The 54824-nt window shown below is 63.6% G+C and carries 53 protein-coding genes, 14 pseudogenes and 1 riboswitch (2 of these 68 cut by a window edge); of the genes and pseudogenes, 24 read left to right on the top strand and 43 right to left on the bottom strand.

Annotated elements, in window-relative coordinates; translation table 11 throughout:
• From ACVWW3_RS21155 to ACVWW3_RS21145, 3 genes and pseudogenes are all read right to left on the bottom strand, one after another.
• Positions 1-193 (bottom strand): annotated as a pseudogene (locus ACVWW3_RS21155) (IS5 family transposase) (it extends 560 nt beyond the left edge of the window).
• A 1065-nt stretch (positions 194-1258) separates the two neighbouring features.
• A complete protein-coding gene (locus ACVWW3_RS21150) occupies positions 1259-2098 on the bottom strand; it encodes an AAA family ATPase (RefSeq protein WP_456672415.1) in 840 nt (279 codons plus the stop codon).
• A gap of 97 nt (positions 2099-2195) precedes the next feature.
• Entirely contained in the window at positions 2196-2441 is a 246-nt protein-coding gene (locus ACVWW3_RS21145; RefSeq protein WP_354107393.1) for a GlsB/YeaQ/YmgE family stress response membrane protein, read from the bottom strand.
• Between the two features lie 123 nt (positions 2442-2564).
• Here ACVWW3_RS21145 and ACVWW3_RS21140 point away from each other — a divergent pair, with 123 nt between their 5' ends.
• From ACVWW3_RS21140 to sseA, 3 genes are all read left to right on the top strand, one after another.
• Positions 2565-3740, top strand: a complete 1176-nt coding sequence (locus tag ACVWW3_RS21140; protein ID WP_247347834.1) for a vWA domain-containing protein — start codon at positions 2565-2567, stop codon at positions 3738-3740.
• A 38-nt stretch (positions 3741-3778) separates the two neighbouring features.
• Positions 3779-4192 (top strand): rhodanese-like domain-containing protein, encoded by a 414-nt coding sequence (locus ACVWW3_RS21135; RefSeq protein ID WP_247347833.1) that lies wholly within the window; start codon positions 3779-3781, stop codon positions 4190-4192.
• 197 nt (positions 4193-4389) lie between these two features.
• On the top strand, positions 4390-5244 hold the full coding sequence (sseA, locus tag ACVWW3_RS21130; protein WP_456648771.1) for a 3-mercaptopyruvate sulfurtransferase: 855 nt from the start codon (positions 4390-4392) through the stop codon (positions 5242-5244).
• Positions 5245-5246: 2 nt separating this feature from the next.
• Here sseA and ACVWW3_RS21125 read toward each other — a convergent pair whose 3' ends face one another.
• A complete protein-coding gene (locus ACVWW3_RS21125; protein WP_456648772.1) occupies positions 5247-6092 on the bottom strand; it encodes a hypothetical protein in 846 nt (281 codons plus the stop codon).
• Positions 6093-6409: 317 nt separating this feature from the next.
• Between ACVWW3_RS21125 and ACVWW3_RS21120 the strand changes: the two are divergent.
• Together ACVWW3_RS21120 and ACVWW3_RS21115 are read left to right on the top strand one after the other, a co-directional pair.
• Positions 6410-7601, top strand: a pseudogene (locus tag ACVWW3_RS21120) (L,D-transpeptidase family protein).
• A 191-nt stretch (positions 7602-7792) separates the two neighbouring features.
• Positions 7793-8761, top strand: a complete 969-nt coding sequence (locus ACVWW3_RS21115; RefSeq protein ID WP_456648773.1) for an NAD-dependent epimerase/dehydratase family protein — start codon at positions 7793-7795, stop codon at positions 8759-8761.
• Between the two features lie 4 nt (positions 8762-8765).
• Here ACVWW3_RS21115 and ACVWW3_RS21110 read toward each other — a convergent pair whose 3' ends face one another.
• Both ACVWW3_RS21110 and ACVWW3_RS21105 read right to left on the bottom strand, forming a co-directional pair.
• A complete protein-coding gene (locus tag ACVWW3_RS21110) occupies positions 8766-9728 on the bottom strand; it encodes a D-2-hydroxyacid dehydrogenase family protein (protein WP_456648774.1) in 963 nt (320 codons plus the stop codon).
• Between the two features lie 103 nt (positions 9729-9831).
• Positions 9832-10047, bottom strand: coding sequence for a hypothetical protein (locus tag ACVWW3_RS21105; RefSeq protein ID WP_247442701.1), 216 nt, complete (start codon positions 10045-10047; stop codon positions 9832-9834).
• 234 nt (positions 10048-10281) lie between these two features.
• On the opposite strand from ACVWW3_RS21105, the gene ettA reads away from it, so the two are divergent.
• Entirely contained in the window at positions 10282-11931 is a 1650-nt protein-coding gene (ettA, locus tag ACVWW3_RS21100; protein WP_247347826.1) for an energy-dependent translational throttle protein EttA, read from the top strand.
• Between the two features lie 7 nt (positions 11932-11938).
• Positions 11939-13166, top strand: a pseudogene (locus tag ACVWW3_RS21095) (lytic murein transglycosylase).
• 91 nt (positions 13167-13257) lie between these two features.
• Here ACVWW3_RS21095 and ACVWW3_RS21090 read toward each other — a convergent pair.
• Both ACVWW3_RS21090 and ACVWW3_RS21085 read right to left on the bottom strand, forming a co-directional pair.
• Entirely contained in the window at positions 13258-13542 is a 285-nt protein-coding gene (locus ACVWW3_RS21090) for a hypothetical protein (RefSeq protein ID WP_456648776.1), read from the bottom strand.
• 212 nt (positions 13543-13754) lie between these two features.
• A complete protein-coding gene (locus ACVWW3_RS21085; RefSeq protein ID WP_456648777.1) occupies positions 13755-14093 on the bottom strand; it encodes a hypothetical protein in 339 nt (112 codons plus the stop codon).
• 302 nt (positions 14094-14395) lie between these two features.
• On the opposite strand from ACVWW3_RS21085, the gene ACVWW3_RS21080 reads away from it, so the two are divergent.
• Together ACVWW3_RS21080 and bfr are read left to right on the top strand one after the other, a co-directional pair.
• A complete protein-coding gene (locus ACVWW3_RS21080) occupies positions 14396-14668 on the top strand; it encodes a (2Fe-2S)-binding protein (protein WP_247347821.1) in 273 nt (90 codons plus the stop codon).
• A gap of 132 nt (positions 14669-14800) precedes the next feature.
• Positions 14801-15291 (top strand): annotated as a pseudogene (gene bfr, locus ACVWW3_RS21075) (bacterioferritin).
• Between the two features lie 86 nt (positions 15292-15377).
• Here the strand turns inward: bfr and ACVWW3_RS21070 are convergent.
• The 3 genes from ACVWW3_RS21070 to ACVWW3_RS21060 all read right to left on the bottom strand — a co-directional run bounded on the left by ACVWW3_RS21070 (position 15378) and on the right by ACVWW3_RS21060 (position 17652).
• Entirely contained in the window at positions 15378-15980 is a 603-nt protein-coding gene (locus ACVWW3_RS21070; protein ID WP_247347819.1) for an MSMEG_1061 family FMN-dependent PPOX-type flavoprotein, read from the bottom strand.
• A gap of 80 nt (positions 15981-16060) precedes the next feature.
• Positions 16061-16405 carry a hypothetical protein gene (locus ACVWW3_RS21065; protein ID WP_247347818.1) on the bottom strand — a complete coding sequence of 115 codons (345 nt, stop codon included), beginning with the start codon at positions 16403-16405 and terminating at the stop codon, positions 16061-16063.
• 170 nt (positions 16406-16575) lie between these two features.
• The gene (locus tag ACVWW3_RS21060; protein ID WP_456648778.1) at positions 16576-17652 is read right to left on the bottom strand and encodes an alpha/beta fold hydrolase; all 1077 of its coding nucleotides are present in this window, start codon (positions 17650-17652) and stop codon (positions 16576-16578) included.
• Between the two features lie 129 nt (positions 17653-17781).
• Here ACVWW3_RS21060 and ACVWW3_RS21055 point away from each other — a divergent pair, with 129 nt between their 5' ends.
• Positions 17782-18048, top strand: coding sequence for a DUF2277 domain-containing protein (locus tag ACVWW3_RS21055; protein ID WP_456648779.1), 267 nt, complete (start codon positions 17782-17784; stop codon positions 18046-18048).
• Between the two features lie 97 nt (positions 18049-18145).
• Entirely contained in the window at positions 18146-18361 is a 216-nt protein-coding gene (locus tag ACVWW3_RS21050; RefSeq protein WP_247347816.1) for a hypothetical protein, read from the top strand.
• 9 nt (positions 18362-18370) lie between these two features.
• On the opposite strand, the pseudogene ACVWW3_RS21045 reads toward ACVWW3_RS21050, so the two are convergent.
• The 4 genes and pseudogenes from ACVWW3_RS21045 to ACVWW3_RS21030 form a co-directional block, all read right to left on the bottom strand.
• A pseudogene (locus ACVWW3_RS21045) lies at positions 18371-18818 on the bottom strand (collagen-like protein).
• 110 nt (positions 18819-18928) lie between these two features.
• A complete protein-coding gene (locus ACVWW3_RS21040) occupies positions 18929-19177 on the bottom strand; it encodes a helix-turn-helix domain-containing protein (protein ID WP_354049163.1) in 249 nt (82 codons plus the stop codon).
• A 202-nt stretch (positions 19178-19379) separates the two neighbouring features.
• Positions 19380-19619 (bottom strand): annotated as a pseudogene (locus tag ACVWW3_RS21035) (SDR family oxidoreductase); the annotation flags it as partial.
• A 32-nt stretch (positions 19620-19651) separates the two neighbouring features.
• Positions 19652-20185: pseudogene (locus ACVWW3_RS21030) on the bottom strand (SDR family NAD(P)-dependent oxidoreductase); the annotation flags it as partial.
• A gap of 76 nt (positions 20186-20261) precedes the next feature.
• Here ACVWW3_RS21030 and ACVWW3_RS21025 point away from each other — a divergent pair.
• A complete protein-coding gene (locus tag ACVWW3_RS21025) occupies positions 20262-20747 on the top strand; it encodes a J domain-containing protein (protein WP_247347812.1) in 486 nt (161 codons plus the stop codon).
• 4 nt (positions 20748-20751) lie between these two features.
• Here ACVWW3_RS21025 and ACVWW3_RS21020 read toward each other — a convergent pair whose 3' ends face one another.
• The 3 genes from ACVWW3_RS21020 to ACVWW3_RS21010 all read right to left on the bottom strand — a co-directional run bounded on the left by ACVWW3_RS21020 (position 20752) and on the right by ACVWW3_RS21010 (position 22452).
• Positions 20752-21387, bottom strand: coding sequence for a hypothetical protein (locus ACVWW3_RS21020; RefSeq protein WP_456648781.1), 636 nt, complete (start codon positions 21385-21387; stop codon positions 20752-20754).
• Positions 21388-21663: 276 nt separating this feature from the next.
• Positions 21664-21924, bottom strand: a complete 261-nt coding sequence (locus tag ACVWW3_RS21015) for a hypothetical protein (RefSeq protein ID WP_247347810.1) — start codon at positions 21922-21924, stop codon at positions 21664-21666.
• 141 nt (positions 21925-22065) lie between these two features.
• Positions 22066-22452, bottom strand: coding sequence for a RidA family protein (locus ACVWW3_RS21010; RefSeq protein ID WP_456648782.1), 387 nt, complete (start codon positions 22450-22452; stop codon positions 22066-22068).
• Between the two features lie 445 nt (positions 22453-22897).
• Between ACVWW3_RS21010 and ACVWW3_RS21005 the strand changes: the two genes are divergently transcribed.
• Positions 22898-23332, top strand: coding sequence for a hypothetical protein (locus ACVWW3_RS21005; protein ID WP_456648783.1), 435 nt, complete (start codon positions 22898-22900; stop codon positions 23330-23332).
• 149 nt (positions 23333-23481) lie between these two features.
• Here the strand turns inward: ACVWW3_RS21005 and ACVWW3_RS21000 are convergent, their stop codons facing one another.
• On the bottom strand, positions 23482-24192 hold the full coding sequence (locus ACVWW3_RS21000; protein ID WP_456648784.1) for a glutathione S-transferase family protein: 711 nt from the start codon (positions 24190-24192) through the stop codon (positions 23482-23484).
• 171 nt (positions 24193-24363) lie between these two features.
• Here ACVWW3_RS21000 and ACVWW3_RS20995 point away from each other — a divergent pair.
• Positions 24364-25094: pseudogene (locus tag ACVWW3_RS20995) on the top strand (SDR family oxidoreductase).
• A gap of 14 nt (positions 25095-25108) precedes the next feature.
• Here the strand turns inward: ACVWW3_RS20995 and ACVWW3_RS20990 are convergent.
• Positions 25109-25762 (bottom strand): glutathione S-transferase family protein, encoded by a 654-nt coding sequence (locus tag ACVWW3_RS20990; protein ID WP_456648786.1) that lies wholly within the window; start codon positions 25760-25762, stop codon positions 25109-25111.
• A 587-nt stretch (positions 25763-26349) separates the two neighbouring features.
• Between ACVWW3_RS20990 and ACVWW3_RS20985 the strand changes: the two genes are divergently transcribed.
• Both ACVWW3_RS20985 and ACVWW3_RS20980 read left to right on the top strand, forming a co-directional pair.
• Positions 26350-26574 (top strand): DUF6429 family protein, encoded by a 225-nt coding sequence (locus ACVWW3_RS20985; RefSeq protein WP_456648787.1) that lies wholly within the window; start codon positions 26350-26352, stop codon positions 26572-26574.
• A 4-nt stretch (positions 26575-26578) separates the two neighbouring features.
• Positions 26579-27076, top strand: a complete 498-nt coding sequence (locus ACVWW3_RS20980; RefSeq protein ID WP_456648788.1) for a DUF4262 domain-containing protein — start codon at positions 26579-26581, stop codon at positions 27074-27076.
• Between the two features lie 155 nt (positions 27077-27231).
• Here the strand turns inward: ACVWW3_RS20980 and ACVWW3_RS20975 are convergent, their stop codons facing one another.
• The 7 genes and pseudogenes from ACVWW3_RS20975 to ACVWW3_RS20945 all read right to left on the bottom strand — a co-directional run bounded on the left by ACVWW3_RS20975 (position 27232) and on the right by ACVWW3_RS20945 (position 33698).
• Positions 27232-27783: a mismatch-specific DNA-glycosylase gene (locus ACVWW3_RS20975; protein WP_456648789.1), complete on the bottom strand. Its 552-nt coding sequence runs from the start codon at positions 27781-27783 to the stop codon at positions 27232-27234.
• Positions 27784-28034: 251 nt separating this feature from the next.
• Positions 28035-29933: a phosphomethylpyrimidine synthase ThiC gene (gene thiC / locus ACVWW3_RS20970; RefSeq protein WP_456648790.1), complete on the bottom strand. Its 1899-nt coding sequence runs from the start codon at positions 29931-29933 to the stop codon at positions 28035-28037.
• A 169-nt stretch (positions 29934-30102) separates the two neighbouring features.
• The gene (locus tag ACVWW3_RS20965; protein WP_456648791.1) at positions 30103-30711 is read right to left on the bottom strand and encodes a thiamine phosphate synthase; all 609 of its coding nucleotides are present in this window, start codon (positions 30709-30711) and stop codon (positions 30103-30105) included.
• Positions 30698-31481: pseudogene (locus ACVWW3_RS20960) on the bottom strand (thiazole synthase). The gene ACVWW3_RS20965 and the pseudogene ACVWW3_RS20960 overlap by 14 nt, the downstream one beginning before the upstream one ends.
• Before the next feature lie 171 nt (positions 31482-31652).
• Complete coding sequence (gene thiS, locus ACVWW3_RS20955; RefSeq protein WP_247330056.1) at positions 31653-31850, bottom strand: sulfur carrier protein ThiS; 198 nt, start codon at positions 31848-31850, stop codon at positions 31653-31655.
• A gap of 7 nt (positions 31851-31857) precedes the next feature.
• Entirely contained in the window at positions 31858-32868 is a 1011-nt protein-coding gene (locus tag ACVWW3_RS20950) for an FAD-dependent oxidoreductase (protein WP_456648793.1), read from the bottom strand.
• A riboswitch (TPP riboswitch) is annotated at positions 32856-32984 on the bottom strand. (Overlaps the previous gene by 13 nt.)
• A 178-nt stretch (positions 32985-33162) precedes the next feature.
• A pseudogene (locus tag ACVWW3_RS20945) lies at positions 33163-33698 on the bottom strand (transglycosylase SLT domain-containing protein).
• 238 nt (positions 33699-33936) lie between these two features.
• Here ACVWW3_RS20945 and ACVWW3_RS20940 point away from each other — a divergent pair.
• Positions 33937-34152, top strand: coding sequence for a hypothetical protein (locus ACVWW3_RS20940; protein ID WP_456648795.1), 216 nt, complete (start codon positions 33937-33939; stop codon positions 34150-34152).
• A 2-nt stretch (positions 34153-34154) separates the two neighbouring features.
• Here ACVWW3_RS20940 and ACVWW3_RS20935 read toward each other — a convergent pair whose 3' ends face one another.
• Positions 34155-35480 (bottom strand): ATP-binding protein, encoded by a 1326-nt coding sequence (locus ACVWW3_RS20935; RefSeq protein WP_456648796.1) that lies wholly within the window; start codon positions 35478-35480, stop codon positions 34155-34157.
• Position 35481: 1 nt separating this feature from the next.
• Positions 35482-36252, bottom strand: a complete 771-nt coding sequence (locus ACVWW3_RS20930) for a response regulator (RefSeq protein WP_456648797.1) — start codon at positions 36250-36252, stop codon at positions 35482-35484.
• 179 nt (positions 36253-36431) lie between these two features.
• Here ACVWW3_RS20930 and ACVWW3_RS20925 point away from each other — a divergent pair, with 179 nt between their 5' ends.
• On the top strand, positions 36432-37013 hold the full coding sequence (locus ACVWW3_RS20925; protein ID WP_456648798.1) for a hypothetical protein: 582 nt from the start codon (positions 36432-36434) through the stop codon (positions 37011-37013).
• A gap of 212 nt (positions 37014-37225) precedes the next feature.
• A complete protein-coding gene (locus ACVWW3_RS20920; protein WP_456648799.1) occupies positions 37226-37759 on the top strand; it encodes a PRC-barrel domain-containing protein in 534 nt (177 codons plus the stop codon).
• Between the two features lie 216 nt (positions 37760-37975).
• Here ACVWW3_RS20920 and ACVWW3_RS20915 read toward each other — a convergent pair.
• The 5 genes and pseudogenes from ACVWW3_RS20915 to ACVWW3_RS20895 form a co-directional block, all read right to left on the bottom strand.
• Positions 37976-39191 (bottom strand): annotated as a pseudogene (locus ACVWW3_RS20915) (ABC transporter substrate-binding protein).
• Positions 39192-39892: 701 nt separating this feature from the next.
• On the bottom strand, positions 39893-40102 hold the full coding sequence (locus ACVWW3_RS20910; protein ID WP_456672100.1) for a hypothetical protein: 210 nt from the start codon (positions 40100-40102) through the stop codon (positions 39893-39895).
• Positions 40092-40544: a hypothetical protein gene (locus ACVWW3_RS20905; RefSeq protein WP_456648801.1), complete on the bottom strand. Its 453-nt coding sequence runs from the start codon at positions 40542-40544 to the stop codon at positions 40092-40094. The genes ACVWW3_RS20910 and ACVWW3_RS20905 overlap by 11 nt, the downstream gene beginning before the upstream one ends.
• A 122-nt stretch (positions 40545-40666) precedes the next feature.
• Entirely contained in the window at positions 40667-41503 is an 837-nt protein-coding gene (locus ACVWW3_RS20900) for a hypothetical protein (protein ID WP_456672099.1), read from the bottom strand.
• Positions 41504-42086: 583 nt separating this feature from the next.
• A pseudogene (locus ACVWW3_RS20895) lies at positions 42087-42843 on the bottom strand (ABC transporter permease).
• Here ACVWW3_RS20895 and ACVWW3_RS20890 point away from each other — a divergent pair.
• Complete coding sequence (locus tag ACVWW3_RS20890) at positions 42806-42937, top strand: hypothetical protein (RefSeq protein ID WP_456672463.1); 132 nt, start codon at positions 42806-42808, stop codon at positions 42935-42937. The pseudogene ACVWW3_RS20895 and the gene ACVWW3_RS20890 overlap by 38 nt on opposite strands.
• On the opposite strand, the gene ACVWW3_RS20885 is transcribed toward ACVWW3_RS20890, so the two are convergent.
• The 6 genes from ACVWW3_RS20885 to ACVWW3_RS20860 all read right to left on the bottom strand — a co-directional run bounded on the left by ACVWW3_RS20885 (position 42915) and on the right by ACVWW3_RS20860 (position 50391).
• Complete coding sequence (locus ACVWW3_RS20885; RefSeq protein ID WP_247442647.1) at positions 42915-44177, bottom strand: ABC transporter permease; 1263 nt, start codon at positions 44175-44177, stop codon at positions 42915-42917. The two genes, ACVWW3_RS20890 and ACVWW3_RS20885, sit on opposite strands and share 23 nt — an antisense overlap.
• 253 nt (positions 44178-44430) lie before the next feature.
• Positions 44431-45480, bottom strand: coding sequence for an ABC transporter substrate-binding protein (locus ACVWW3_RS20880; RefSeq protein ID WP_456648804.1), 1050 nt, complete (start codon positions 45478-45480; stop codon positions 44431-44433).
• A 73-nt stretch (positions 45481-45553) separates the two neighbouring features.
• Positions 45554-46663, bottom strand: a complete 1110-nt coding sequence (locus ACVWW3_RS20875; protein ID WP_456648805.1) for an ABC transporter ATP-binding protein — start codon at positions 46661-46663, stop codon at positions 45554-45556.
• A 134-nt stretch (positions 46664-46797) separates the two neighbouring features.
• The gene (locus ACVWW3_RS20870) at positions 46798-48366 is read right to left on the bottom strand and encodes a DUF4403 family protein (RefSeq protein WP_247347786.1); all 1569 of its coding nucleotides are present in this window, start codon (positions 48364-48366) and stop codon (positions 46798-46800) included.
• A gap of 135 nt (positions 48367-48501) precedes the next feature.
• Positions 48502-49140, bottom strand: a complete 639-nt coding sequence (locus ACVWW3_RS20865) for a Vgb family protein (protein ID WP_456648806.1) — start codon at positions 49138-49140, stop codon at positions 48502-48504.
• Positions 49141-49170: 30 nt separating this feature from the next.
• On the bottom strand, positions 49171-50391 hold the full coding sequence (locus ACVWW3_RS20860) for a helix-turn-helix domain-containing protein (RefSeq protein ID WP_456648807.1): 1221 nt from the start codon (positions 50389-50391) through the stop codon (positions 49171-49173).
• Between the two features lie 90 nt (positions 50392-50481).
• Here ACVWW3_RS20860 and ACVWW3_RS20855 point away from each other — a divergent pair.
• Both ACVWW3_RS20855 and ACVWW3_RS20850 read left to right on the top strand, forming a co-directional pair.
• Positions 50482-51277 (top strand): annotated as a pseudogene (locus tag ACVWW3_RS20855) (DUF899 domain-containing protein).
• Positions 51274-51525, top strand: a pseudogene (locus ACVWW3_RS20850) (hypothetical protein); the annotation flags it as partial. The pseudogenes ACVWW3_RS20855 and ACVWW3_RS20850, both read left to right, overlap by 4 nt.
• 116 nt (positions 51526-51641) lie before the next feature.
• On the opposite strand, the gene ACVWW3_RS20845 reads toward ACVWW3_RS20850, so the two are convergent.
• From ACVWW3_RS20845 to ACVWW3_RS20835, 3 genes are all read right to left on the bottom strand, one after another.
• Positions 51642-51950 (bottom strand): GIY-YIG nuclease family protein, encoded by a 309-nt coding sequence (locus tag ACVWW3_RS20845; RefSeq protein WP_456649780.1) that lies wholly within the window; start codon positions 51948-51950, stop codon positions 51642-51644.
• Positions 51951-52212: 262 nt separating this feature from the next.
• The gene (locus ACVWW3_RS20840; RefSeq protein WP_456648809.1) at positions 52213-52641 is read right to left on the bottom strand and encodes a c-type cytochrome; all 429 of its coding nucleotides are present in this window, start codon (positions 52639-52641) and stop codon (positions 52213-52215) included.
• Positions 52642-52742: 101 nt separating this feature from the next.
• Positions 52743-53450: a L,D-transpeptidase gene (locus tag ACVWW3_RS20835; protein WP_456648810.1), complete on the bottom strand. Its 708-nt coding sequence runs from the start codon at positions 53448-53450 to the stop codon at positions 52743-52745.
• Between the two features lie 274 nt (positions 53451-53724).
• Here ACVWW3_RS20835 and ACVWW3_RS20830 point away from each other — a divergent pair, with 274 nt between their 5' ends.
• Together ACVWW3_RS20830 and ACVWW3_RS20825 are read left to right on the top strand one after the other, a co-directional pair.
• Entirely contained in the window at positions 53725-54777 is a 1053-nt protein-coding gene (locus ACVWW3_RS20830; RefSeq protein WP_456648811.1) for a glycosyltransferase family 4 protein, read from the top strand.
• Between the two features lie 34 nt (positions 54778-54811).
• Positions 54812-54824, top strand: partial view of a methyltransferase domain-containing protein gene (locus ACVWW3_RS20825; protein WP_456648812.1) — the beginning only. 677 nt of this gene lie beyond the right edge of the window; only the first 13 of its 690 coding nucleotides appear in the window; the start codon lies at positions 54812-54814; its stop codon lies off the right edge, out of view.

The following is a 54824-nucleotide window of genomic DNA, read 5'->3' as shown; positions in this document are numbered from 1 at the left end:
CGTGAATGTGCTATTCCAGTGGCCGAACATCGCCGGCAGATCCCGCCAGGGACTGCCGGTTCGGGCGATCCACAGAACGGCCTCGACAAACAGTGCGGTTGTCCTTGCCGCTGCGGCCCGGATCTCCCGGCTTGCCAAGACAATGCGGCTCCATCTTCGCCCATTGGGCGTCAGTCAAAACGAATCGGTCCATCCCAAGCTTGAATCACAACCAAGCCCCGATGAGAATCCTGAATCCCAACAGACCCTAGGCCAGTGCCGCCTTCGTTCATTAGTTGGCCTCGTCGATTCAAATGTGATCTTATTCAGGAGTGCATCGATGTTCGCGAAACCCGGGCGACATCGATGGGCTTGCGCTAAGAAGACTAAATAATTGAAACTGCGCGCTGTTCAGAGCTTTCGACGCTCACGGGAAAATTCGCTGTCACGACCTAGTTGCTCGGCGTAGCAACGAAAGTACGACTATCGCGGGTCCTATTTTATATTGCAACCCCGGCGAAGACCTTGGAGGTCGATCGCTTTGGGAGGTAAAATGTGGTCCGTCGGGCAAAACACCCCGCCACCCCGTCAACCCCTCTCCTCGAAAATATTCCACTTTACCGAAATTCGGAATTGCGGCATAAGTCGAAACAGCCCGGCCCGACGAAGAGGGGCGGTTCGCGAGTCGTTCGAAACGCGGGCCGGGTTGCGGTGGACGCGGCAGCGTCGTGTACGAGAGGTCAAGGGCAGGGCGGATTGCTCTCCGTGAGCCCGAGGCTTCGTGCGGACGAGCGACGCTGTGTGCGTACGGCAAAACCGTGTGGTCCTGGCCGTCGTTGCTACGGTCAAGCCTTGGCGGAGGCGGCATTCGCGTCAACCGGCGCGATGTCCGCGACTGTCGCGAGGGCGAGGGAGGCCAGAACGAACTCGGCTCCCGGGAGAGCACGGCATAAGCCGTAAAGCCACTGCGCAGGGAAGGCCGTGTGTTGGGCTTCACCTGTATGCCGCTGTGCAATTCCTTTTGCGCTACCCGCGCACAGCGGACCGTGGGTGCCAGCCGGCACCCGGCCTTCCCTGCGCCCTTTTTTGATGAGGGCGATGGAGAGAGCATAGCTCTGGGCGAAATGCGCCGCGAGGATGCCGGCGTGTGTCTGCGCGCGTGAGACGAGGTGCGGAGAGCGTAGGATGGGTAGAGCGCAGCGAAACCCATCGCCTCCGTCACTACGGGAAAAGCTTGATGGGTTTCGCTGCTCTACCCATCCTACAGTTTGTCTTTGTTCTATACTTCCCGTCGGCTCAGGAACGCCAGCCGCTCGAACAGATGCACGTCCTGCTCGTTCTTGAGCAGCGCGCCGTGCAGCGGTGGGATCAGCTTGCGCGGGTCGCGCTCGCGTAACTGCTCGACGCTCATGTCTTCGTTCAGCAGCAGCTTGAGCCAGTCGAGCAGCTCCGAGGTCGACGGCTTCTTCTTCAGGCCGGGCACTTCGCGGACCTCGAAGAAGATGCGCAGGGCTTCCTCGACCAGGCGCTTCTTGATGCCGGGGAAGTGGACGTCGACGATCCGGGTCATGGTGTCGGCGTCGGGGAACTTGATGTAGTGGAAGAAGCAGCGGCGCAGGAAGGCGTCCGGCAGCTCCTTCTCGTTGTTGGAGGTGATCATCATGATCGGGCGCTGCTTGGCCTTGATCGTCTCGCCGGTCTCGTAGACATGGAATTCCATGCGGTCGAGCTCGAGCAGGAGGTCGTTCGGGAATTCGATGTCGGCCTTGTCGATCTCGTCGATCAGGAGCACGGGGCGCTGCTCGGCGGTGAAGGCGTCCCACAGCTTGCCACGCTTAATGTAGTTTTTGATGTCGGACACCTTGCTATCACCGAGCTGGCTGTCGCGCAGGCGCGACACCGCGTCGTATTCGTAGAGGCCCTGCTGCGCCTTGGTGGTGGACTTGATGTGCCAGGTGAGCAACGGCGCGTTCAGCGCCTTCGCCACTTCCTCGGCCAAAACGGTTTTCCCGGTGCCGGGCTCGCCCTTGATGAGCAGCGGGCGCTCCAGCACGATCGAGGCATTGACCGCGACTTTGAGATCGTCGGTCGCAACATAGTCCTTGGTGCCGGTAAATATTCATCGCGCGTCCTTGTTGGTCGTCGTTCCAGGCGTTGCCCTGGTCGCGACATGGGAACGGCCGCGCGTGGCGGCCGTTCCTGGTTCGGTCAGGCTCTCAGACCCGTTTTATCAGCGAAAGGATGACGAGCACAATCACCGCGCCGATCGTGGCATCCACGATGGCGCCGACCGTGCCCGTTGCGAGCTGGATGTGCAGCTGAGGCAGAATCCAGCTGGCCACGAGCGCGCCGATGATGCCGACGACGATGTTGCCGATCAGCCCAAATCCCGCCCCATGGACAATCTTGCCGGCAAGCCAGCCGGCGATCGCGCCAATGACGAGCGCTGCGAGAATTCCCATTGCAAACGTCCCCAAGACAACCCCGTGAGGCCGCCAATTCTAGAGCAAAAAGCCTCCCGGTCCAGCGCAGAGCAGTGGCCTCCGCCCCTTGACGTTCGCCCCCCGACGGGCAATCTGTCACCCATGTTCCTGCAATTCTTCACTTCTCTGCGCGATGCGCAGGTCCCCGTAACGCTGCGCGAATACCTCACGCTGGTGGAGGCGCTCGACGCTGACCTCGCGGATTACTCGGTTGAGAATTTCTACTATCTGTCGCGCACCTCGCTGGTGAAGGACGAGCGCAATCTCGACAAGTTCGACCGCGTCTTCGGCACGGTGTTCAAGGGGCTGGAAAGCCTGCTCGATGCCATGGAAGGCGCCGAGATCCCCGAGGAGTGGCTGAAGAAGCTCGCCGAGAAATACCTGACGGACGAAGAGAAGAAGCAGATCGAGGCCATGGGCTGGGACAAGCTCATGGAGACCCTGAAGAAGCGCCTCGAGGAGCAGAAGGGCCGTCATCAGGGCGGCTCGAAGTGGATCGGCACCGCCGGCACCTCGCCGTTCGGCGCCCATGGTTACAATCCCGAAGGCGTTCGCATCGGCCAGGAAAAGAACCGCAACAACCGCGCCGTGAAGGTGTGGGACAAACGCGAGTTCAGGGATCTCGATGGCAACGTCGAGCTCGGCATTCGCAACATCAAGGTGGCGCTGCGCCGTCTGCGCAAGTTCGCGCGCACTGGCGCGCCCGACGAACTCGATCTCGACACCACCATCCGCGAGACCGCCAATCACGGCTATCTCGACGTCCACATGCGGCCCGAGCGGCGCAACGCGGTGAAGCTGCTGGTGTTCTTCGACATCGGCGGCTCGATGGACGCGCATATCGAGCAGGTCGAGGAGCTGTTCTCGGCGGCGAAGAGCGAGTTCAAGCACATGGAGTATTTCTACTTCCACAACTGCCTCTATGAAGGCGTGTGGAAGCAGAACAAGCGCCGCTTCACCGACCGCACGCCGACCTGGGACGTGCTGCACAAATACCCGCACGACTACAAGATCGTGTTCGTCGGCGACGCCTCGATGTCGCCTTACGAGATCATGGTGCCCGGGGGCTCGGTCGAGCATGTCAACGAGGAGCCCGGCTCGGTCTGGCTCGACCGCATCATCCACACCTATCCGCATTCGGTATGGCTGAATCCTGTGCAGCAGAAGCATTGGGACTATTCGGAATCCACCACCATCATCAAACGCATCTTCGCCAATCGCATGTACCCGATCACGATTGAGGGGCTCGAGGGTGCGATGAAGGAATTGACGCATTAGCTCGCGCTCCACGGAATGACAACAAGAGGGAGAACCACATGCCCCAGACCATCACCCGCGGCATCAAGGCGCTGATCGACGAGGCCAATGCGGAGATCGAGACGCTCAACGCCAAGGATGCCATCGAGATCTCCAAAAACGGCGACGTCGTCATCGTCGACATCCGCGATCCCCGCGAGATCGAGCGTGACGGCCGCATCCCCGGCGCGTTCGCCTGCACCCGCGGCATGCTCGAATTCTGGATCGATCCGCAGAGCCCGTACGCCAAGCCGGTGTTCCAGGAGGACAAGAAGTTCGTGTTCCACTGCGCCGGCGGCCTGCGCTCCGCGCTCGCCGCAAAGACCGCGCAGGACATGGGCCTGAAGCCCGTCGCCCACATCGCCGGCGGCTACGCCGCCTGGCGCGACGCCGGCGGGCCGGTGGAGCAGTGGGAGCCGAAGAAGAAGGGGTAAGGAGTGCTTCGCTGTCGCTCCAATCTCCGGCGTCATTCCCCACGACAGCGGGGAATCCAGTACGCCGCGGCCTCTTCGTTCAATCACAATCGCCTCTGGAATACTGGATCGTCCGGCCAAGCCGGACGATGACAGCAGAATTTGACGCGTACTGCTTCAACCTCGCTCGCGGCTCGGAATGACAAAGGAAGTAGCGAATGACCCCCACCGATCCTCTCGTCTCCACCGAATGGCTCGCCACCCACATCAACGACGCCGGCGTCAAGGTGATCGACGCCAGCTTCAAGCTGCCGGGCGTGCTGCCATTGCCGAAGGACGATTATCTCGCAGCCCATCTGGCGGGCGCGGTGTTCTTCGACGTCGATGCGGTATCGGACCATTCCAACCCGCTGCCGCACATGTATCCGAGCGCCGAGCAGTTCGGCCGCGACGTCGGCAATCTCGGCATCTCCAATGCCGACACCATCGTGATCTACGATGCCGGCGGCTGGGTCGCGGCGCCGCGGGCGTGGTGGATGTTCCTGGCTTTCGGCCATAGCAATGTGCGCATCCTCAATGGCGGCCTGAAGAAGTGGCGTGCCGAAGGGCGTGCGACCGCAACTGGCGAAGCGAAGCCGAAGCCAGCGACCTTCAAGGCGGGCTACGATTCAAAACGCGTGCGCAACATGCAGCAACTGATCGCCAACGTCGAAAGCCGTGCCGAGCAGGTGATCGACGCGCGCGCCGCCGACCGTTTCGAGGGCCGGGCGCCCGAGCCGCGCACGGGCATCCGCTCCGGTCACATCCCCGGCGCACGCAACGTGCCTTACAATCAGCTGTTCGACGCCGCGACCGGCACGATGAAGCCGCTCGACGATCTCCGCGCCGCCTTCGCGAACGCCGGCGTCAAGCTCGATGCGCCGATCGTGACGAGCTGCGGCTCGGGCGTCTCTGCCGGCGTGCTGACGCTCGCGCTCTATCGCCTCGGCATCACCGACACCGCGCTCTACGACGGTTCATGGTCGGAATGGGGTCAGGAAAAAGGCCCGCCGATCGCGACCGGGCCGGCGTAACCTTACTGACGCGCGCGCGCGGTCGTCGCGGCGAAGGCCGGTTGCGGCTGCCCGAACGGATCGAGTTGCTGAACCGGCGGCGGCGGACGCCGGACAATGCGGCGGCGCTTCTTCACCCGATGCGCCCGCGGCTTGGTTGCCTTGCTCTCCGGCGAGCTGCTGTCGGCCTTAGCGTCGCCCTTGGCCTTCGCCGGCGGATCCTTCCAGGCCGTGGTCGCCGGGTCGTTCAACGCGGCGAACTTCGCGCTCGCCATGTCGAACGTGGACGAAGCCGAGGCTCCGCTGGCGGCGGCAGGTGTTGGTTTGCTCGCGAGAGCAATCGGAACGGGCTTGGCCGCGGCAATGGATGCGGTGGCGTCGGCCGGAGTAAGCGTGTTGCTCGAGGCCGGCGCCGCGGCGTCCGTCGTCGTCTCGGCCTTGGTCTCGGCCATGGTCTCGGCATTGGCCGGTTCGGCGGGGACGTCAGCCGGAGGTGCAACGATCTGCGGCTGAGATTCGGTCTCGGTCGTCAGCGCGATCTGCTCGGGCTCGCTCGCCGGCAATCCGATCGTCGGCACCTGGTCGCGCAGCGATAGCGTGGGCTCGACCGCCTCCGGCTCGGCGCGCAGTACCGCGAGCACCGGCTGGGCCGGCTCGGGAGCTTGCGCAAACACCTTCTCCTGCGGGCCGTTCCGCCAAGAGGGGTTGCTGACATACTGCTCGTGGGTCGCCCGCAGCAGCGCGGCGGCGCCTAGGCCGAACACCAGGATGGAGGCTGACAGCAGGATCGCGGCAAACAGGAAGCGAAAGCCGGGAAGCATCGAGGGATTGCGAATTTCCGCCCCGGCGGCGAATTGGCCAGGGCCCATGAGCCATCTGAACGCGGTGACGGTACTGCTTGCCGCGTTCGCCACGCGGGGATCGAAGCTCAAAGCGGAGGCGAATCAGGCTGATTCGAACATACCGCAACGATTCCGGGTCGTTCCGTAAAAAACGGAGCCGGCGACTCCGGTGATCTCAAGCGTGAGTTGATTTTCGTCCCATGATGCAACGGGGCAACGGTAGTCTTGCGGATCACAAATCGGCAAATCAAGCACAAATCAACCTGTAATGTCTTGAATGTGCCGCTATCTTCCGTCATCTGGCCGTTAACGGTCCGGACGGGCCCGGGGACTATACAAGAGCGATGATGATCAAACATATTCTGACGATATGCGCTGCCGCGACAGTCGCTGCGGCGGGAACCTCGCTCGCACAGGCTCAGAGCTATCCGGTCCAGCAGGCGCCGAGCTATGGCGCGCCGGCCGAATATCGGCCCGGCGACCGCGCACCGAATTTCGACGCGCTGGACGATGAAGACGACGCGATGCCGCAGGCGGCGCTGCCGCCGCCTGGCCCGGATCCGCGCTACGGCAGTCCGGCCGGCGCTCCCCCGGTTTATTCGGCGGCCCCGCCGCAGGGTCCGGTGATGTCGCCGGATGATCCCCGTTATGGTCGTCCCGCGGGCGCGCCCGTCTACTCGGCCGCGCCGCCGCAGGGTCCCGTGACGTCGCCCGACGACCCCCGCTACGGCCGTCCCGCCGGGCCGCCCGCGGTGATCTACGCGGATCGTCCGGCTCAGGCGCCCGGCAGTGACGGCTTGCGCCCGCCCGAGGCGGTCGGTGGTCCCGCCGCGACCGGAACGGTCCAGGCCGGGCAGCCGCCTGTTGGCGCCGACGGCCGGCCGATGGCGATCGCCTCGCTACCGCCCGAGGAGCAGCCCGACGCCGCTCCGGCGCAGTTGGCGCCGAACCTGCGCCGTCAGGAAGTCTCGCTGGCGACCAAGGAGCCGGCCGGAACGCTCGTCGTCGATACCCCGAACACCTATCTCTATTTACGTGCTCGGCAACGGCCGTGCGATCCGCTACGGCGTCCGCGTCGGCCGCGACGGTTTCACCTGGACCGGCGTGCAGAAGATCACCCGTAAGGCCGAATGGCCGGATTGGCATCCGCCGACGGAAATGATCGAGCGCCAGCCCTATCTGCCGCGCTTCATGGCTGGCGGCCCCGGCAATCCGCTCGGTGCCCGCGCGATGTATCTCGGTTCGACCGTCTACCGCATCCACGGCACCAACCAGCCCTCGACGATCGGCAAGTTCGTGTCCTCCGGCTGCATCGGCATGCTGAACGAGGACGTCTCCGACCTGTTCGATCGCGTCAAGGTCGGCACCCGTGTGGTCGTGATGCCGGGTGGTCCGCCGCCGGGAACTGCGACCGCATCCGCCGCGCCCGTGCCTGGTGCTGCCGGGCCCGCGCCGATGGCCACGCAGGCCGGTCCGGTCCCGGGCACCCAGCCGACGGTGGTGCCGCCGCTACCCGCACCAGTCACCGTTCGCTGAACCGGCCTCGCAAGAATTGATCTGATTACGGCGCGTGAATTTCGGTCACGCGCCGTAATCATTTGACGCATGCGCGCATGTCTCGCTTACGCATGTCTCGCTTGCGCATGCCTTGCTTGCGCATGCCTTCCTTGAACGGCTCAGCACCTCGATTACGTCCAGGAGGATTGCAACGAATTGAGGAGCACAGGATGCGCATCTTTGTTGCGGGGGCGACCGGCGCGGTCGGTCGGTATCTTGTTCCATTGCTGGTCGCAGCAGGTCATTCGGTGATTGGCACGACACGGAATGCGGCAAAAGCAGATTTTGTGCGTCGATTGGGTACGGAGCCGGTCGTCGCCGACGGCCTCGATGCCGACAGCATGCGCGCTGCGGTGATCGCGGCGAAGCCCGACGCCGTCATCCACCAGATGACAGATCTCGCGGCCGCCACGGACCTCCGGCACTTCGATCGGGCTTTCGCGCGAACCAACGAGCTCCGCACCCGCGGAACCGACATTCTTCTCAACGCCGCACGCGAGGCCGGCGCCAAGCGCTTCATCGCGCAAAGCTTCTGCGGCTGGACCTTCAGTCGCGCCGGGGGAACGGTGAAGACCGAGATCGATGAACTCGACCCGCATCCCCCGCAAGAGCTGCGACGCACTCTTGAGGCAATCCGGTATCTGGAGCGAAGCGTCACCGCTTCAACGAAGCCGGGGGGCATCGTGCTGCGCTATGGATTCTTCTATGGACCTGGCACCGGCACGCTCTCGCCGGCGATGATCGACCAGCTGCGCCACCGGCGTGTGCCGGTGATCGGCGATGGCGGCGGGACGTGGTCGTTCATTCACACCGAAGATGCCGCCTCTGCCACGCTGGCCGCGGTTGAACGCGGACGCGTTGGCGGCATCTACAACATCGTCGACGATCATCCGGCGCAGGTGAGGGATTGGTTGCCCGCGCTGGCCGAGCTGCTTGGTGCCAAGCCGCCGCGTCACATTCCCGCCTGGCTCGGGCGCCTGCTTGCGGGCGAGCATATGGTTGCGATGATGACAGAGGTGCGCGGAGCATCCAACGGCAGGGCAAAGCGCGAGCTCGGCTGGCTGCCGGCGCATGCCTCCTGGCGCGACGGCTTTGCCGATGCGGCAAGGCAGCCCACCAGCCACCGCTCGGCGGCCTGAGGCTTCAGGCCAGCTTCCGCGGCAGCTCGCTGCCCTTGGTGAAGGCGTCGATCGCCTCGACCATCTGGCCGTAGTGGATGCGCAAGCCGTCCTCGGTGGCGTAGCCGAGATGCGGCGTCAGCACGAGATTGTCGAGCTTGCGGAACGGATGGTCCGTCGGCAGCGGCTCGACCGAAAACACGTCGATGCCGGCGCCTGCAATCCGCTTCTGCTGCAACGCCTCGAGCAGCGCCTGCTCGTCCACGATCGGCCCGCGCGCGGTGTTGACGAGGAAGGCCGTGGGCTTCATCCGCGCAAGATCGGCAGCTCCGACCAGTCCGCGCGAACGCTCGCTCAGTACAACATGGATGGTGATGATATCGGCCTTGGCGAACAGCTCTTCCTTGGTGGCATAGCCGACTTCGGCGTCCTTGCACTTCTCCGGCGTGAGGTTCGAGCTCCAGGCGATCACGTTCATGCCGAACGCTTTCGCGATGCCCGCCATCTTGCTGCCGAGCTTACCGAGCCCGATGACGCCGAGCGTCAGCCCCTCGATCTCGACGCCGGCAAAGGTCTGCCAGGGCTCGCCCGCATGCATGCGCGCGTTCTCGCGGCCGATGCCGCGGGTCAGTTCCAGGATCAGGCCCATGGTCAAGGGCGCGGTCGGATCGCGCGAATATTGCGTGCCGCCGATCGTAACGCCACCCGCCTTCGCGGCCTCCATGTCGATCGAGGCGTTGCGCATGCCTGATGTCAGCAGCAGCTTCAGCTTCGGCAAGCTCTCGAACAAGCTCTTCGGAAACGCCGTGCGCTCGCGCATGGCGCAGACGATCTCGAAATCGGCGAGCGCGCTGGCCGCAGCCTGTTCGGAAGCGAAGGGATGGCTGAAGACGGTGACGTCGACGCGGTCGGACAGCCTTTGCCAGTCGGCGACATCGAGGGAGAGGTTGAAATAGTCGTCGAGAATTGCACAGCGCAACCGCGTCATCAGCGTTCATCCATGGGTGAGGTGGAACCGGGCCATGGTTGCGCGCAATCACGACCGTGCGCAAGCCGTTCGCGTCTTCAAAAATCCGATAGGTGATTAAGGCTCAGAGCTCGCGGGGCTTGAGCCGGAACGGCGCATTCATGCCGTGTTTGGCCCGCCAGGCGGGGCCGGGGCCGCGCATGTAATGCAGTTCGGGCCGGTAGGGGTTGAAAGCGGTGGCGAAGAAACGTTTCCAGAAGCCCTTGATCTCCGAGACGAACACGGACGCGTTCCCGGAGTCTACCGGAACGGGAAGAGAATTGGTCTCGATCACGGCCATGACGCTGTCTCGCTGTGCTCCCGTTCATTTCTGAGCGGGTGGCGCTGTTTTCCGCGCGAAACCGAGCTTTGGCCTGATTTATTAAAAGATGGTTTCAATTGTCCGGATCCAGGTCCGGATGGTGTCCGACCCGTATTGATCCGTGGTGAACGGAGGGAAAACATTGCCCTTTGAGGGCGGGATCGCTACATCGGCGGCAAGCAAATTTCCTCAAATCGAAGGTTTTCGGGACCGATGGCGCGCCAGTTCATCTACTTTATGCAGGGCCTGACCAAGAGCTACCCGACCCGCAAGGTGCTCGATAACATCCATTTGTCGTTCTACCCGGACGCCAAGATCGGCGTCCTCGGTGTCAACGGCTCGGGCAAGTCGACGCTGCTCAAGATCATGGCCGGCCTCGACAAGGAGTACAACGGCGAGGCCTGGGTCGCCCAGGGCGCCCGCGTCGGCTATCTCGAACAGGAGCCGCATCTCGATCCGACACTCAGCGTGCGCGAGAACGTCATGCTGGGCGTCGCCAAGCAGAAGGCCATCCTCGATCGCTACAATGAGCTGGCGATGAATTATTCCGAGGAGACCGCGGACGAGATGACCAAGCTGCAGGACGAGATCGAGGCTCAGGGCCTCTGGGATCTCGACAGCAAGGTCGACCAGGCCATGGACGCGCTGCGCTGCCCGCCCGACGATGCCGAGGTCTCGAAACTCTCCGGCGGCGAGCGCCGCCGCGTCGCGCTGTGCAAGCTGCTGCTCGACCAGCCCGAACTCCTGCTGCTCGACGAACCGACCAACCATCTCGACGCAGAATCCGTGTCGTGGCTGGAAGGGCATTTGCGCAACTATCCCGGCGCGATCCTGATCGTCACCCATGATCGCTACTTCCTCGACAACGTCACGAGTTGGATCCTCGAGCTCGATCGCGGCAAGGGCATCCCCTACGAGGGCAATTACTCGTCCTGGCTGCAGCAGAAGCAGAAGCGGCTCGAGCAGGAGGGCCGCGAGGACGCTGCTCATCAGAAGACGCTGGCCCGCGAGCAGGAATGGATCGCGTCCTCGCCGAAAGCCCGCCAGGCCAAATCCAAGGCGCGCTATCAGCGCTATGACGAACTGCTGAAACAGGCGAGCGAAAAGCAGACCCAGACCGCGCAGATCACGATTCCAGTGGCCGAGCGACTCGGTCAGAACGTGGTCGACTTCGAAGGGCTCAGCAAAGGTTTCGGCGATCGCATGCTGATCGACGATCTCACTTTCAAGCTGCCGCCCGGCGGTATCGTCGGCGTGATCGGCGCCAACGGCGCCGGCAAGACTACGCTGTTCAGGATGATCACCAAGCAGGAAGAGCCGGACAAGGGCACCATCACGGTCGGCGAGAGCGTTCATCTCGGTTACGTCGACCAGTCCCGCGACGCGCTCGATGGCAGCAAGAACGTGTGGGAGGAGATCTCCGGCGGCAATGAACTGATCCTGCTCGGCAAGAGGGAAGTCAATTCACGCGGTTATTGCTCTTCGTTTAACTTCAAGGGCGCCGATCAGCAGAAGAAGGTCGGCGCGCTCTCAGGCGGTGAACGCAACCGCGTGCATCTTGCGAAAATGCTGAAATCCGGCTCGAACGTGCTGCTGCTCGACGAACCGACCAATGATCTCGACGTCGACACGCTGCGCGCGCTCGAAGAAGCCCTGGAGGATTTCGCCGGCTGCGCCGTCATCATCAGCCATGATCGCTGGTTCCTCGACCGCATCGCGACCCACATCCTGGCCTTCGAAGGCGACAGTCACGTCGAATGGTTCGAGGGCAACTTCCAGGATTACGAAAAGGACAAGATGCGCCGGCTCGGCCAGGACAGCATCATCCCGCATCGCGTGAAGTACAAGAAGCTGACGCGGTGATTTCGGTATGATGCGGCGGGCGCTCATAGCTGCGGTGATCACCATCACCTGTAGCCTGCCGCCCGCCCGCGCCGCCGACGCCGCCTTCACGCAGTTCATCGCCTCGCTCTGGCCGGAAGCGCAGGCCGCCGGCGTGTCGCGCGCGACGTTCGAGCAAGAGACCGCGCGGGCTCGAGCCTGACTACAAGCTGCCCGATCTGATCCTGCCGGGGCGGCCCGCAACCGGTGCGCCGTCGCAGGCCGAGTTCGTGCAGGTGCCGGCCGACTACGTCAGGGAAGCCTCGATCGCGCGGCTCGCGGGCGAGGGGCAGCTTCTGCTGCAAAAATATCGGCCCGCGCTGACCGAGATCGAGAAAAGCTCCGGCGTGCCCGCCACCGTCATGCTGGCGATCTGGGGCCGCGAGACCGACTATGGCCGCTACACGCTGCCTTACGATCTCGTGCGCGTGCTGGCGACGCAGGCCTATGTCGGCCGCCGCAAGGACACCTATCGCAACGAGTTCATCCTCTCGCTGAAAATCCTCGGCGACGGCGTTGTGACACGCAAGGACATGCGCTCGTCCTGGGCCGGCGCCACAGGCCTCACGCAATTCCTGCCGTCCGAATATTACAAGCACGGCGTCGATTTCGACCGTGACGGCCGCATCGACATCTGGCACTCGGTGCCGGATGCGCTCGCATCCGCCGCGCAGCAGCTTGGCAACAAGGGTTGGCAGAGCGGCGTGCGCTGGGCTTACGAAGTGCAGGCGCCTGCCAAGGTCGATTGCACCAGCGGCGTGCCCGAGGTGACGAAGCCGATCGGCCAGTGGCTGCGCGAAGGCTTTGTGCCGGTGCGGGGACAAAAGCTCAGTGCCGCCGAGCAGACACAGCCGGCCTCGCTGCTGCAACCGGAAGGCATCTACGGCCCGTCCTTCCTGACCACGAAGAACTACTTCGTCATCAAGGAATACAATTTCTCCGATCTCTACGTGCTGTTCGTCGGCCATCTCAGCGACCGCATGACGAGCCCGCAGCCGTTCGCGACGCCGTGGTCGGCCTCGAAGCAATTGCGTACCAAGGAAGTCGAGATCATGCAGCGCGGGCTGACGCGCGTCGGGCTCTACAAGGACAAGATCGACGGCAAGGCCGGCATGCAGACGCGCGCCGCGCTTGGTGCCTATCAAAAGTCCGCCGGCCTCAAGGTCGATTGCTGGCCGAGCGAAGAGGTGCTGCGCTCGATTCAGGCGGCGCGATAGCGGGTCTCGGTCCTCTGGCTCAAAGAAAAAGCCCGGCCGAGATGCTCGGCCGGGCTTTGATCGCGGCGCTTATGAGCGCCATGCGATCAGATCAGTAGCAAACGCGAACCGGGCGGACGGCCCAGCCGTAGCCGTCCCAATAACGCTGACGCTGCCAGTAGCAGGGCGGGGGCGGCGGGCCGGGCTCGGCCACGTATACCGGACCGCCATAGGCCGGACGGCTCGACGCGATGGCGCCGCCGACGATGGCGCCGCCGATCAGGCCGGCTGCGATGCCGACGCCGACGCCGTCATGGGCCTGGGCCGACGGAGCGGCAGTCACCAGCGAACCGGCGATCGTCGCAACCGCGAGGGCGGCAACTAAAGTCTTCTTCATGCTCTTGGCTCTCCTGAGAGATGGACGCACCTTGTTAGGAGCGTCCGGGGGTTCAAAGGTTCACGCAGACTCTGATGGAATTGGCCTTGCAGCTAGGAAGCGCGCAAATGGTCAATCCGCGGTAAACGCACACGGAGCTGTGACGAGAAAAAGCGGTCTTTTTCAGGCCCCGAGATGAACGGCGCATCCGGAATGAAACGGCTTGGCGCGACTCAGCCACAGACTCTGACGCGGCGGGCGCGCCACGCATAACCGTCCCAGAAGCGCTGCTTCTGCCAAACGCAGCCGTTGCCGTAATAGTCGTCGGCGACATAGCCGGGACCCGGCGCGTAATAGCGGGGCGGGTAGTAACCGGGGCCATAGCCCGGACCATATCCGTAGCCGGGACCGGGTCCGTAATTATACGGGGAGGCCAATGCGCCGCCAACAATGGCACCGCCGATGATTCCGGCCGCCACGCCGGCAGCAACGCCGCGCTGCGCATGGGCGGGTGTACCGGCCGTCAGGGCCAGGGTGGCGACGGCAGCGATTGCCACGAGCAACTTCTTCATTGGCTTGGACCTTTCGAACAAACACGCGGGAACTCTTTGGGGCAAGGTTCCATACTTCGGTTGAATGATCAATGAACGGCACCCTCGCCGGGGCGACGGGATTGCGGAGGCGCGGCGATGGTGGTGGAGGGGGCGAACTAGGTCCGCCGCGAAATTGATCCAGCGCAACACCCTATTTTAGAGTCGTTCTAGGCTGCTTCCGCGCCAGTTTGGAATAGCTTCAAATACCGCTTTTTCCTTTTGCATCCGGACGGCCTCTTAAATATCGATGATGGCGCATCACCGAAGGGCCTGCCGCTTCCATGATCGTTTGTTCCTGTAACGTGCTAAGCGATGACGACATCCGCGCCGCCGTCGCCGAGTCCGACGACGCCATGCGCCATGCCAAGCAGGTTTATGGGTGTCTCGGCTGTAGCGCCGAATGCGGCCGCTGCGCGCGGACGATCAAGACCATCATCGACGAAGCGCTCGGCCCGTGTGCCAAGTCCTGCTGCTCCGGCTGCCCCCACAACCACACCGTGGCCGCCAACGACGAGACGGCCGGGCCCGCCCAGTTTGCCCTCGCGGCCTGCTGAAAACTTCCGCAACCTCGGCTGAGCTTTATCCCGGCTGCGTCCCCGTAGCCGGTTGCCCCCGTCCTTAAACTCATTTAGAAGCATTCTAAATTCGGTGCAGAGCCGATTTGGACGCAAGATCTGGAGTGCATCATGCAGGGCGACGCAAAAGTTATCGACTATCTCAACAAGGCACTGCGTCACGAACTGACTGCGATCAACCAGTACTGGCTCCACTATCGCTTCCTCGACAATTGGGGGCTGCGGGACATGGCCAAGGTCTGGCGCAAGGAGTCCATCGAGGAGATGGAGCACGCCGACAAGCTCACCGAGCGCATCCTGTTCTTCGACGGCTTTCCGAACATGCAGGTGCTCGATCCCTTGCGCATCGGCCAGAACGTCAAGGAGATCATCGATTGCGATCTCGCCGCCGAGATGAGCGCGCGCGCGCGCTCTATCAGGAAGCGGCAACCTATTGCCACAGCGTCAAGGACTACGTCACGCGTGACCTGTTCGAGAAGCTGATGAGCGACGAGGAGCACCACATCGACTTCCTCGAGACCCAGCTAGATTTGATCGGCCGCATCGGCCTCGAACTCTACACCCAGAAGCACGTCGGCGGGCTCGAGGGCGAGGGGCATTAGTCTGGCGCGTTAGCGCTGCCACAAAGTTTCGTGTCGGCCTGGTTCGCAATTGCGCACCAGGCCGGGGCGACAGTTTAGGACGCCAACTACAACTGCGTCTTGTAGAGCTCTTCCACGATCTCCTGACTCTGCGGCTCACCAAGGCCGGTCTGCTCATGGACCACCTCGACGATGCTCGGCATCACCGAGCGCGGCACCTTCTCGGATGACCACAGCTTCGAGCGCATCAGTGCCTTGCCGCAGTGGAAATAGACTTCGCTGACGGCGACGTTCAGCACCGCGCGCGGCGGCTTGCCGAATTCCACCATCGAGGCGAGCAGGTCCGGATCGGCGGACAGTGTGCCGCGGCCGCCGACGCGCAGCGTCTCGTCGATGCCGGGGACGAAGAACAACAGATGCACGAAGCCCGAGCCCTCGACGACGTTCCGAAAACTGTCGATGCGGTTGTTGCCGGAACGATCAGGCATCAGCAGCTGGTTGGGGCCGGCGACGTGGACGAAGCCAACGCCGCCGCCGCGTGGTGAGGCATCGACGCTGCCGTCCACGCCCGATGTCGCGAGCACGCAGAACGGCGACATCTCGATGAATTTCTTCGCGTGCGTATCGATCGCGGGGCGCGCTTTCGCGATCACGCGCGGGCTCGGCTGGGCATAGATGGTGGCAAGGTCTTCGGCGCAAAGATCGGTCAACGGCGTGCCTCCGCTTCAGCTTCGCGTCAAACTATCTGATTGGACCATTTCCAGCCAATGAAATTCGGGTCTGCCGTCTGCTACACCGCATCCGCCGGCACGAAGCAGCTGATGATGATGGCGCCGCGGTGGTGGACGTACCACACCACGGCCTGGCCGACCGGATTGCCGCGGTCGCGGATGATGGCGCGCTCGGGCACCTGCATCCATTGTCCCTCGATCGGCACCCAATAGGCGCCGCTGCGCACATCGTACTCCGTGCGATGGCCGTCGGAGACGTCGCAGCAGGGCACGCCGTTCGGTGCGATCACACTCTTGAACCAGGCGCGGACGTCGGGCGGGACGTGATCATATTGCCCGTTGTCGAACGCGAACGCGGCGCTCGTCAGCACCGCCAGCCAAACGCACAGTACGAGCCTGTGCATGCGATCCTCCTCATCGCGTGTCGTGCCATTGGCGCGCGATTGTCCCGCGCGTCGATTCGTATCGTTGATGCGATTAAGCCCGAGCTGTCAGCGCATTGCATGCTCAAATAGTATGCGGCGTCGAGGCGCCGCATATGATGCATCGCGATATGGCTGCGAGCCTGGCAATCCTACATCGTCCGCTGCGGCGCGGTTTGTAGAAACTGCCGGACCTGCTCGCTGTAGAATTTTGCGTTGCCCGTGGTGCCGTGGCCGCGCGTCTCGGTGCTCCCTGGAATCAGGTAGAGACGCCCATTCTTGACCCGCTTCATCGCAGAGTCCGTGATGCCGGTCTCGGGCGGGTTGCGCTCGTCGTCGGCAGAATTGATCAGCAGCAGCGAGGCCTCGATCTGCTCCAGCTTCTCGCCGGCATTGTAGTCATGCGAGGACTCCCACTGGTAGAGGAAGTCGTTGGCATCTGCCGCGTTCGGCATGGCCAGCCGATCGTCGACGATCTTGTCGGCCTTGGCTGCCGTCGGCGCTTGCGATTGATAGGCCAGCGTGCCGCCAATGCTCGCGATGCCGTAGGCGGCGATCGCGTATTTCATCATGCGCGGCTGGCCGGCATAGCTGCCGCCATTGTAGTCGGGATCGCTGCGGATGGTGTCGAGCATGATCCGCCGCAGCATCCAGTTGCGCGACGCCATCTCGGTCGGCTGCGAGGCCATCGGCACCAGCGCGTCCATCGCCTTCGGATATTTCTCACCCCACATCCAGGTCTGCATGCCGCCCATTGAATTACCGATGACGAGCCGCAGGTGCTTGACCCCGAGCCCTTCCGTCACCAGGCGATACTGCGCCTCGACCATGTCGTCGTAATCGTATTTCGGAAAGCTCGTCTTCATCCCGTCGGACGGTTTTGACGATTTGCCATGGCCGATATTGTCGGGGATGATGATGTAATATTTGGAGGCGTCGAGTGGCTGCCCCGCGCCGAACAGCTCGCCGGCAAAGGCGGGCGACAGCATGCTCGCGCCCGAGCCGCCGGTGCCGTGCAGCACCAGCACCGGCTGGCCCGAGGGCTCGCCGACGGTGGTGTAGTGCAGCTTCAGCTCCGGCATGGTCTCGCCGGTGTGGAACTTGAAATCCTTGGCGATCCAGTCGCCCTGCTTCGGCGCCGGATAATCGGCCGCCAATGCGGATGTCGAGATGGCCGACAACGAGACGGACAACAGGATGGCTGACAGCGCCGCGCAAGAAGCTTTCATGTCGATTTCCCCATGCGGCTCATGGTCGGCGGCCGCGTTGCGGCGGAACTTAGCAGAACTGTCCGGAAGGATGTAGGATTTCGCTGTCGTCGATCGTCGTCTTCAAGGGAAAGCATCAGGAGAGACTGCATGTGCCGCAACATCAAGACGCTGTTCAATTTCGAGCCGCCGGCGACGGAGGATGAGATCCACGCCAGTGCGATCCAGTTCGTGCGAAAACTGTCCGGCTTCAATAAGCCGTCGCAGGCCAATGAGGCGGCCTTCGACCGCGCCGTGGCGGAGGTATCGGAGGTCGCGCGAAAACTCCTGACGTCGCTGCACACTCATGCGCCGGCGCGCTATCGGGAAGTCGAGGCGGAAAAGGCGAAGGAACGCTCGCGGCTGCGTTTCGGTTAGGCGGCCTCGAACGTCGTTCCGTGATCTGCCTCACGGTGAAAGCGGTTTTCAACGCGCGATGATGTTCGCCGGGCTTTTGACACCCCGGAGCACGACCATGAGCCGCCCCCTTCTTCCGCTGAAAGCAGGTGCCATCGTTTTCACGCTGCTGTGGACCGCGTGGATGACGTGGTGGAGCGGCTCGTCCTCGAGCGCGAGCATCGTAGTCCTCGCCTTCTGCGGCGCAGCAGTCGGCTATCTCTGGTACCGCGCCATGCGCTGGCAGTTCGAGCGCATGGGCATGCTGCCGCGACGCGAGAACGGGACGAAATAGATTCGTCTGTCAGTCCTTGTGGCCGTGCTTCTTCTTTTTCTTCTTCTTCCTGTGATCATCGCCTTCGCTGCCGTCGTCCCCGTCATCGAGGGGCACGTCGTCGACCTCCTGCACGGCGGCCTCCAGCGCCTCGCGCTCGGCAGCTTCATGCTCGCGCTGGCGGCGGCGTTCGTCCCAGGCGTCGAAAAGCTGATCAAGCCACGGTAACACTTGTTCGATCGACGGCAATTGGCCCCGGAGGCCCGGCTTCACCACGCGGGCCGGCTTCACCCTGCTTGCCTTGCGGGCCGGCCTTGCCCAGGGGGCCGGCCTTTCCGATCGGGCCCGGCTTGCCCTCTGGCCCGGGCTTGCCGCGCGCGCCGTCCGGTCCCCGCTTGCCTGGATGACCCTGTGGTCCCGGCCGTCCCGGCTCGCCCTGACGTCCGCGCGGTCCCTGCCGTTTTTGTTCGTCTGCCACGCCACTGCTCCCTCTGCGGAAGCCAGCTACTTAGCGGCCTTTGACGGCAGCGGCAATTCCGCCCGGCATTGCGCAGGGTTGATCAACATCAATCGGCTGCACGTCACGCGCTAGTCGTGATAGGCAGGGACCTCGATGCCGGAGGCGGCATAGATCCTGATCTTGTTGCGCAACGTGCGCACCGACAGGCCAAGCACGCGCGACGCGCGCGTCCGGTTGCCGTCGCAGCGCGCGAGTGTCTGGAGCACGAGCTCACGCTCGACCTCGTCGACGGTCGCGCCGATCAGCAGCGGAACGATCTGGTTCGGGGCAAGGAATTGCGCGCCCGGTTCGGACGTAGCGACATGAACAGTGGTCATCAAAACACCTCCCGATCGACGCCCGCTTCCATCTTTGGAAGCGGATCGAGAACCAACGACCCCCAAGCCGTAGATCTACGGTGGGCGGGTTTGGTTAATGAAAGGTTAACCGCGGGCGATCGCACCAATTGACCTCAGGATTGCCGCGAAGGCGCCGCGATTGGCGCGAGATGCATCGTGATGCGGGCATATCTCGCCCCGCTCACACCGTCCGGTATCCGCCGTCCACCATCACGATCGTTCCCGTCACGTAGGCCGACATATCCGACGCGAGGAAGATCGCGGGGCCTACGATGTCCTCGGGCTTGCCGGTGCGCGCCAGCGGGGTGTGATCGACGAAGGCCTGCACCAGCGCCGGATTCGTCGCGCGCACATTGGCGTTGATGTTGGTCTCGATGAAGCCCGGCCCGATCGCATTGTGACGCGCACGCCCTCCTTGCCGAGCTCGGCCGCGAGCGCCTTGGTGAAGCCGAGCACGCCGTGCTTCGAGGTGGTGTAGGCCGCCGAACTCGGCGTGCGCAGATGCACGAAGGACTGGATCGAGCCGATATTGACGATGCGACCCTTAGCTGCGCGCAACGGGCTGAGGAACGCCTGCGTCATGTTGAAGACGCCGTTGAGGTTGAGCGAGATGATGTCGTTCCAGTCCTTCGCCACTGTCTCCGGCTCCGCGGTGAAGGCATTGCGGCGGGTGATGCCGGCATTGTTGACGAGGATCGAGACCTGCCCAACCTTGTCGGCGACCTGCTTGGCGAGCGCAAAACAGTCGTCGCGCTTGGTCACGTCGAGCGCAAAGCTCTCCGCCTTGCCGCCGGCCTTGCGGATTCCCTCGGCGGCTTCCGCGACCGTGTCGGCGTTGACGTCGAGCAGCACGATCCGCGCGCCTTCGCGTGCGTAGCCTTCCGCGATTGCCCGGCCAATTGCCGGAACCGGCGCCCGTGACGACGGCGATATGGTTAGCGAGCAATGCCATGACAATTTCCTCCCGATTTCGCTTCTAAGTTTCATGAAAGGCTAACCCGAAATTAAGGGGTCGGAAACGGCGGCCTTGGCATACTGATCTTCATTGCTAAACGTTGCGCGCATGATGGAACGGCTTGAATCCTGGAAACTCGCACTCGAACGCCTGCGGTCGTCGCAAGGCGCCGATTGGGCCGAGGCGGGCCGGCTCGTCGCCGAGATCGTGCGGATGAGCACCGATACCATGCTGCGCCTGGCGGCCGAGCAGGCGCTGCCGGTGCTGCGCCAGGCCGTGGACAATGACGATCACAGCGTCACGCTGGCGGCCCAGCGGCGCATCGGCGTGGTCCTCGAGGTCGTTCATGATCTCACCGCGCCGCGCTTCGGCCGCCGCAACGCCATGCCGAAAAAACTGTCCAGCGAGGATCGCGCCCGCAAGGTGCTCGGCCTGCCGCTCGCCGTGCAGCTCACCTGCGAGGACATCAACCAGGCCTATCGCCGCGCGGCCAAGGGCATGCACCCCGACCAGGGCGGCAGCGCCGAAGCCTTCATCGACCTCGCCGCCGCGCGCGATGTCCTGATCCATCCCCGCGCGTACAAGGACGCGTGAGAGCTCAGCTCTTGTTCACGCAGCTCCGATAGGGCGCGGCTTCGCCCGCTGCGATCGGGCAGAGCTCGATCGGGCTGAGTGCGCGCAAACGCGCCTGCCAGCGGTCGTCGTTCACGGGCGGCTCGTCGCTTTCGGGGCCGCGCTCGGCCCACTGGATGGTGTAATAGTCGGTCGTGCCCTTCAAGGTGACCAGGAGCGCGGTCTCGCTGTGCCGGGTCGGGCCGCTGTCGACGCGACCGCAGCCGATCACGGCGACGAAACCTTCGAAGCGGCCGAACGCGGTGGTGCCGAGCGGTCTTGCCGCAAAGCTGTCGGGGCAGGCGGATTTGAAACCGCTCGCGATCGAGCCCGCGAATTTCTCCGGCGATGAACCTGGAGTGAGCGTCATGCCCTTCTCGCCTGTCACGGTGATCATCTCGGTCCAGCGTTCCGGCGTCTCGCCCTTCAGCGCGGCCTCGCGGATGTAGTGGCCGCCCTTGGTGTTCTCGAACACCGCGGAAAAGTTCGACGGCATCGCGAAGCTGACCAGCTGGCCGAAGATTGGCGAGATCACGCGAAAGGATTGCGGGGCCTGCGCGTACGCCGTTGCGGCGAGCAGGAACGATGCGGCGAGAATCGTTGCTGTCGCCGGTGCGCGCATCGATTGGCTCCAAAGCCACGAGGTGAAAAAACGAGCGGGCAAGGATGCTAGCATCGCATCCTTGCCCCGCCCTTGTCGTCCGCCGATCGAATTCCTATGCGGACCGCTTTGGGGGCGCCCCGGACAAGATGTGAGTAGTTCCGTCGGCTGGCCGGGTTCAAAGCGCGTGCGCGGAAAATGCGTGATCTGGGCCGAAAAAATCGGCCGTGCGTCGAAAAGGAAAAGGGCGGACCGCTTGCGCAATCCGCCCTCAAAATATGATCTGTCGCGTAAGGCCTAGAGCGTGCAGCGGCGCTCGGCGCGCAGCTTGATCTGGAGGTCCGAGGCGGCCGTGAAGGTCGGGAGCGGCTTGCTGACGACCTTGTAGGTCGAGACGCCCCACTGGAACGGCTTGTACTTGAGGTCCTCGTTCCAGACCTGGCAGATGCCGGTGTTGTCCCAGCGGATCACGTAATAGCCGACCGCCGCAGAGGCCGGCACGGCGAACACGGAGGTGGCGATGCCGGCAACGGCACAGAGGGCGAGAACGCGACGCATGAAATATCTCCTGATGGGAACGTGAGAAGGAAACTGGTGCGGCAAATCTGCGCGGCTGGCAAGCGGGGCGGTGACCGTTCACGGATATGTCAGCCGTTCGTCGGCTGTTCGGTCGACCCTTATTCCTTGACTGTCGCTTGATTACCCCTTGGCCAGCGACGCCACCGCCTCGATCTCGATCAGCATCTTCGGATCGGGCAGCGCCTGGACCACGCAGGTGGTGCGGGCGGGGTAGGGTGGTGGGCCGAAGGCGCCGGCGTAGAGCGCGTTCATGGCGGCGACGTCGGAGGCGCGGGTCAGGAGCACGTTGACCTTGACGAGATCGCGGACGCCGGCGCCGGCCTCCTCCAGCACGCGCTTGATGTTGACGACGACGTTGGCGAACTGCGCCTCGAAGCCGTCGGGCAGCGCGCCGCCGGCGTCGAAGCCGGGAATGCCGGAGACGAACAGGAGATCACCGGCGCGCGTGGCAAAGGACAGCGGCGGAGCCTTGACGTGCGGCGGGGGTGCGAAATGCTGGATCGGCATGGATCACCTCGGATGGACGGCTGGAGGCGGTAAGCGTAGCGGCAGGTCGGGCCCGCTCCAACAAAAAACGCGAAAACAACCCCATGCACAGTAGGCATCAAGCAGAAATCATTGATCTTTTTGTCTTCGGGAAAAGCAAAATATTCATTTGCTCCGTCGGGCAAAACAGGAGCAGAATGGCATGATGGCAGTGGTGCCTGGTCGCGCCAAACTCCGCCGTCATGCCCCGACTCGACCGGGGCATCCAGTACGCCGCGGCGTCTCGGTATCCCACCGCGATCTCTGGAATACTGGATCGTCCGGTCAAGCCGGACGATGACAGTTGAGCGTGTGCTACAGACCGCGATTCACGCCCACCCCATCATGTTGCCGCCGCGATGCATCGGATACATTCGCCGCGTCTGATTCGATTCCCTCCTTGAAAAATAGCCCCCCGGAGACCCCCATGAAGATCGCATCCGCCTTCCGCGCCGCGCTGCTCGGCGTTGCCGCGCTTGCCGCCCTCTCGACCTCGGCGCTGGCCGACGGCGGCACCGTGGTGCTGACGATCTACAAGGCGGGCTGGATCATCGGCGGGTCCGGCGGCTCGGGCGTGCTGAGCTTCCGCGGCCGCTCCTATTCGCTCTCGACCGGCGGGCTCGATTACGGCCTGGTCTTCGGCGGCTCCAAGACCGTGCTGCGCGGCCGCGTCTCCAACATCAACCGGCCCTCCGACATCGCCGGCGTCTACGGCGCCGCCGGTGCGGGCATCGCGATCGGCCGCGGCGCCCGCGCCATCGTGCTGACCAACCAGAAGGGCGCCGTGCTCGAGCTGTCCGGCACACAGGTAGGCCTGATGGCGAATGCGGATCTGAGCGGGCTCGCGATCACGATGCGGTAGGGCGTGTAGAGGGGGCAAAGGCGCGCAAGCACCGTGCCCCTCATTGCGGTGTTAGACCCTCATGGTGAGGAGGCGCGTAGCGCCGTCTCGAACCATGCGGGCCCGTCTCGCCCGCGGCCATCCATCGAGACGATCGCTTCGCGATCTCCTCAGGATGAGGTCTGTGGTTGCGGCGTCACCGCCGCATGAATCCGCTCGCAATGCGCGACGAGATTTGCGTGCGGATCGACGAACGCCTTCAGCGGCGTCGGGATCGGGAAGTAATAGATGTTGGCGATGAAGCCGTAGATGCCGGCATCGACGCTGGTTGGCGCCTGGCCGTGCACGAAGCCGGTCGCCGGCACGATCTCGGCCAGCACCTGCAGATCGGCGAGCCCCCGCGAGTAAGCCAGCTCGGGCGTATAGCGGCCGATGCCCTGGAAATGATAGCGCTGCGAATTATACGCCTTCGCCTTCTCGAATCCTGTCGCGTCGATCTGCTTGTGCTGCGCGATGAAGGCGTCGCGAAACGCCGGATAATAGCGCTCGTCCTTCCAGCGCGAATACGACATCACCCAGTAGAGATCGTCGAGCATGCGCGTGACGAGATGATTGGTCCGCCTCTGCTCCGCAGTTAGCGCTGCATCGATGGTGAGGCGGTACTTCGCGATCGCGTGCGCGATGATGGTCTCGCTGTCGCCGATCGTCTCGCCGTCATCCACGATATAGGGCAGCTGCCCGCGCGGCGCGGCGGAGGCGTCGAACACGTGCTCATGCACGAACGGCACGCCCGCGAGCTTCAGGAAGGCATAGACCTTGAGGCCGTAGCCGTTGTTGTCGGCGACGCCGAACAGGTCTGGATAGGAATAGAGGGTCAGCATGGGATGCTCCTCGAGCTGAAGATCGCCGCAGTGACGGGCTTGCAACAGTCCCGCGCTTTGTGCGCCGCCTCCTTCGGCGGACGATGGCATCGTCACAGGTTTGTCCCCGACAACGCCGCCCGGAACCGCTATACTGCGGATCCTGCTGGCCTCGGCAAGATGGGGATCCCTATGGCGAGAGACTTGGAAGGCAAGGTTGCGGTCGTGACCGGCGCCGCGTCGGGCATCGGATTGGCCAGCACCGAGGCGATGCTGGCCGCGGGCGCGCGCGTGGTGATGGTCGACCGTGACGAGGCCGCGCTGAAGGCGCTCGGCGACAAGCACGGCGACGCAGTGATCCCGCTGCTGGTCGACCTGCTGGACCCAAAGGACTGCGCAACGCTGCTGCCGCGCGTTCTGGAGAAGAGACCGGCCAGCTCGACATCCTGCATGCGAATGCCGGCACCTATGTCGGTGGCGATCTGGTCGATGCCGACACCATGGCGATCGACCGGATGCTGAACCTGAATGTCAACGTCGTGATGAAAAACGTGCACGACGTGCTGCCGCATATGATCGCGCGTCGGACCGGCGACATCATTGTCACGAGTTCGCTGGCGGCGCATTTTCCGACGCCGTGGGAGCCGGTCTATGCGTCTTCCAAATGGGCGATCAACTGCTTTGTCCAGACGGTGCGGCGCCAGGTTTTCAAGCACGGCATCCGCGTCGGCTCGATCTCGCCCGGTCCGGTCGTCAGCGCGCTGCTCGCGGATTGGCCGCCGGAGAAGCTGAGGGAAGCCAGGGAATCGGGAAGCCTGCTGGAGGCCAGCGAAGTGGCTGACGTGGTGATGTTCATGTTGACGCGGCCGCGCGGCATGACAATTCGTGACGTGGTGATGCTGCCGACCAATTTCGATCTTTAGAGCGCCAACCGCCCCTACGAACCCTTCGATGCGGCTATGAAAACCGCGAGTTGAGCGTCGAAAGCGCGCCTGAAGGCCGGCCGCGCTTCGCCGCGGGCGACATAGGTGGCGATATCTGGATATTCGTCCAGCAGGCCCGACGCGTTCAACCGGCGCAGCACGGTCACCATCATGAGATCGCCGGCGCTGAACGCGCCGTCGAGCCAGTCGGCCTCGCCGAGGTGGCGGGACAATTCGCCGAGCCTGACACGAACGCGATCCTGCAGCATAGGCAGGCGCTCCGCGTACCAGCTCTTGTCGCGCTCGAACAGCATGGCCATCCCGAGCTCGACGATCGGCGGCTCCAGCGTGCTGAGCGCGGCAAACATCCACGCGATCGCGCGCGCCCGGGCGTTCGGCTCAGTCGGCAGCAGCCCGGCATGGCAGTCGGCAATATGGAGCACGATGGCGCCGGACTCGAACAGGGCGAGGTCACCGTCCTCATAGGTCGGGATCTGCCCGAACGGATGCAGCGCAAGATGTGCGGGCTGCTTCATGTCCTTGAACGAGACCAGACGCACGTCGTAGGGCTGGCCCACCTCCTCGAGCGCCCAGCGAACCCGCATGTCGCGCGCCTGTCCCTTGCCGCGGTCGGGCGAGCTTTCGAAGGCGGTGATGGTGGGGGGCATTTGAGGTCTCCATTCGTCGTCATTGCGAGCGCAGCGAAGCAATCCAGATTCCACCGCGGAGACAGTCTGGATTTGCTTCGTCGCAAGAGCTCCTCGCAATGACGATGGTGGGGCGGTGCGCCACTTGGTTTAGGTTTTGCTTCCAGAGGACGAACGACTGGGGCGGATTCCGACAGGTTATCTCATTTTTCTCGCGCGATACGAAGTTAGACCCTCATGGTGAGGAGGCGCGAAGCGCCGTCTCCGGACGATGCTTCGCATCGCTCGGAGAACCATGCAGGCCCGCATCTTGCCCGCGGCGATCCTTCGAGACTCCTGCTTCGCAGGCTCCTCAGGATGAGGTCGGTGGGTGTTGAGCGATGCGGTAGCAGCCGACCCGGGCGCGGCGGTCGTACATCTTTCGTCATTGCGAGCGGAGCGAAGCAATCCAGAGCCTTTTCGCGGCGGCAGCCTGGATTGCCTCGCTTCGCTCGCAATGACGGTTGTGGCCGTACTGCGATCATTTTAACGAGCCAGCAGGTGCTGAGGGCATTGCGGATTCCGGATTGCCCAATAGGATACGCGAAACTGCTCACGAGGATTGCGAGATGGCAATCAACAAGGACAAGATCGACGACGCCGCGCTGGCCCTGCTCTATCTGACCCTGCACGATCAGTATCGGGCATGGAAGGGATTCGATTGGAACGTGCTCGACCGTCTTCATGAGAAGGGCATGATTGACGATCCCGTCGGCAAGGTGAAGTCGGTGGTGTTCACGCCCGAGGGACTTGAACGCGCGAAGACACTGTTCAAGGAGTTGTTCGAGGAGTAATGCCGTGTCGCCGCGCATGCCGGACAATTTCGAATGGCCCAAGCCCGATGGAGCGCCGGACGAGGCCATTTTTCGCAACGTCCGCAATCATGGCTGCCATATCGTCGGCATTCCGGACGCCAATCCGCCGTTTGCATTTTCAATCGGCCTCTTTCTGAACTACGGCCACCCCGAGCTAATCATCTTCGGCCAGCGCTCGGAGAACGCGCAGGCGATCATCAATCTTGTTCGCGATCGCGTGGCGGTGGGGCGCACATTCGTCGACGGCGATATCTGCAGTGATCTTCTGGAGAACGACTACAAGCTCGGCTTCTGGCAAGTGCCGTTCAAGGCTTACCCCGAATATCTCGGCACGGCGGTCTGGTTCTATTCCAACTCCCGGCTGGCATTCCCCTGCCTCCAGATCATCTGGCAGGACGTCAATCGGCACTTCCCCTGGGAGGCGGAATGCAGAGCAGATGTCAAAGAGGATCAGCCGTTGTTGAAGAAGACGGTTTCGTGAGGTCTCGGGCTACGCCCCTGAAGCGTGAGCGGAGCCCCTCATGGTGAGGAGGCGCGAAGCGCCGTCTCCGGACGATGCTTCGCATCGCTCGGAGAACCATGCAGGCCCGCATCTCGCCCGCACCGATCCTTCGAGACGCCTGCTTCGCAGGCTCCTCAGGATGAGGACGGGGGCTGTTGAGTGTCCGGCAAATCGATCCACGCCGCAAGCTCGCGCCACGGCTCCAGCGTCCAATGCCCGGACGCAGCACCCGACGGTGAGGGGAGCACGAATATCTCCGGCAAGCTCCCGTCGGCTTGCTGCCGTCCAGGTGAGATTACGCTCGACGACCTGCCATAAAACAAGCTCGCCGCCTTCTTGCTCGTGAACGCAATCGTCCTCGGCTGATATTTTTCCATCTTGGCCTTGAAACCCGGCACGTCGATCGACGCGGCCTCGATCTGGTGATCCATCCCGGCGCCCGATTTGGAGAGATCGGTGAAGCCGATCCCGAGGTCGAGCAGTGCCGCGAACTCACTCGGCTGATAACGCCGCGGCGTGATGCCGGCCTCATGGATCGCGCGCCAGAAGCGGTTGCCAGGATGGGCGTAGTAGTGCCCGAGCTCGGCCGAGCGCGTGCTTGCGGCGGTGCCGACGAAGACGAGGCGGAGGTTTTCGCGAAGTTGGTCGGGGAGGCGGTACAGGGTTTGCTCGGGCACGTCAGACATCCAGGCAGTAGCCCGTATGAGCGCTCCGGGCTCTTTCAGTCTATCGATCCATTCGCCGCTTTGGCCATGGAGAGCACCTTTCTGCTCTCAAGGTTATGAGGCGTCCGTTGTGGTTTCGAGTATCGTGCCGGTCCCACCTAAATTCTCAAGCTGCACACCTAGATGGATGCCATCAGAAATGAAGCCGAGCTCTCGCCCGGCTTCGTTTCCGATGGATGCCCGAGCAAGCCCGGGCATGACGAGCGCAGAGCTCACAACACCCGATTGCTCTCCTTCACCTTCTCCGCATCCAGATACAAGTTCTCGCCCATCTCCTTGAACTTCGCGCTCATCTTGGCCATGCCGTCCTCGGCGGTGCCGCTCATCGACATCCCGACGCCGTTCGGATCATTCAGCGTCGCCGCATAGTCCCGCACGTCCTGCGTGATCTTCATCGAGCAGAACTTCGGGCCGCACATCGAGCAGAAATGCGCGACCTTGTGGGCTTCCTTCGGCAGCGTCTCGTCGTGGAAGTTCTTGGCGGTCTCTGGGTCGAGGCCGAGGTTGAACTGGTCGCTCCAGCGGAAGTCGAAACGGGCGCGGGAGAGCGCGTCGTCGCGCAGCTGTGCGGCCGGGTGGCCCTTGGCGAGATCGGACGCGTGGGCGGCGATCTTGTAGGTGATGACGCCGACCTTGACGTCGTTGCGGTCGGGCAGGCCGAGATGCTCCTTCGGCGTGACGTAGCAGAGCATGGCGCAGCCGAACCAGCCGATCATGGCCGCACCTATCCCTGAGGTGATGTGGTCGTAGCCCGGCGCGATGTCGGTGGTCAGGGGCCCGAGGGTGTAGAACGGCGCCTCGCCGCACTCCTTGAGCTGCTTGTCCATGTTGATCTTGATCTTGTGCATCGGCACGTGGCCGGGACCCTCGATCATGACCTGGCAGCCCTTGTCCCACGCGATCTTCGTTAGCTCGCCGAGCGTTTCGAGTTCGGCGAATTGCGCGCGGTCGTTGGCGTCCGCGATCGAGCCTGGACGCAGGCCGTCGCCGAGCGAGAACGAGACGTCATACTTGCGCATGAGGTCGCAGATCTCGTCGAAATGGGTGTAGAGGAAGCTCTCCTTGTGATGCGCCAGGCACCATTTTGCCATGATCGAGCCGCCGCGCGACACGATGCCGGTGACGCGGTTGGCGGTGAGGTGGATGTACTGCAGGCGCACGCCGGCGTGGATCGTAAAATAGTCGACGCCCTGTTCGCACTGCTCGATCAGCGTGTCCTTGTAGAGCTCCCAGGTCAGCTTGACCGGATCGCCGTCGCACTTCTCCAGCGCCTGATAAATCGGAACGGTGCCGATCGGCACCGGTGCGTTGCGCAAGATCCATTCGCGGGTGGTGTGGATGTTGCGGCCCGTCGAGAGGTCCATCACGGTGTCGGCGCCCCAGCGGATCGCCCACACCATCTTCTCGACCTCTTCCTCGACGGATGACGTCACCGCCGAGTTGCCGATATTGGCGTTGATCTTGGTCAGGAAGTTACGGCCGATGATCATCGGCTCGAGCTCGCTGTGGTTGATGTTGCAGGGAATGATGGCGCGGCCGCGCGCGATCTCGCTGCGGACGAACTCCGGCGTGATGAAGGCGGGGACCTCGGCGCCAAAGCTCTCGCCGTCGGCAAGGGCTGCTTCCGCACGTTCGAGCTGCTGCTTGCGGCCGAGATTTTCACGCGCGGCGACGTAGATCATCTCCTTGGTGATGATGCCGGCACGGGCGAATTCGAGCTGCGTGATCATGTTGCCGTCGAGGCCGCGCAGCGGCTGGTGATAGGCACTGAAGGCGCGCGCGGCCTTGTCGGTGGAGACGCTGCCATTGTCCTCCGGCTTGATCTGCCGGCCCTGATATTCCTCGACACCGCCGCGCTCCAGCACCCAGGCCTTGCGGCCGCGCGCGAGACCGGCGTTGACGTCGATGGTCACGCTCGGGTCGGTGTAGGGGCCGGAGGTGTCGTAGACCGGCAGGTTCGGCTCGCCGGCGCCCTCGGACAGGATGATCTCGCGCAGGGGCACGCGCAGGTCGGGCGCGGCATCGGGCGAGGCGAAGATTTTTCGCGACGAGGGCAGCGGGCCGGTGGTGACGGCGGGGATGGTTTTTTCAGGGTTGGAGCGGATGTTCATGGGGATCCTCCGGTTTAATTCGTATGTGTTTGCGTCTGGGCGACGGCGGTGAATTCTTGCTCCCTCATTGCGAGCGCAGCGAAGCAATCCAGAATCTCTCTGCAGAGACAGTCTGGATTGCTTTGTCGCAAGTGCTCCTCGCAATGACGGTGTGGAGAGAGGGCGTGCATCACGCCGCCTCCGCGGACAGGCCGAGCCATTGCCGCACCCGCGCATCGGGGTCGGCATTTTGCGTCACGTCGCTGACGACGGCGATGGAATCCGCGCCCGCCGCAAAGATCTCCGCGGCGTGCTCGAACTTGATGCCGCCGATCGCGACCAGCGGGATGGGGCCGATCCGCTTCTTCCACTCCGTGATCTTTGGAATGCCCTGCGGTTCGAAGCGCATCGACTTCAGCGTGGTGAAGAAGATCGGGCCCAGCGCGACATAATCGGGTTTGGCGGCGAGCGCGGTCGCAAGCTCCGCCTCGTCATGGGTGGAGACGCCGAGCGACAGGCCGGCCTCGCGGATGGATTTGAAGTCGGCGTCCGCAAGGTCCTCCTGGCCGAGATGCAGGTACTTTGCACCAGCGACGATCGCCGCGCGCCAGTAATCGTTGACGACCAGCTTGGCTTGCGTGCCGTTCGTGATCGCCAGCGCGTCGGTGACGATTTGCAGCGACTGCGAATCGTCGAGGTCTTTCGCGCGCAGCTGGATGGTGCCGACACCGAGCTTGGTCAGGCGCTCGACCCAGGCGAGGCTGTCGACGACGGGATAGAACGGATCAGGATACGGCATGCCAGAACGGGGTCCCAACGACAGGGGTGGAGGGGGAGGCGAAATCGCGGGCGTTCATCAGCCCGGCTTCGTATGCAGTGCGGCCGGCCTCGACGCCAAGGCGGAAGGCGTTGGCCATGGTGACGGGATCGGCGGCTTTTGCAATGGCGGTGTTGAGCAGCACGGCGTCGTAACCGAGCTCGAGCGCCTCGGCCGCGTGCGACGGCGCGCCGATGCCGGCGTCGACCACCAGCGTGATATCGGGCAGCCGCTCGCGCATCAGTTTTAGCGCATCGCGGTTGGTGATGCCTTTTGCGCTGCCGATCGGCGCGGCCCACGGCATCACCACCTTGCAGCCGGCATCGACCAGCCGGTTCGCGACCGAAAGATCTTCGGTGCAATAGGGGAAACACCTCGAAGCCATCCTTGATCAGGATGGCGGCGGCCTCGACCAGGCCGACGACGTCGGGCTGCAGCGTGTCGTTGTCGGCGATCACTTCGAGCTTGATCCAGGACGTCGCAAACAATTCGCGTGCGAGCTTTGCGGTCGTCACCGCCTCACGCACGCTGCGGCAGCCCGCGGTGTTCGGCAGCACTGTCACGTCGAGCTCGCGGATCAGCTTCCAGAACGCATCGCCGCTCTTGCCACCGGCGGATTCGCGCCGCAGCGACACCGTGACGATGCTCGAGCCGGAGGCGCGGATCGCCGACTGCATGATCGCAGGCGAGGGATAGAGCGCGCTGCCGATCAGCAGGCGGGAGGCGAAGGTTTTGCCGTAGAAGGTCACCATGGTTTCAATTTCCTTGCAGGCGACTTGCACAGACCGTCATCCTGAGGTGCGCGCACTTGCGCGCCTCGAAGGATGATAGCCACGGGGTGCGGCAATCCTTCGAGGCGAGCCGAAGACGGCTCGCGCCTCAGGATGACGGCGGAATTTGTGGATGCAGATTTCGCCATCATCTCACCCTCCCTGCCGGGGCGTGATGATCTCGATCTCGTCGCCGGCTTTAAGGTGGGTCTCGGCCCAGCGGCTTTTCGGCACGACGTCGTAGTTCAGCGCGATCGCGAAATGGGTGCCCTCATAGTCGAGCTCGCTCAGCAGCGCGTCGACGCTGGCCGAGTTTATCTCGCGCTGCTCGCCGTTAACGATCACAAGCATTGGACGATCACGCGCATTGCATCACCTCATTGTCGATCTGGCCGCGCTCGATATAGGCGAGCGTCAGTTCGGCCAGAACAGGCGCGATCAGGAATCCGTGGCGGTAGAGCCCGTTCACACTGATCTTGCCGCCGCGAATGCCGATCCGCGGCAGATTGTCGGGGAAAGCCGGACGCAGGCCGGAACCGAATTCGACGATGCGGGCCTCGCCGAAGGCGGGATGCACGGCATAGGCCGCGCCGAGCAGCTCCAGCGCCGAGCGCACGCTGACGCCGGTGTCCTCGGCCTCGATCGAGGTCGCGCCCAGCATGAACCGATTGTCCTCGCGCGGGATCACGTAGAGCGGCCAGCGCGGATGGATCAGCCGCACCGGGCGCGCAAGCTGCACCTCGTCCGTCTCGATCAGGATCATCTCGCCCTTGACGCCGCGCAAGTCGGGCTGATCGTCGCGCGCAGAAAGGCCGCGGCAGTCGATCACGATGCCGTCGAGATCCCCGGCGGAAACGTCGCTGTCGAACTTGATGGTGCCGCCGGCGGCGCGGATGCGCTCGTGCAGCTTCGGCAGCACGCGGCGCGGCTCGACATGGCCTTCGGTCGGAAAAAACAGCGCGTCGCGGAAGCGGCCTTCGAGCGACGGCTCGAGCTCGGCAAGACTGGCGGCATCGAGCCGGCGATGGCCCTCGGTCATCCGGGCAAAGCGCTCAAAATCGTTGCGCTCGCGCGGATGGGCGACGACCAGCGAGCCGTTGAAGGGGGTATCGGGCAGTTCGCGCCGCCAGATGTCGAGCGAGCGCAGGCCGAGCCTGGAGATGATCGGCTCGGAAACTTCCGCCTCGCAATAAGGCGCGAGCATGCCGCCGGCCCAATGGCTGGTGGCATCGGTCATTTCGGCGTCACCGCGCTCGTGCAAGGTGACCGCGTGGCCGGCCTGCGCGAACAACAAGGCCTGCCAGGCGCCCGCAATGCCTGCGCCGATGATGGATACCGCGGAATCCGGTCGTTTCGTCGTCTGCAACATCCCTGTCCCTTCGCCGGCATAACCCGGATCAGGTTCAAAGGGTCACCGCGGTCCTGGGCCGGTCGGCCCATTTAGCGGTATCTCAGCTCCTCCTCGGAGCACCCCTCGGAACGGCTCTAATGTATGCCAGTGACGGGCTGTGTCAACGCGTTTGGCGGGAACTCCTCGTGCCCCGGACGCGGCGCAGCACGCAGTGATGCGCTGCTGAGCCGAGGCCCATTGCTGTGGGAGTAGGCTGGGTCCCGGCTCTGCGCAGCAGCGTTGCACGCTGCAGCGCGTCCGGGAGACAAAGAGCTACCTGGGCGCTTGCGCCCGGGCGTTGCGGACGCGCTGGGCGAGCTTTCGGTGCGGCACGGTGCCGAACATCGGCTGCGGATTGCCGTTCGGCTCGAGCCAAGGCTTGTCCATATTGGCGACCTGGACGACCTCCTGCCGCTGCCGCTTTGCGACATAGTAATAGCCGCCCGCGAAATAACGCACGGCTCGGGCGTGATCGCCATTGGCGGCGTGATAGGCGCCGGCGAGGTATTTGACGGCATAGGTGAGGTTGGTGTTGGGATCGCGCAGGCCTGCGGCATCGCCGGTGTAGCCGACCCCGCGGGCGGTCGCGAGCTTGATCTGCATCAGCCCGATGGTGCCGCCATGACCGACCAGGCCGGGCTGATAGCGGCTCTCGCGCATGATCACGCGGTGCACCAGCGCTTCCGGCACGCCGTTGGCGCGCGCATGGGCCCCGCGACCATCTCGGCGTACTCCGCTTCGCCCGCGAATGCGGCCTGCGGCAACGTCAGTCCGGCCGCAAGCAGGGCGGCAATACGTAAAATTTTCATCAGATATCCCCGAGGTCCTTGGGTAACCTGCACTGGAACCGTTAGGACGCTTGAACGCGGCGATGATGTGGCGAAACGCCGCCGATTACCCATTTTGCAGCGCAGAGCCGTCATTCCGACGCAAGACCGGCATAGGGGTTGTCAGGCAGACGAAGCCGCCATTCGCGACAGCGGGCCTGTCTATTCGCGTGCGGGCGCGAAAGCGAGTATGAGAGCGGCGCAAATCGGGAGAGGTGCCATGACAAAAGCAAACGTGGTGAAGGCACACATCGGAGACATCCCCAGACATAATCCCTGTGCCCAATGCGGCACGCCGATCGCGCAGCCCGACTGGATCGAGCCGGGCGAGGGGCGCATCTCATATCTCTGGAATTGCAGCGCCTGCGGCTATCGTTTCGAGGCGATGGCAATCTTTGACGAGATGGAAGTCGAGCACCCGCCGCTCGCGGCGTAAGGTTACGCGGCCAGCCGCGGCTGTTGCCACACCGGCAATTGCATCCGCACGATCAGCCCGTGCGGTTCGCGGTCGTGCAGCGACAGCTCGCCGCCATGGGCGACCGCGATCGCCCGGGCGATCGACAGGCCGAGCCCGAAGCCGGTAGAATCGTCCATGGTGCGCGCATCGTCGCCGCGCACGAACGGCTCCAGCATCTCCTGCTTGCGCGCGTCCGAAATGCCGGGTCCGTCGTCCTCGACGTCGATGACGAGTTTGGTGCCCGATATGTCGAGGCGGATCGTCACTTCGGCGCCGAACCGCACGGCGTTTTCGACGAGGTTGGTGACGCCGCGATGCAGATCATCGGGCCGCGCCGCGGCGGTCGCAGATAGCGGGCCGTCATAGTGCACGACATGGCCCATGTCGCCGAACTGGTCGGCGATGAGCTGCAGCGTGCTCGCGATGTCGACCAGCGTCACCGCCTCGACCTTGCGGTCGTTGCGCAGGAGCGACAGCACGGATTCCAGCATCGAGCGCATCTGGTCGAGATCGATCAGCATGCGCTTGCGGTTGCCTTCGTCCTCGATGAACTCGGCGCGCAGGCGCAGCCGCGTGATCGGTGTGCGCAGATCGTGGCTGATCGCCGCGAGCATCTTGGTGCGGTCCGACATCAGCCGCGCGATTCGCTCGTGCATGCGGTTCAGCGCGCGCGCGACCGAGCGGATCTCCTCCGGGCCGCGCTCGGGCAAGGGGTCGGCCGCGCCGTCGAGGCTGAAGCTTTCGGCCGCCTTTGCAAACGACGACAGCGGCGCGGCGAGCGCATGGGCGGCCCATACGCCAAGCAGCGTCACGCTGATCACGGCAGATAGCAGCGTCGAAATCCAGGGATTGCCCCAGAACCAGCCCGGCCGTCCCCGCTCAATATGGCCAGCGATGGTTGTGCCGTCAGGCAGCTGGATGCCGATCCGGGACGGGCCGCCGTTCGGAGCCAGCATGACGATCTTGTAGCCCTCACCGAGATGGCGGCGCATGCCGTGCAAATGCGGGCCTTCGCTGTCGCCGCTGGGCGTCACGGAGCCGGGCGCGATCGCTTCGACCCGCAGATCCGGAAAGGCGCGCGCGATGTCGGCGAGAAGGCGCGGCCGCTCGCTCGCGTCGGCCGCGGACAGCAGCAGCGCGGCATTCGCCAGTTCATGCTCGCTGTCCGGCGGCGCTACCGCGCGGTCCGGCCGCGTAATCAGAAAACCCGCCGTGATGATGAGATGAAGCGCGACGATCGACACCACGACGAGCGCGGCGATCTGGCCGCTGATGCTCCTGAGATGGAAAAACCCCAAAAGCCGCATGTCAGATGCTCAAGGCTGCCGCGACCGCTTCCGTTCTTACCGCTTCCGTTCTTACCGCTTCAGTTCTTGGCGTGAACAGATAGCCGCCGGAGCGCACCGTCTTGATGATGGTCGGATCGGCCGGGTTGGGCTCGATCTTGCGGCGAATGCGGCTGACCAGCACGTCGATCGAGCGTTCGAAGGAGCCGGCGTTGCGCCCCTGCGTGAGGTCGAGCAGGCTGTCGCGCGACAGCACGCGACCGGGCCGCTCGCAGAACGTCCGCAGCAGATCGAACTCGGCGCTGGTCACCGCGACGCGCGCGCCTTCGGGATTGCGCAGCTCGCGCAAGCGCAGATCGATGCGCCAGCCCTCGAAGGCGAGCGTGCTGGCGCCTTCGATCGAGCTTGCGGCTTGTGCGGATGCCTGGCGACGCAGCACCGCGTTGATGCGGGCGAGCAGCTCGCGCGGGTTGAACGGTTTCGCCAGATAGTCGTCCGCGCCCATCTCGAGGCCGACGATGCGGTCGATGTCCTCGCCGCGTGCGGTCAGCATGATGATCGGCGTTTGCGCCTTCGCGCGCACCTTGCGGCACAAGCTGAGGCCGTCCTCGCCGGGCAGCATGACGTCGAGGATGATGAGGTCGACGCGGTGATCGGCCACGGCGCGCGACATCTCGCGGCCGTCGCTCACGGCGGTGACGTTGCAGGCGTTGTTGCGCAGGTATTTCGCAATCAACGTCCGGGTTTCGCGGTCGTCTTCGACGACCAGGATGTTGGGATTGGGAATGGCCATGCGCTTTGTTTGTCCAAGATTCGGGCCAAAAGGCGAAGATTTTTGTTTCAGTTTGTTTCCACGGCCTTTGCCGCAACACCACGACATCACCCGGCAGTGGAGCGGCAAGGTCTCGTTAAGAGCGTTAACCATACCGTGGCGGAGTCACTCAAGAAACCCCGCAAAAGCCCGGAGCCATGATGACCTCGATTTCGGCGGCCTCCGCCGGTACCCACCAGTCTCCCCTGCAAAAGCTGCAGCAAGAACTGCAATCTGAAGTTTCCGCCGGCGCGGTCTCGTCGTCGGATCAGCCGGCGCTCTCGACGGCGCTGACCGACATCGACACAGCGCTCCAGCAGAGCCGATCGAGCGACCAGTCGAGCGGCACGCGTCCCTCCAAGGACGACATGAAGTCGAAGATCGACGACCTCATCTCGAACGAGGTGTCGAACGGGACGCTGACCTCGGACCAGGCCGACGAGCTGAAGAACGTGTTTCAGTCCGCCTTCGCCAATGGCCCCGGCGGTGCCGGCGGTCCCGGTGGTGCGGGAGGGCCGCCGCCCGGCCCGCCGCCGGATGACAGCTCTTCGGATTCGTCGTCGGCGGACTCAACCAGCAGCACGTCGACCTCCTCCACCACGGCCGATATCCTCAAGCAGTTCCTCGATGCGCTGCAGCAGTCGCAGTCGTCGTCGAGTTCGTCTTACGGCACCAATGGCAGCACGACGAGCTCGCCGAGCAGTTCGGATTTTTCTGCGCTGCTGATCGACTACAAGAGCTGACCTGAGCGACGCAGGTCGGCGCGTTCTTCGCCGCGATTGTGCTACATCCCAGGGCGCAAGATCGTCGGTGGGAACCGCGCAACGTTCCTGTGCGACGCAGGAACTTTCGTCGCAACGCAGCGCAATTGCGCAACGAAATTGCCGTAGCTCAGGAACTGCCGGTGATCGTATTTGTTCTCTCCGCACAAGTTTCTGCTGAAGGAGAGGACACCATGTTGATGAAATCGATCGCCGCCGGCCTTGCCGGCACGGCACTGTTTGCGACCGTTGCATCTGCGCAAAACCCGACTACCACCGACAAGTCGCCAACCGCGGCAAGCACCGCGACGACGACAAGTACGACGGCGTCGGGTGAGTGGCGCGCATCGAAGATGGCGGGTCTGAAGATCTACAACGACGCCAACGAGAACATCGGCTCGATCAATGACCTGCTGATGGACAAAGGGGGTGCGATCAAGATCGCCGTGATCGGCGTCGGCGGCTTTCTCGGCATGGGCGAGCATCTCGTCGCCGTTCCGTACGAGAAGCTGAAATTCGTCAATGAGGCGGTGGCCTATTCCGGCGCCGGTACGGCTCCGGGCGGACCCGGCACGATGAGCAAGTCGACCACCACCACGGGCGCTGCGACCGGCACCGACAAGACTGCGACGGCGTCGTCAGGTTCGAAGTGGTATCCGGACCACGCCGTGTTCAATGCGAGCAAGGACGATCTGAAGAAGATGCCCGAGTTCAAGTACTCGGAGTAATGGGCTTCTGAACGCCTAAACGAAGCGCGCCCGGTTTTCACCGGGCGCGCTGTCGTGCCTTTTTGCGTCATTGCGAGCTGTTGACCCTCATCCTGAGAAGCGCGCTTTTTGCGCGCGTCTCGAAGGGCGAGGCCACCGGCCGGGCCTTCATCCTCCGAGACGCACGAAGACGCGCTCCTTCAGGATGAGGAATTGACCCCGGCCGGTTAGCTGTCCCTAGTTCCCCTTCACCAGCGGGCAGCCGCCCTTATCGAGCGGGCGGAAGGCTTCGTCGCCGGGCACGGTGGCGATCAGCTTGTAGAGGTCCCACTCGCCCTTGGACTCCTCGGGCTTCTTGACCTCCGAACAGATACATATCGTGGACCATGCGGCCGTCGATGCGGATCTTGCCGTTCTTGGCGAAGAAGTCGTTGACCGGCGTGGCACGCATCTGTTCCATCACCTTCGGCGCCTCGTCGGTCTTGATGGCCTCGATCGCCTTCAGATAATGCATCGTCGCCGAATAGAGGCCGGCCTGGATCATGGTCGGCATGTGACCGACCTTCTCGTTGAAGCGCTTCGAGAAGGCGCGCGTCTCCTCGTTTGTGTCCCAGTAGAACGCGTCGGTGATGATCAGGCCTTGCGTCGACTTGATGCCGAGCGAATGAACGTCGGTGATCTCCATGAGCAAGGCGATCATCTTCTGGCCGCCCTGCGTCAGGCCGAACTCGGCCGCCTGTTTCAGCGCATTGGTGGTGTCGCCGCCGGCGTTGGCCAGCGCGACCACCTTGGCCTTGGAGGCCTGGGCCTGGAGCAGGAAGGAGGAGAAGTCCGACGAGTTGAGCGGGTGACGGACCTCGCCGAGCACCTTGCCGCCGCTCTCCTTGACCACGTTGGCGGCGTCGCGTTGCAGCGCCATGCCGAAGGCGTAGTCGGCGGTGACGAAGAACCAGGTGTCCTCGCCGCGCTTCACCATCGCCTTGCCGGCGACGTTCGACAGCGCATAGGTGTCGTAGGTCCAGTGCACGGTGTTGGGCGAGCAGGCGACGCCCGTGATATCGGACGAGCCGCCGCCGGAATTGATGTGGATCTTGTTCTTCTCGCGCGTCAGCGCCGAGATCGGCAGCGCCACCGAGGACGTCGGCACGTCGAAGATCGCGTCGACCTTGTCGTTGTCGTACCAGTTGCGGGCGATGTTGACGCCGACATCAGGCTTGTTCTGGTGATCGGCGGCGACCACCTGCACGGGCTTGCCGGCGACCTTGGCGCCATAATCGGCGACCGCCATCTCGACGGCGGCAAGCGAGCCCTTGCCGGTCGCGTCCGCATAGAGGCTCGACATGTCCGTGAGCACGCCGATCTTGACGACGTCGTCGGAAATCTGCGCCTGCGCCGCGCCTGACGTGACGGCGAGAGCGAGACCGGCCGCGACCGCGGCGATGAGTTTTTGCATGTAGTTTTCTCCCTCAGTGTTGTTGTTTGGGTTTTGTTGCAGGGGAGGTTCTAGCGGCAATCGGTCGCAGAGGCAAAGCCTAGGATGCGTGGGGAGAGGTGAGAAATAAGCAGGGGGGACGGTGCTGGCTCTCCCCTTGTGAGAAAGGGTAGCTCGCCGCGCAGCGGCGAGACGGGTGCTCGATTGTCGCGGCGCCTGCCAGTCAGGCCGCGCGTGTCATCAGCGTCAAAGCGCAGCTCGCAAGTGCGCTTGTCGCGTGTGGCGTTGATGAAGACGACACGATTGTCGCCAAGGGTCTGCGAGCCGCCATCGATCAACGCGCCTATGAGCAGCAAGCACAGCGCGAGTTGCGCGAACTGATCGCTCAGATCCGCGAGTTCGCGAGCGGGCCACCTGGGAGACGACAAGCATGATGATGATCAAATACCGGCGAAATGGACCCGCGCGATGAGGAGATGAAGCGCGCCACTGATCTCATGCTCGCCTGTTCGAGAAGAACATGAGCACTTTTCCGCTCTCGCGCTATTCACCGCGGCGACACCGTCGCCGTTCGCATCAAGCCGGACGGGACCACGAATGCGGAGATCGCTTCGTTTCTGGAGAGTACCGCGAGGCACATTCGAGCCGGTAAGGCGAGGCCTTACGCGGCGGACAAGCCCTCATGAGCGACAATGTCGACTACACCCGCGCTGTTAACACGATCATACCCCTTCTGGCGCCGGACCAGTCGCCAGGACCCAATCGCGGCCGGTTTTCTCTTTGAGCTTGGCGAGTAACTTAAACAGTTTATCGGCTGTCATAGCGTCGAGGAATCTCACCATTTCGTGCCACTCCGTTGCGCCTCCAATATAGTATTCGAGCGTAAGCTCAAATTTGATCTCGAAGCAGTTATCCCGAACTTCAATCTGCATCGCATTTAGAGATCGAGTGGTGATGGTCACTGTGGGCGAATCTCTTGTTTCTAAACTCGATGATCTGGTCATGGATTCCGCGAAGCTTCTCAGGAAGGGCATCACGCGAGAAGCCACTACTACCGTTTTCACCTAGGTGCAGGCGTACGTAGGTGACTACGAATGCCGTCGTGAGTATCTCGAGGTCCATGAGCGTGTCCATATCCGCGGCAAATTTGTATTCGGCCAGGCGTTTCTGAGCATGCTTCAAGGCTGCCAGGGTGGAGAACGACTTCGATATTCTGATGAATTGCGACAACTCCCTATCGCCAGACTTTAGGACCGCGCGGTGATCGCCCATCATCGCTTGGAAATGGTTTCGCCATTCCTCAGGGAGGAGTTCGAGGGCCTCTTCAGGCACCACATAATATTCTTCAGCTTCATCCACGGATTCGATCGACATGCCTTGTACTTTACACCTGGTCCAATCGGCCATCCCGACCTGTGCGCCAGCTATTCTGTTGGATCAAGGTTGGCCCCGTTCGCAATTTCAGCCGCACTCCTTAACTGAGTCGCTTAGCCGTATTAGGTGGACTCGTTGTGGCGATCGGCCCATTTGAATGACACGGGAATGCTTTTGATGCCTGTAGCCGGGGCAAAAATCTGCTCGGATTCCTCAATGTAACCGCAGAACCGGCTTTCTCGTTTGCTGCCGAATGCATCCGTATAGATAACGACGCCAATGAGATAGAGCTTCTCGCCCGGAGCAAGTTTTTGCTGAGCAGGAGGGAAGTTCTTAGTAACATTTCCATCAAGTATTCGACCGGGAGATATAGTGCGATTGAGTTTAATTGGATTATCAGCGGGACGCGTCAAATCCAACTTGAGGGGCCATGGAGCTATTCTAAAGTCAACGTTGGTCGTGACCTCGTTAGCAGGTGTTTGCCCATCATTGCTCAGCGCAAACGTCGCGCCGCAGACCAGCACGAAGTTTGGATCTCGGTTGAAAGAAAATCCCTTTATGTCAACCGAAATGTAGGCCCGCAATTGACGTTCGGCGGTTCGCTCAGAGAGTTCGATGGCCTTCATCGCGGCATCGACGGACTCTTTGGCGGCGACGGCAGCGCTGAGCGATATCTTAAGTTGTTCTGTTCCGGTAGCTTTCGCATCCCGGACCAAGTGCTGAGTTGCGCGCCAAAGGAATACCGTGGCGAAGCCAAGAACGCCCGTTCCTAGTGCCAAAACCAGCGTGCCGAAGGAGACCCAAAATTTGTCGTGAAGAGCAAAAAAGCAGTAAAAGCCGGCGAACCAAGTTGGCCCCCGATACTCGCAACCCTCTTCGTGCTTTTCCCGGTTTTCGGCCCTGTGTTGGGATTCGTTGGCAGGAGCCGCTGGTCCCTCTTCCTTTGTCTCGTGTCCCACAGCTTCTAGCTGCTCGGCCTTTTGAGTGTCGGAGTCATGGTGGGTTTGGGGTAGCGCTGGCAGGGGGGACAAACAAAGGGCCACGGCTACAATTAGCCACCCGACACCAACCGCAGCCGTTTCATTTCCTCGCCCCTAAATGTCGCCCAAAACTACCCCTTCTAGTTCCATCGCCGCAAGGCACGCCAAGAAGAACGTTGCGGAAAACGTCCCGCTTCACTCGCGCCGACCACGAGGCTGCCTGCCGCGATTATCAGGCCATTCACGAGGTGACGGAGACCGCATGAGCGAGGTGCTCAGGAGCGGAGCCTCTTGGCCTCCCGCGAGATCCGCGGCCTTTGCCATGGGTGCATACTTGATGAGGATTTGTGACCGGCAATGGCGGCCGGATCTTCCGGAGGGCGACTTGAAGTCACGCCACCGCCACGTCAGGAAGGCGCGCAAAACCGTCAATTCCTCTCAGGTATTGTCAAAATCCGTTTGGGACGCCGGCAAGGACACTCGACACCCTCACTTTTGAAATCATTCGCATTTTAGCTGTTGCCCTTCTCCCACAAGGGTAGAAGGAAGAAGACGCCGCCGGTCAGGCGCTGCTGCCCTTGAGCCGGTCGTTGCGCCGGCGCAAGCCTTCCAGTGTGGCGAGGAGGATGACCGATACCGTCGTCAGAATCACCGCAGCTGCCGTGATGGTCGGGCTGATGTTCTCGCGGATGCCGCTGAACATCTCGCGTGGCAGGGTGCGCTGCTCGGGACCGGCCATGAACAGCACGATCACCACCTCATCGAAGCTGGTCGCGAATGCGAACAACGCCCCCGACGCCAGGCCGGGCAGGATCAGCGGCAGGATCACGCGGCGGAACGCGTAAAGCGGCGAGGCGCCAAGCGAGGCGGCGGCACGCGCCAAATTGGTGTCGAAGCTTTGCAGCGTCGCGCCGACCGTGATCACCACGAAGGGCGTCGCCAGCGCGGTGTGGGCCAGGATCAGGCCGAGATAAGTACCGGTCAGTCCGATCGGTGCGAAGAAGAAATACAGGCCGACCGCGGTGATGACACCGGGCACGACGACCGGCGACAACACGAACGCCAGCACGAGCGGTTTGGAACCGGCTGTTCCACTGCGCCAGGCCCAGCGCGGCCAGCGTGCCAAGCGCCATGGACAGCAGGGTCGAGGCGACACCGATGATCATGCTGTTCTTCAGCGAATTCATCCAACGCGGCGAATTGATGAAGTCGTCATACCAGCGCAAGGAGAGGCCCGGCAGCGGATAGGTCAGGTAGGAACCCGAGCTGAAGGACAGCGGCATGATCGCCAGGATCGGCGCGATCAGGAAGATGAACACCAGCGTGGAGATCACGATGGTCGTGGTCCACGCGATGCGCTGGCCGGGCGTGCGGAGGGAGGGACTATTGCTCAATTCTTCATCCCTCCCGTGACCTGCTGGCCCTGCACCAGCTTTCCGTAGACGAGAGCGAGCAGAACAGTGGCGAGCAGCAGAACCGCACCCAACGCCGAAGCAAGGCCCCAATTGGCGGTCTCGGTCGTGTAGAGCGCGATGAAGTAGCTGATCATTTGATCGGCGGCGCCCCCGACGAGTGCCGGCGTGATGTAGTAGCCGAGCGCCAGGATGAAGACGAGCAGGCTTCCCGCGCCGATGCCGGGCAGGGTTTGAGGCAGATAGATCCGCAGGAAGGCTGTGGCCGGTGGCGCACCGAGCGAGGCGGCGGCACGCATGTAAGCAGGCGAGATCGCCTTCATGCTGCTGTACAGCGGCAGGATCATGAACGGCAAGAGAACGTGGGTCATTGCCACGCAGACACCGAAGCGGTTGTAGATCAGGCGCAACGGCGCGTCGATGATGCCAAGCCAGAGCAGGCCGTCGTTCACGACGCCTTTGCTCTGCAACAAGACGATCCAGGCACAGGTGCGAACCAGAAGCGACGTCCAGAACGGCAGCAGGACGAAGATCATCAGCAGATTGGACCGGCCCGGCGGCAGCGTCGCCAACAGGTAGGCGACCGGGAAGCCAAGGATCAGGCAAAGCGCCGTGACGCTAAGGCTGATGATGAAGGTGCGGGCGAAAACGTTGCGGTAGATGGCCTGATCCGGTGGGGCGGCGACGATCGCGCCGTCCACGTTCCGCGTCAGGTCGAGGGCCGACAGAAGGTAAAAGCCGGTCGTCGGGCCACTGGCGTCCTTGATCGTCGTCCAGGTGGTGCGTTCGCGCCAGGCCGGGTTGATCTTGCCCAGCGCCTCCCTGGCCGTTCCGGGCTCCGGCTCCGCCTTCAGATTGCGTGCTGTGCTGGTCAGGATCGTGCGGAAGCCGTTCAGTGCGTAGTTGAGCCGCTTGGCCGCAATGGCGATGGTGCCGGAGGCGCGCGCCGCCAGGATGTCGTTCGCCAATGCCGCGTAGGCCTTTTCGTCCGGCAGGTCCTTGCCGTCCCAGTTGGCGAGAGCAGCGACCGTTTGAGGCAGAACCCGGCGCACCTCCCTGTCATCGACCGAGCGCCACAGCATGCCGGCGATCGGGCCCGCGAAGGTGAAGAGCAGAAACAGCAGAAGCGGCAGAATCAGTGCCAACGCCCTGATCTGGCGCGCGCGCTCCGCCCGCTTCAGGCGGCGCTTGAGCGGCACCGTGGCCAACGCATCGGCGCCGGTTGAGGAGGCTGACGTCACCGGGAGCCCCACTGTGACCGGACATCTCTCGCCATTTTGGCTGTGGCAATGGCGTGTGGCCTTTCGGAGCAACCTGAGCAAGCGCCTCGTCCTTCGAGACGACCGCTTCGCGGTCTCCTCGGGATGAGGCTCTCTGAAGTCGCTGCCGCGCACTCCGTCCTCATCCTGAGGAGCCCGCCTAAGGCGGGCGTCTCGAAGGATGGCCGCGACGAAACTGCTTTCAATGCGCGCCGCACGCCGGTGCTGTCGCGGCCTATTTCGCTGCCCATTTGTTGAAGCGCTCGGTCAGGCGGTCGATGTTCTCGAGCCAGAAGGCAACGTTGATCTCGACCGCGTTCTTGATGTTGTCCGGCGCCGTCGGCAGGTCCTTCAGAACGGCGGGCGCGAGCAGAGCGGCGGCGTCCTTGTTCGAGGTGCCGTAAGCAATGTTCTCCGACAGTTTTGACTGGTTCTCCGCCTTGCCGGCGAAGTCCAGGAACTTGTAGGCCGCGTCCTTGTTCGGGCTGCCCTTCAGGATGACCCAACTGTCGAGGGTGAAAAGCGCTCCGTCCCACACCATGCCGAAATTCTTCTTGTCGTTCTTGTTCGCGGTGTCGATGCGGCCATTGTAGACTGAGGTCATCGCCACCTCGCCGGAGGCGAGCAATTGCGGCGGCTGGGCCCCGGCCTTCCACCAGACGATGTCGTTCTTGATGGTATCCAGTTTCTTGAACGCACGCTCGACGCCATCGTCGGTCGCCAGCACCTTGTAGACGTCCTTCGGTGCGACGCCGTCGGCGATGAGCGCGATCTCCAGCGTGGTCTTCGGACCCTGACGCAAGCCGCGCTTGCCTGGAATCTTCTTGGTGTCGAAGAAGTCGGCCCAGCCTTTGGGGGCCTCCTTCAGCTTGTCCCTGTCGTAGCCGAGAACAAAATCGTAGAGGATGGCGCCGACACCGCAGGGATTGACCGACGGCGGGATATAGGCGGCCTCGCCGCCGATTCTGGAATAGTCCATCTTCTCGAACAGGCCTTCCTCGCAGCCGACCGCGAGTTCGTCGCTCTCGACCTGGACGAGGTCCCAGGTCGCGGCGCCACCCTGCACCTTGGCGCGCAACACGCCGACGCCGCCGTCCCAGGACTCGTCGTTCATCGGAACACCCGCTGCCTTCTTGAACGGCTCGAAATAGACCTTCTTCTGGGCATCCTGATACGCGCCGCCCCACGAAACGACGGTGAGGTCACGCGCCTGCCCGGCCGTTGCCAGCGCAGCGCTGGCGCTGAGCGCCGCGGCGAAACCCAGAGCAATCTTGCGCTTCAGCATGGTCTTGTTCCTTCTTCATGAGAGTTGCGTTGAGGTTGATCGATGCCGGTCCATTTGGAGCTGCAGGGTTGGATCAGACGGGATCGAGGGCCAGGCAGTCCTCGGGGCGGAAGGTGACGAACACGCTTTCGCCAGGTCTTAAGTTGTCACGCGCCCCCGGTTGAAGCTTGACCATGAACTCGCGGTTGCCGGCGACATCGAGCACGGCCAGCGCGTGGTCGCCGAGATATATCGTGTTCTGCACCTTGGCGGGCAGCCGGTTCGGCCCCTCGCTGGAGGTGCGATCCGAGACAATGGCGATTCGCTCCGGCCGCACCGACAGGGAGGTCGATGCGCCAGCGCCTGATACATTGATCGCCCGTGCGGTCACGACGCCGCCACCAGCAAGCGCGACGCGGCAATATTCCTTTTCGATTGTCTCGACAGTGCCGGCCAGCACATTGTTCTCGCCGATGAAGTGGGCGACGAAGCTGTTCACCGGATGCTCATACAGCGCGTCGGGCCTGTCGATCTGCTGCACAATGCCGTCGTTGAACACGGCGATGCGGTCCGACATGGTGAGCGCTTCGCTCTGATCGTGGGTGACGTAGACGACGGTGATGCCCATGGTCTCGTGCAGTTGCTTGATCTCCAGTTGCATCTGCTCCCGCAGGCGCTTGTCCAGGGCGCCCAGGGGCTCGTCCATCAGCACGAGTTGCGGATTGAACACCAGCGCGCGGGCGAGCGCCACACGCTGCTGCTGACCGCCGGACAGCTGCCCGGGCCGGCGCTGCGCCAGGGTTTCCATCTTGATCATGCGCAAGGCCGCCTTTACGCGCTCCTGCGTTTCCGCCTTGTTCGTGTTGCGGACGGATAGCGGGAAGGCGATATTCTCCGCGATCGTCAGGTGCGGAAACAAGGCATAGTTCTGGAACACCATGCCGATGTCGCGCTTATGTGGCGGCACGTTCTTGATCGGCCTGTCCGCGAGGTAGATCTCGCCGTGGGTCGGAACCTCGAAGCCAGCCAGCATCATCAGCGTGGTCGTCTTGCCCGAGCCTGACGGGCCGAGCAGGGTGATGAACTCGCCCTTCCTGATGTCGAGATCGAGGTTCTTCACCACGAGGAACTCGCCATCATAGGTCTTCTGAATGCCGGAAAAGCGCACCAGCGCCGGCGCGGGCGTGACCATGCCGGCTTCCATGTGTCCTCGCGGTGTCCTCTACAGTGCCGTCGGCACCTCGTTCGAGATTGCGAAGAACAGCTTAGCATCCTCCGACGAGAATGCCAGCGGCGCAAGCGACCAAGTCGCGGGCGAGACCCGTGAGTGAAGGTTCACTACATCCCCGACAGTTTCGTTACGGACACATTCAGCGTGCCGCCGGCTTCCGCGATGATGCGCAGCGTCTTGGAATCGAAGGCGATGTCGGCGAGGGTCAGGCTGTCGATCTTCGCGTCGACCTTGACGCCGTCCTCGCTCTTCTGGAAGTCGGCAATCACGGCCGCGACCTTCTCGCGCGCATTGGCGGCGATCGGCTTCAGATCAATCGTCGCCTTCTGCACCAGCGCCTGTTGCATCTGCGGCACCACCGCGCGCGCCGCGGCCCCCAGCAGACCGAAGGCCGCCTCGGACTCCACCGCGAGCTGGATGTCGGCGAGCCGCAGCGTCTGCTGTGCCTGGTCGAGCATCGGCCGGCCCCAGATGTGCACGGTCGCTTCGGCGCCGAGACCGAGCCAGCTCTTCTTCTCCTTGGCGCGTACCAGCAGCGAGATCAGCAGGCGCTCGCCCGACGGGATCACGTTGACGCTCTTGACGGTGACGTCCACCGGGCCGGAGCCGTCCTCGGGATAAGTGTGGCCGACCATCTGCGCCGCGACCAGCTTGTTGATCTCGGTGAAGGGCACGTCGATGGGAACACCGATGTTCACGCCGGTGCCGGTCGGCGGCACGATCGAGATCTTGTCGGGGAACGGGCAGTCGGGCTTGGTCGGGGTAGCGGTGACGCGCGTCTCAAGCTCGAGGCCCATCAGCAGGGTCACGGCCTGCGCGTCGACGCGCGGCTGCGCCGCGATGGCGCGGATCGGCTTCATCTCCAGCCAGAGCGACGGCAGCGCGGCCGAGGAGCCCGAGCCTTGCAGCGCGATCGAGCGGCAGGCCTTGGCCCATTGCACTTTCGCGTTCTCCCGCAGCGAAGGATCGTTGCGGATGCGCTCGGAGACGATGTTGATCTGCTCGCCGACATTCTTATCGATCAGCGGCTTCACCTGCGCCGGTACGTTGACCTTGGCGCCCGCGACGTTGAGGTTGGTGTCGCCGAGATTGACCTGGGCACCGAGATTGGGCTCGAGGTGCCAGTTGGCCGCGAGCTTCGGTCGCGAGGTGACGACCACGTTGCCCTTGATCTCGGCGCTGGCGTTCAGATTCTTGATGTTGACCGCGCCGATCCGTTTCGCTGCGTCACCGCCGAGCACGCTGCCGAGTGCTTCGCCGAGCGCGCCGGTCGCCTTCGACGACAGCGAGCCTGTCACGTTCAGCTTGCCGTTGAGCGGCGTCGAGATTGTCAGCACGTCCTTGTCGCCGGCAGCCGACATCGGTCCGCGCACGGCGGACCAGCCGATGTCGGCGTCCTGCAGGATCTGTGAGATCGGGTTCTCGGCCTTGCCGGCGAAATTGCGCGGCGCGGCCTTCTCGGCCTGCTCCCGGATCGCCGACAGCGCGATGGCGACCGGCGCCACCACGATTGAGCTCTTCGCGACCGGCGGCAGCGGCGGCAATTGCGCGACCGGTGGCGCGGAATTCGTCGCCCGCGGCGACAGCCAGTCCATCGCCTTCAGGCTGACGAAGAACGACGCCGCGAGCACCACCACGGCGATCAGCACAGTCTTCAAGTTCAGCGTTAGTCGCATCAATCCCCCAGGCCGCCCGGGGCAGAAGTCTACAGGGCAGGCGAGGAGGGCGCTAGAGCGCACCGATGGGGTGGAATTGGGGCGAACAGGTTAACGGCCGCGATGCGCCGTTGCCGCGCATTCGTTAGTGCGCACCTAGCTGCGCTTGGGACGGCGGACCGCTCTCACATTGCCGCGACTGCCGCCGCCGCAGAAGAAGCGGTCGCCGCCGTCGGACTCCAGTCCTGACACCATGGTCCCGGCGGGCAGGTCGAGCTGCTCCAGCACCTTGCCGGTCTCGGGGTCGATCCGTCTGATGTCGCTGTCCTCGCCTTCCCAGGTGCCGTGCCAGAATTCGCCGTCCACCCAGGTAACCCCGGTGACGAAGCGCTTGCTTTCGATGGTGCGGAGAACCTTGCCAGTCTGGGGATCCACCTGATGGATCTTGCGCTCCCGATACTGCCCGACCCAGAGCGAGCCCTCGGCCCAGGCCAATCCGGAATCGCCGCCGCCGCCAGGTGCCGGGATGGTGGCGAGCACCTTGCCGGTCGCAGCGTCAATCTTCTGGATGCGGTCCTCGGCGATCTGGAACAGGTGCCGGCCGTCGAACGCCGTTCCCGCATGCGCGGCGACATCGATGGAGCGGGCGATCTTGCCATTGGCCGGATCGACCGCGTTCAATCTGTCGCCGGACGCGAACCACACATGGGCGCCGTCATAGGTGACGCCGTGCACGGCATCGACGCCCGCAAAGGGCCCGTATTCCCTGACGATCTCGGCGGCTGAACGCTTCATGTTGCTCGGTCCCTGTGGTGTGACCCCACCTTACGTCTTCAGGAGCGGTCCGGGGAGTAACAAGCCTGTCGGGAAACCCGGGACGGGCGGCGTCATCCAGCGCCGCGCCCGGCCGTGTCCGAAGGACTGCACCTTGTTCGACCGCGCCAGTTCTTCGAGGGCACGCTGCACGGTGCGCGCGCTCGTTCCCAGCGCCAGCGCGAGGGCCGAACTCGCCCAGGGCTCGCCGTCGGAGAGGAAGGCGAGCACAGTGGCGTGCTTTTCTTCGACGGGCCGTGCCAACACCAGAACTTGCCGCGTCTTGCGCGGTGTCAGCGCAAAACCGCGCCTGGTCGCGCTGACATCGGCGAGCGGCTTGAGCTTGGTGCGGAGCCGCCCGATTTCGACGCGAAGCCGGGCGCGATGCGATTCGTCGACGTGCCTCGCCTGAAAAGCTGCTGTGATCAAAGCCTCCCGCGAGACATCCGCGGGCCAGGCCTGCGCCAGGACGCGGGCGAGCGCGAACAGCACCGGCCGCCTTCCGAGCGGCACGACGATGCCGCGCCTGCGAACCGCGTGATGAAACGTATCCACCACGAGCGCCTCTGATGTCGCGAGGTCCTCGACCTCCTCGGGCAGCAATGGCCGTTCGTGCCCGCGCGTGATCAGGCGCGCTGCGGGCGTGTCGAGCACGAAGGTCGTGATCTCGACCTCGGCCGCAAGCGCGGGAATGCCGGCCTGCCGTGCTGCGCGCACCGCGCGGCCGACCGCCACGCGCGCGTCTTTCGTTCTGAGCCGCCTGAGGGCGATGCCGGCGATCACGAGCTCGCGGACGACCTGCGAAGCCGGGGGGAGCGGCGTGGTCTTGATCTCGGCCAGCGTGCTTTCGGCCTCGTCGAGGCGCCCGACGAGAAGAAGACGGCGCGCCTCGATGTGACCCGCATGGGCCGCGTTGGCGAGGTCACCGTGGCTTGCGAGCGTCGCCCGCGCGGCCGCGAGCGTCTTCGCCGGCCAGTTCAGGTCGCGCGAGACGAGCGCGATCTCGGCTTCCGCGACCACGCATCTTGCGCGCGCGACCGCCTCTTTCGGCCCGAAGGCGCGTGCGGCACTCCGCAGCAGCGTCTTCGCCTTCGCGAGATCGCCGAGCTGCGCCATCGCGATGCCGCGCAGCGCCAGCGAAGGTGCATCGTTGCGCAGCGCAACGCGGTTCAAGGCGCCGAGCGGATCGCCGGCTTCGAGCGCGCGCGCCGCGGCCGTGATCAGCGACTCCATTCGAATCCCGCCACACTTGTTACTCCCACTCCGCAACTGTCCGGTGCGAGAAATCGTTGACGGCCGACAATGTGCGGAAACAGGAGAGCCATGATGACATCATCAGAAAACGCAGGAACTAACAGACAGGCTGCCATGCAAACACCGCCGGTGGTGTCGCCGCAGGACTGGGAGGCCGCCCGTCAGCAACTGCTCGTGAAGGAAAAGGGCGCATACCCGTGCCCGCGACGCCCTGGCCGCCGAACGCCGGCGCATGCCGTGGATGGAAGTCACCAATACCTATGCGTTCGAGGGGCCCGGCGGCAAGGTCAGTCTGCCCGACCTTTTCCAGGGCCGGCGGCAGCTGATCGTCTACCGCGCCTTCTTCGAGCCTGGGGTGTTCGGCTGGCCCGATCATGCCTGCCGCGGCTGCTCCATGGTGGCCGACCAGGTCGCGCATGTCGCGCATCTGAACGCCCGCGACACCACGCTGGTATTCGCCTCGCGCGCGCCGCAGGCCGATATCGCACGGTTGAAGAAGCGGATGGGCTGGACCATGCCATGGGTCACCATCACCGACAGTTTCGATGCCGATTTCGGCGTGGACGAATGGCACGGCACGAACGTGTTCTACCGCGACGGCGACCGCATCTTCCGCACCTACTTCGTCAAGAGCCGTGGCGACGAGCAGATGGGCGGCACCTGGAACTATCTCGACATCACGCCGCTGGGACGGCAGGAGGTCTGGGAGGATTCGCCGAAGGGCTATCCCCAGACGCCGACCTACAAATGGTGGAACTGGCACGACAGCTACACCGAAGGTGCGGCGCCCGACAAGAAATGGGTCGAGATCTCGGCCGCCGGCGAGAAGGCTTTTCGCGAGGAGGCCGCAGGCGAAAGGAAATGACCCATCCCGTCAGCGCGGTCCCCAGTGCAAGCCGCGACGGCATCGCGGCCGCGCGTCACCTTGCGAGATGGCTGGGGCTGGCGGCCACGCCCACCTTCGCGATCATGGCCGTGCTGACGGCCGTGCTCGGCGGCGGCCCGGCGGACATGCTGTGCGCCGCCGGACACGAATCTTTGCTGGGCGGGATGGTGCCGATGTATCTGCTGATGAGCGCGTTTCATTCGGCGGCATGGCTGAGGCTGATCTCGGGTGGGCCGATAGGCGCTGTCTCACATCGTGCCCGCCTCGTCCTTCGAGACGCGCGCAAGAGCGCGCTCCTCAGGATGAGGCTCAACTACTATCCTGCGGCCGCACGCTCCGATCCTCATCCTGAGGAGCCCGCCGCAGGCGGGCGTCTCGAAGGATGATGAGATCCGCGCTTCGCTAGCTCATGCAGCTCGGAAAAATCGCCGCGCATGAAGGCTTCCTTCTTGGCGCGGCTCCATTTCTTGAGCTTCCGCTCACATTCGATCGCATCGGTGATGCGATCGAACCATTGGGAAAAGACCAGCGTCACCGGCCTGCGCGACTTCGTATAGCCGGCGAATGTCCCTGCGTTGTGCTGGGCGATCCTGATTTCAAGTTCGGTTCGCGTCGTTCCGATGTAGTAGTTGCCATCGGCACATCTGAGAATGTGGAGGTACGCGCCATCGGTCGTCGTGCCCGCCTCGTCCTTCGAGACGCGCGCAAGAGCGCGCTCCTCAGGATGAGGCTAACTGGCAGTTGCGGACTGGCGCAAGCATTATGGACATTCGTTGCCGCGTCGATTTGCCAGACAGACGCCTCGCGGCCACACACTCCGCCCTCATCCTGAGGAGCCCGCTGCAGGCGGGCGTCTCGAAGGATGGCCACGATCACCGACTCCAAACGAAGCGGCCCCTGCATCGCGGGGCTGGTTACTGCGAAGCCGCCTGCAAATAACCAACCACCTTCGCCGCTTCCTCCGCCGAGACGCCGCCATAGGGCTGCATCTTGTTGCCGGACACGACCTCGTCCGGCTTGACCATGAAGCGGGTGAGTTTGTCCTGGTCCCAGACGAAGCCGGCTTCTTTCATCGACGGAGAATAGTTGTAGTTCGGCAGCGAGCCGGCCTTGCGTCCGACGATTTTATTGAGGTTGGGACCCAGACGATTGTCGCCCTCTTTCACCGAGTGGCAGGTACGGCAGGAATTGTTGAAGGCCTGCCGGGCTGCGTCGTCGCTGTCCGGCTGCTGTGCCAGCGAGGCGGGCGCGGTCAGCAGCAGCGTCAATGCGCCGGCGCGGCTCATCCTGCGCAGCCATGTGCCCGGCGTCGTTTGCGGGCGTGATTGCATTTGCGCCTCCATCGGGGATCGCGCCGCAGCACGCGCGCGCATCGGGATGCCGAGGGCAAACGAAAACGGCCCCGGTGGGTTCCGGGGCCGTTTGCGTCACAATGTCCTGCCGCTTACCGTGTCGCGGCTCCGAGGTCCGCGCGGCGTTCCGTCATCGGCAGCACGATCACCTTGGTGCCGACGTTGACGCGGGAGTAGAGGTCCGCGACGTCGTCATTGGTCAGGCGGATGCACCCGGAAGACACGTGCTTGCCGATGGTCTCGGGCGCGTTGGTGCCGTGGATGCGGTAAATGGTGCCGCCGAGATACATGGCGCGTGCGCCGAGCGGATTGCCGGGGCCGCCGGCCATGTGGCGCGGCAGATAGGGCTGGCGGGCGATCATCTCCGGCGGCGGGGTCCAATCCGGCCACTCGGCCTTCTTGGTCACCGACTGGGTGCCGGACCAGGTGAAGCCGTCACGGCCGACGCCGATGCCGTAGCGCATCGCCTGCCCGTTGCCGAGCACGAGATAGAGATAGGTGTTGGGCGTATCGATGATGATGGTGCCCGGCGCCTCACGCGTCGCGTAGGAGACCGTCTGGCGACGGAACCGCGCCGGCGTTTCGACAGCGTCATGATCTTCGGACGGCGCGGCCTGATAGGGCGCGGCTTGATAAGGCTGGTATGGCTGCGGCGCTGCGATCGTCGGCAACGGCTGGAAGAAGGGGAAGAGCTGCACGGGCGCGGCCTTGGCCGGGCCGGCGAACGCGATCGCGGTCACAGCCACTGCGCCAAAAGCAACGGCGCGCGAATAAGTCTTCAACATGTCCAGATTGATCATTGGTCGCCCCTGTTTGCGCGGTGTTCTTAGTCACCCCGGCACCGTTTCGGTGCTCTGTTGCGTAGATCACTAACGGCAAGAAGTTTCGGGACGTTTGCGCGGAAAACCGAAAACGGTTTCATGGCGGAAAGGATTGTTTCATGACGGTTTTCGTGGCTGCGCGGACCCGTTAACGAACAAAACAGCGGGCCGACATTTCTATGACGTCACACGCCTGAAATATCCGTGGTTGATGGTCCTAAGCCGAGAATCATCAAACTCTCGGGATTTCCCCATGCGGGTATTAATCGCGACTGACGCCTGGCATCCGCAGGTTAACGGTGTGGTCCGGACGCTGACCTCGCTGGCTGGTGCCGCCAAGGCACTGGATGTCGAGATCGACTTCGTCACGCCGGACGGCTTTCGATCGTGGCCGCTGCCGACCTATCCGGGGCTGCGCATTGCCCTGCCGAGCGGCAAGGAGATCGCGCGGCGGATCGAGCAGGCGGCGCCGGAAGCCCTGCACATCGCGACCGAAGGGCCGATCGGCTGGGCGGCGCGAGCCTATTGCCGCCGCAACCGGCTCGCCTTCACCACCTCCTACACCACGCGTTTTCCGGAATATGTCTCGGTGCGGACCGGCATCCCCGCCGCCGTCGGCTATGCCGTGCTGCGCCACTTCCACGATGCCGCCGCCATGACCATGGTGGCGACGCCCTCGCTGCGGCAGGAGCTCTCCGAGCGCGGCTTCAAGCGGCTCGGCTTCTGGACACGCGGCGTCAACACCGAGCTGTTTCATCCTGACTCGCCGGCAAAGCTCGATTTGCCCGGACCGATCTTCATGACGATGGGCCGCGTGGCGGTGGAGAAGAATCTCGAGGTTTTCCTCTCGCTCGACCTGCCCGGCACCAAGGTCGTCGTCGGCGACGGCCCGCAGAAGGCCGCACTTGAAAAGAAGTACCCCGATGTCGTCTTCCTCGGCGAGAAGAAGGGCGCCGATCTCAGCGCGCATCTTGCCGCCGCCGACGTGTTCGTGTTTCCGAGCCTGACCGACACGTTCGGCGTGGTGCAGCTCGAAGCGCTCGCCTGCGGCACGCCGGTTGCGGCGTTTCCGGTGACGGGTCCGAAGGATGTCATCGCCGATCATCCGATCGGCGCGATCGATCACGATCTGCGTACCGCGTGCCTGCGCGCGCTCACCATGTCGCGCGAGACCTGTCGTCATTTCGCGCTGGAGCGTTCCTGGGAAAACAGCGCGCGCCAGTTCGTCGGCAACCTCACTTCACTTCAACCCAGCCGTGCCTTGCGGGCCTCGCCGGTCATGGCGCGGCGGCCGGTGCGCGGCTGATCTCAACCGTTCGACCACAGCGAGAACCCCATCGATGGCTAAGATCA

The organism is Bradyrhizobium sp. LM2.9 (assembly GCF_054056555.1).
This window is presented reverse-complemented; position numbering and strand designations above follow the sequence as displayed.

Bases quoted from the DNA above. Each gene is read 5' to 3' on its own strand.
- ACVWW3_RS21055 (WP_456648779.1), top strand. From the start codon at position 17,782: ATGTGCCGCAACATCAAGACGCTGTTCAATTTCGAGCCGCCGGCGACG.
- ACVWW3_RS21085 (WP_456648777.1), bottom strand. From the start codon at position 14,093: ATGAAGAAGTTGCTCGTGGCAATCGCTGCCGTCGCCACCCTGGCCCTG.
- ettA (WP_247347826.1), top strand. From the start codon at position 10,282: ATGGCGCGCCAGTTCATCTACTTTATGCAGGGCCTGACCAAGAGCTAC.
- ACVWW3_RS21110 (WP_456648774.1), bottom strand. From the start codon at position 9,728: ATGACGCGGTTGCGCTGTGCAATTCTCGACGACTATTTCAACCTCTCC.
- ACVWW3_RS20860 (WP_456648807.1), bottom strand. From the start codon at position 50,391: ATGGAGTCGCTGATCACGGCCGCGGCGCGCGCGCTCGAAGCCGGCGAT.
- ACVWW3_RS21145 (WP_354107393.1), bottom strand. From the start codon at position 2,441: ATGGGAATTCTCGCAGCGCTCGTCATTGGCGCGATCGCCGGCTGGCTT.
- ACVWW3_RS21020 (WP_456648781.1), bottom strand. From the start codon at position 21,387: ATGCGCGCACCGGCGACAGCAACGATTCTCGCCGCATCGTTCCTGCTC.
- ACVWW3_RS20835 (WP_456648810.1), bottom strand. From the start codon at position 53,450: ATGATCAATCTGGACATGTTGAAGACTTATTCGCGCGCCGTTGCTTTT.
- ACVWW3_RS21135 (WP_247347833.1), top strand. From the start codon at position 3,779: ATGCCCCAGACCATCACCCGCGGCATCAAGGCGCTGATCGACGAGGCC.
- ACVWW3_RS20910 (WP_456672100.1), bottom strand. From the start codon at position 40,102: ATGCAGATTGAAGTTCGGGATAACTGCTTCGAGATCAAATTTGAGCTT.
- ACVWW3_RS21065 (WP_247347818.1), bottom strand. From the start codon at position 16,405: ATGCACAGGCTCGTACTGTGCGTTTGGCTGGCGGTGCTGACGAGCGCC.
- ACVWW3_RS20865 (WP_456648806.1), bottom strand. From the start codon at position 49,140: ATGAAGCGTTCAGCCGCCGAGATCGTCAGGGAATACGGGCCCTTTGCG.
- ACVWW3_RS20875 (WP_456648805.1), bottom strand. From the start codon at position 46,663: ATGGAAGCCGGCATGGTCACGCCCGCGCCGGCGCTGGTGCGCTTTTCC.
- ACVWW3_RS21060 (WP_456648778.1), bottom strand. From the start codon at position 17,652: ATGAAAGCTTCTTGCGCGGCGCTGTCAGCCATCCTGTTGTCCGTCTCG.
- ACVWW3_RS21080 (WP_247347821.1), top strand. From the start codon at position 14,396: ATGATCGTTTGTTCCTGTAACGTGCTAAGCGATGACGACATCCGCGCC.
- ACVWW3_RS21015 (WP_247347810.1), bottom strand. From the start codon at position 21,924: ATGCGTCGCGTTCTCGCCCTCTGTGCCGTTGCCGGCATCGCCACCTCC.
- ACVWW3_RS20935 (WP_456648796.1), bottom strand. From the start codon at position 35,480: ATGCGGCTTTTGGGGTTTTTCCATCTCAGGAGCATCAGCGGCCAGATC.
- ACVWW3_RS21000 (WP_456648784.1), bottom strand. From the start codon at position 24,192: ATGCTGACCCTCTATTCCTATCCAGACCTGTTCGGCGTCGCCGACAAC.
- ACVWW3_RS21040 (WP_354049163.1), bottom strand. From the start codon at position 19,177: ATGACCACTGTTCATGTCGCTACGTCCGAACCGGGCGCGCAATTCCTT.
- ACVWW3_RS21025 (WP_247347812.1), top strand. From the start codon at position 20,262: ATGATGGAACGGCTTGAATCCTGGAAACTCGCACTCGAACGCCTGCGG.
- ACVWW3_RS20950 (WP_456648793.1), bottom strand. From the start codon at position 32,868: ATGTTGCAGACGACGAAACGACCGGATTCCGCGGTATCCATCATCGGC.
- ACVWW3_RS21105 (WP_247442701.1), bottom strand. From the start codon at position 10,047: ATGGCCGTGATCGAGACCAATTCTCTTCCCGTTCCGGTAGACTCCGGG.
- ACVWW3_RS20940 (WP_456648795.1), top strand. From the start codon at position 33,937: ATGACAAAAGCAAACGTGGTGAAGGCACACATCGGAGACATCCCCAGA.
- ACVWW3_RS20870 (WP_247347786.1), bottom strand. From the start codon at position 48,366: ATGCGACTAACGCTGAACTTGAAGACTGTGCTGATCGCCGTGGTGGTG.
- ACVWW3_RS20990 (WP_456648786.1), bottom strand. From the start codon at position 25,762: ATGCCCCCCACCATCACCGCCTTCGAAAGCTCGCCCGACCGCGGCAAG.
- ACVWW3_RS21125 (WP_456648772.1), bottom strand. From the start codon at position 6,092: ATGGGCCCTGGCCAATTCGCCGCCGGGGCGGAAATTCGCAATCCCTCG.
- ACVWW3_RS20840 (WP_456648809.1), bottom strand. From the start codon at position 52,641: ATGGAGGCGCAAATGCAATCACGCCCGCAAACGACGCCGGGCACATGG.
- ACVWW3_RS20930 (WP_456648797.1), bottom strand. From the start codon at position 36,252: ATGGCCATTCCCAATCCCAACATCCTGGTCGTCGAAGACGACCGCGAA.
- ACVWW3_RS21140 (WP_247347834.1), top strand. From the start codon at position 2,565: ATGTTCCTGCAATTCTTCACTTCTCTGCGCGATGCGCAGGTCCCCGTA.
- thiC (WP_456648790.1), bottom strand. From the start codon at position 29,933: ATGAACATCCGCTCCAACCCTGAAAAAACCATCCCCGCCGTCACCACC.
- ACVWW3_RS20905 (WP_456648801.1), bottom strand. From the start codon at position 40,544: ATGTCGATCGAATCCGTGGATGAAGCTGAAGAATATTATGTGGTGCCT.
- ACVWW3_RS20880 (WP_456648804.1), bottom strand. From the start codon at position 45,480: ATGCTGAAGCGCAAGATTGCTCTGGGTTTCGCCGCGGCGCTCAGCGCC.
- ACVWW3_RS20920 (WP_456648799.1), top strand. From the start codon at position 37,226: ATGTTGATGAAATCGATCGCCGCCGGCCTTGCCGGCACGGCACTGTTT.
- ACVWW3_RS21090 (WP_456648776.1), bottom strand. From the start codon at position 13,542: ATGAAGAAGACTTTAGTTGCCGCCCTCGCGGTTGCGACGATCGCCGGT.
- thiS (WP_247330056.1), bottom strand. From the start codon at position 31,850: ATGCTTGTGATCGTTAACGGCGAGCAGCGCGAGATAAACTCGGCCAGC.
- ACVWW3_RS20890 (WP_456672463.1), top strand. From the start codon at position 42,806: ATGATCGCCAGGATCGGCGCGATCAGGAAGATGAACACCAGCGTGGAG.
- ACVWW3_RS20985 (WP_456648787.1), top strand. From the start codon at position 26,350: ATGGCAATCAACAAGGACAAGATCGACGACGCCGCGCTGGCCCTGCTC.
- ACVWW3_RS21050 (WP_247347816.1), top strand. From the start codon at position 18,146: ATGAGCCGCCCCCTTCTTCCGCTGAAAGCAGGTGCCATCGTTTTCACG.
- ACVWW3_RS20965 (WP_456648791.1), bottom strand. From the start codon at position 30,711: ATGCCGTATCCTGATCCGTTCTATCCCGTCGTCGACAGCCTCGCCTGG.
- ACVWW3_RS20975 (WP_456648789.1), bottom strand. From the start codon at position 27,783: ATGTCTGACGTGCCCGAGCAAACCCTGTACCGCCTCCCCGACCAACTT.
- ACVWW3_RS20925 (WP_456648798.1), top strand. From the start codon at position 36,432: ATGACCTCGATTTCGGCGGCCTCCGCCGGTACCCACCAGTCTCCCCTG.
- sseA (WP_456648771.1), top strand. From the start codon at position 4,390: ATGACCCCCACCGATCCTCTCGTCTCCACCGAATGGCTCGCCACCCAC.
- ACVWW3_RS21115 (WP_456648773.1), top strand. From the start codon at position 7,793: ATGCGCATCTTTGTTGCGGGGGCGACCGGCGCGGTCGGTCGGTATCTT.
- ACVWW3_RS21005 (WP_456648783.1), top strand. From the start codon at position 22,898: ATGAAGATCGCATCCGCCTTCCGCGCCGCGCTGCTCGGCGTTGCCGCG.
- ACVWW3_RS21010 (WP_456648782.1), bottom strand. From the start codon at position 22,452: ATGCCGATCCAGCATTTCGCACCCCCGCCGCACGTCAAGGCTCCGCCG.
- ACVWW3_RS20830 (WP_456648811.1), top strand. From the start codon at position 53,725: ATGCGGGTATTAATCGCGACTGACGCCTGGCATCCGCAGGTTAACGGT.